Raw genomic sequence first — 53408 nt, forward strand, 5'->3', positions numbered from 1 at the left:
TGGTTCCGTAGCTCAGTCGGTAGAGCAGAGGACTGAAAATCCTCGTGTCGGTGGTTCGATTCCGCCCGGAACCACCATTTTTTTATTTGATTTTACTTATACAAAAAAAGGCATCATTTTGATGCCTTTTTTTATAATCTTTTTTCAAATCCTCCATGAACCATTGGTCCTTGTGCTAATGTAACAAAGGCTTTGGGATCTAATGAAGAAACAATTTTATTAAGTTGTTGAATTTCATATTTATTGATTGCCACATAAAGAATTTCTTGATCTGTTTCCGTATAAGCGCCTTTACCCATCCAATAGGTAACTCCTCTACCCATTTGTTTCATAATTGCTTCTTTAATTTCTTTATTCTTTGTAAATATTAAGACCGCTACATTGATATTTTGTAGATGGAACTTATCTGCTGTTGTATAAAGAATTGCTACAAAGACAATTGAATACATAATAATTTTAATATCATAAATAAATAAACATATTCCAAACAAAACAACATTAAATATTATAGAAAGCTGCCCTGCTTTAAAATCCGGATTTTTCTTAACTAAACAAACTGTCGCAATATCAATACCCCCACAGCACCCACTACTTCGAAGTGCAAGTCCTACTCCTATTCCACAAATAATGGCCGCAAAGGCAACATTTAATAAAGCATCTTCAACAATCGGTTCTTTGATTGCTGGAAGAATGGATAGTAATACCGTTTGGATAATTAAAGAAATAATTGTTTTAAAACAAAATTCTTTATTCATTATTTTATATCCAAAAATAAATAATGGAATATTCATTAATAAGTTGATCATTCCTAATGTATTCAATGATTTTGGTAAAACTAAAAACTTATGTATAAAATAATCAATTAATTGAGCTAAACCAATCATTCCCCCAAAGTTGATTTGATTTGGTGTCACAAACAACCAAATACCTAGTGTCAACAATGTTGAACCTAAAACTAAATAAAAATATTGTTCTAATCTTTTACTCATATACTCCCCCTCACCCATGAAAAGTATAATCTACTTTGCTTATTTCTACAATAAAAAAGAGTCAATTTAATGACCCTTCAAAAATTATTTTTTAATATATTCTGGATAAGCTTCACATCCATGTTCTTCTAAATCAAGACCAATGATTTCTTCTCTTTCAGATACACGTAATCCAAAGATTTTTTTGATAATAAAGAAAGTAATTGTAATAGTAATCGCTGTCCAAATACCTACTGATAAAACACCTGTTAATTGTTTAATTAATAAATCAAATCCACCACCGTAGAATAAACCTGTTAAAGTACTTTCTGGTGCAGAAGTTGTCGCAAACAAACCAACAGCAATTGTTCCCCAAATACCATTGCAACAATGTACAGCAACAGCACCTACAGGATCATCAATGTGTAATTTATAATCTAAGAACCAAACTCCAAAGCAAACAAGTAATCCAGCAACAGTACCAATAATAATCGATCCTAAAACATCTGTGACGTCGCATCCAGCAGTGATTGCTACTAAACCTGCAAGTGAAGCATTTAAACACATACCAACATCAGGTTTACCATATTTGATCCAAGTAAAGATCAAGCAGGAAACAGTTGCAATGGCTGGTGCCACTGTTGTTGTTACGAAAATTGAACCAAGTTGTGGAACAGTTGTAGCCGCTGCCCCATTGAATCCATACCATCCAAGCCAAAGAATAAAGACACCTAAAGCTCCAGCAGTAATGTTATGTCCTGGAATCGCGTTAACTTTAACAACTTTTCCATTTTTATCTGTATCAAATTTACCAATACGAGGTCCTAAGATTTTAGCACCAATTAATGCAGAGATACCACCAACCATATGAATTGCACATGATCCAGCAAAATCATGGAAACCAAGTTGTGATAACCATCCACCACCCCAAATCCAATGCGCTTCAATTGGATAAATAAGTGCTGAAATAACTCCTGAATAAACACAATAAGATAAGAATTTTGTTCTTTCTGCCATTGCCCCTGAAACAATGGTAGCAGTTGTTGCACAGAACACTAAGTTAAAAACAAAGTTTGAAAAATCAAAGTTTGCATAACTTGTAAATATATCAAATCCTGGTTTACCAATAAAACCAAGTAAATCTTCTCCTAATAATAAACTAAAACCAATTAAAATAAATGTACATGTCCCAATACAGAAATCCATTAAGTTTTTCATAATAATGTTCCCTGTATTTTTTGATCTTGTAAATCCTGCTTCTACCATGGCGAATCCAGCTTGCATCCAAAATACCAGCGCTGCGCCAATTAGAAACCATACACTAAATGTTTCACTCATAATAAATCCCCCTCAATTTTTATAATGCGTTTTCCCCTTTTTCTCCAGTACGAATACGAATCGCTTCTTCAACTGGATAAATAAAGATTTTTCCATCTCCTACGTTTCCACTTGATAAAGTTTCAGTAACTTTATCAACAATTTCTTGAACGATTTCATCTTTAACAACTGTTTCAACTCTTAATTTTGAAACAAGATTAACAGAATATGTGACACCTCGATATTGATGTGTATAACCCATTTGATTTCCAAACCCCATAATATTGGAAATCATCATGCCTGTTACACCAGAAACTGTTAAAATATCTTTTAAATCTTCTAACTTTTCTGGTCTGATAATGATTTCAAGTTTTTTCATAAGTTTTCCCCCTTTTTTATTGATTTCCGTTCCCTTTTAGAAATCTTGACAAAAATATATCATGTTAATAAATTAGTGTCAATATAATTTTATTAATTTAATATTTTTTTATTACAATAAGAAAATAAAAAAGGAGCCTCGCTCCTAATAGTAATCTCGTATAACATTTACCATATCTTCTATATAAAGTCTTGCATTATCAATAATAAGAGGATTGATTTCCTTTCTTTGATCAAAGGACATTTTAAAAGTATATTGTTCTCTCATAAGAGGTAATTGTTGATTTTGACAAAGATGAATTACTTTCATCAATCTTTTATTATTAATAAAAAAACAATTGATCAATGCTAGATTTTTTACATTTTGTCGACTTAATGATTGTATAAATTCCAGCAACTGTTTATCTTTAAATAACGTATCATCAAACCCAATAACAAGTAAATCAACATCATGATCACTATGATAATGATTTAAATCTTGAGCATGTGTTTTGACCCACCTTGCCATTTCATCAGCGACACACTTTATATATTTAGATTTTGTTGTATAAACAATATCGATTTTCATTTCTATCACCTAATTTATTTTAATACAGAAATATGAACTAAAAATGTATTTAACTGTTAATAATTATAACAAAACCTATTGTTTATTTGGAGGATTCTATGAAAAAAATACTAAAAATTTGTACAATTTTATCTTTTACTTTTTTACTTACTGGCTGTGTAGACTGTTTAGTTTCTTTAAATTATTCTAAAATAAAAAAACCTACTCTTTATGGTGAACTTACAATAGAGCCTCAAATTTTAGAAAAATATAACATGTCTATTTCACAAATAAAAAAACAATTATTGGATCATGATTTTTTTAAAGATTGGACAATAAAAAAACAAACTGATTCTTCACTTTCGATAGAATCTCCTACTTCTTTTATTAAAGAAATTTCTACGTTTACAAAACAAAATAATAAATATATTTTATCTATTGATATTCCTAAAAATATGCTTGATACTTCAGAATTGAATCATTATAAAAATACTTTACAACTTTTAAATTCCAGTAATGCTACCTGCTCTTTTAAAATTACTATGCCAGGTACAATTATTTCCAGCAATGTTGGCAAATATCAACAAAATGTAGTAACAATTAATCTCTTTGAACTTTTTATTGAAGAAAAAGCTTTATCTTTTCATATCATTTCAAAAAAAGAAAAAAATCATTTATTACTTTATTTTATAACTCTCATCATTTTACTTATTTTAATCATTACCCTTATTTTCATCAAAAAAAGACAAAAAGACTAGAAGATTACTTTTCTTTAATACGGGTATTTGATAGAATAAAGGCGTAGAAGGAGACAAGAAGAATATGAAAAGAAACTGTATTATTGGACAATCTGGAGGACCCACAATCGCAATTAATGCTAGTCTTGCTGGGATTATTCATCGTGCTAAAGCATCTCAAGAATTTGAAAATGTTTATGGGATGATCAATGGTATCAAAGGTCTACTCGAAGGTAGATATATGGATTTATTAGAAGAATTTGATGATGGTGATAAAATCAATGCTTTAAAACAAACACCTGCCATGTATTTAGGTTCTTGCCGTTATAAATTACCTACTTTTCAAGATGACGAAGATACTTATGTTAAATTGTTTAGAATTTTAAAAGAATTAGAAATCACTGATTTTTTCTATATTGGTGGTAATGACTCAATGGATACTGTTATGAAATTAGATGATTACGCTAAATATATTAATAGTGATATTCATTTTATTGGTATTCCTAAAACCATTGATAATGACTTAATGGGAACAGATCATACGCCAGGATTTGGTTCTGCCGCTAAATATGTTGCTGCTTCTATCTTAGAAGTTGTACATGATAGTTTAATTTATCAATTACAATCCGTTACAATCATTGAAATCATGGGAAGAAATGCAGGGTGGTTAACTGCCGCTGCTGCTCTTGCGAGAAATGAATATAATGTAGCTCCTGATCTTATTTATTTACCAGAAGTTGTTTTTGATAAAGATAAGTTTTTAGCAGATATTCATGAAGTCATGAAAAGAAAAAGATGTGTTGTCATTGCTGTATCAGAAGGTATTAGAGATCAAAACGGTCACTTCTTAGATGATGATAGTAAATACGCTAAAAAAGATGCTTTTGGACACGTCCTACATTCAGGAACAGGAAAATTACTTGAATCTCTTGTATTTAAAGAATTTGGATGTAAAGTTAGAAGTATTGAATTAAATGTTTTACAAAGATGTGCTATGCATATTGCTAGTAAAACAGATTTAAATGAATCATTTGTTATTGGTTCTAAAGCTATCGATAAAGCTTTAGAAAACGTTTCTGGTCATGTAATGGGATTTAAGCGTCTTTCTAATCATCCTTATGAAATCGATTATATTTCTACTGATGTAAGAGAAGTTGCTAACTATGAACAAAAAATTCCTGTAGAATGGATCAATGAAGAAGGAAATGATATTACTCAAGAACTATATGAATATTTATATCCACTTATTCAAGGTGAAGTACATGTTACTTATAAAGATGGTATTCCTTCTTATTACAGTTGTAAACATTTAGAAAAATAAAAAGAACTGCTACAAATAAACGTAGCAGTTTTTTAATGCTTTGCTTTAATATAATAATAACCAAAAATCGTTAGATCAATAGTCAAGGCAATAATAGAAATTGTGACTAGTGGTGAAACGTTAATCATTTGTATTATATTCATAATACACCTCCGCTAAAGATCTATTGTAAGAGTTACAGGACAATGATCACTTCCCATAATCTCTGTTTCAATTGTTGCATCAATAATCTTATCCTTTAAGCTATCACTAACAATAAAATAATCAATACGCCATCCCGCATTTTTTTCTCTTGCTTTAAAACGATAAGACCACCAAGAATAAACACCTTCTTGTAAAGGATAAAGATAACGATACGTATCGATAAAACCGTGATTTAATAACTGAGTCATTTTTTCTCTTTCTTCATCAGAAAAACCTGCATTTTTACGATTTGATTTAGGATTTTTCAAATCTATTTCTTGATGAGCAACATTTAAATCACCACATAAAATAATTGGTTTATCTAAACTTTCAAGATACGTTAAAAAATCATCTTCCCATTTCATACGATAAGATAGACGTTTGAGTTCATTTTGACTATTAGGAGTGTAACAAGTAATGACATAATAATTTTCAAATTCCAAAGTAATTAATCTACCTTCTTGATCATGTTCTTCTTTATTCATTCCATAAAAAACATTTAATGGTTTTTCTTTACTATAAATAAGTGTTCCACTATACCCTTTTTTAACAGCACTGTTTAAATAATAATGATACCCTTCAATCTCTAAATCTGCTTGACCACTTTGCATTTTAGTTTCTTGAACACAAAAAATATCTGCATCTAATTGATGAAAGCTATCTAAAAAACCTTTTTGTAAACATGCTCTTATTCCATTTACATTCCAACTTACTAATTTCATAATTACCTCTTTCTCCAATATATTCTATTATATAACATCTCATTCATGATTTGAACGTATATTTTTAAATAAATAGGGATATACTAAACTAGGTGAACATTATGAAAAAAAGAACATTCATTATTAGTTTGATTATTCCTTTATTAGTAGGTGCTATAAGCGCTTTTATCACAAATAATCAAATGAAAACATATAGCAATTTAAATACCCCCTTATTAGCTCCTCCAGGATGGTTATTTCCTATTGTCTGGACCCTTCTTTATATTTTGATGGGAATTTCTAGTTATTTTATTTATATCAGTCATGATCCTAAACGTGAAAACGCCTTAATTGTCTACTCTTTTCAATTATTTATTAATTTTTGTTGGCCACTTTTCTTTTTTAATCTTCATAATTATTTTCTTTCATTAATGATTTTAATAGCTTTGATTCTTACTGTTATTTATATGTTGATCATTTTTAAAAAAATTAATCCAAAAAGTTTTTATCTAAATATTCCTTATATTCTTTGGTTATTCTTTGCTTTATATTTAAACTTTATGATTTTTATAAACAACTAAAATAGAACAAAGTTTCTTCCATGGCCCTTGTTTTAAGACGATAGTATGTACTTCGAGAATAATAATCGATCCACCAATCTTTACCAACTCTCTCTATAAATTCTTTTTCAATAATAACTTTACTCTCCATCGATAAACAATCTAAAATAAATTCAAATGTTGCAATAACTTTCTCTAATTCTTCTTTTAACACCAATTGATCATTCAATTGACTTCCTTTATCTTGATAATACGTCTTCTTTTCTTTAACAGTATCAAATTGAATCGCTGGATAAAAATTCCTTTCTTCTAAACATTTAAGTTGTAAAACAGCACGGTGATACTTTTTAAATAGATCTTCTAAAACATCTTGTTTTTCTTTAAACGTTAATGCCTTCATAAAAAAACCTCCTATGTTTATATATGACAATAGGAGGCCTTTTTTCTTTTAAATTATGAAATTTTCTTTAATTTCTTCAATTTCTTCATCACTAAAACCAATATTTAATAAATATCCTTTAGTACTACCATAATTTTCTCTTAAATACGCAATAAATTTCATCATCACTCTTGGATCAGAACCTAAGAATTTTTCATCTTCACTTGGCATCATTTCTTCCAATTGTTTGATCATTGCCATATTATTTTCATAAGATTCTGAATAATCTTTAACAATATCATATTCATGACATCCCGCTAGATCTAATAACATACATGCAATAACACCTGTACGATCTTTACCTGCAGAACAATTAAATAATGTACAGTCATAAGGATGATTTAAAAAGATATTAAATACTTTTTTAAATTGTTTTTTATTCGCTTCGATCATAAAAATATAAAAACCACTTAAATCTTGATAGTCTTTAATATCATTTGGTAATACTGACATATTTTCATTTTGTAGTAAATTAATATGATAATACTCTATATCTTTATATCCTTTTAAACTATGTGGTTGATGAACTAATTCATAATCACTTCTTAAATCAATGACAGTGCGAATACCATATTGATAAAATTGTTCTTTTAAATCATCACTGATCCCACTTGGACATGTACTTCTAACATATTTATGTGATTTTGTATAATATCCTTCTTGTGTTTCATAACCACCTAAATCCCTTACATTGGTCATTTTTCCTATATGAAGTAATCTTTCTTCACGAGATAATTGCATCATTTTTTCTTTCCTCACTAATCTTCAAATGGTCTTATTCTTAAAGTTACCCCAATATTTTGAGCAATCTGTTTACAAATTTCTACATCTTTTTCAGGAATTGTTGTATCAACAATCGTTAAAACAACATGAGGCACATAGGCTTTACATTTTTTAGCAAAATCTAATAATTCATCAAATGAATCAATTCCATATTGGCTTCTTGTAAGTTTTAAATAATCTTCTTTATTACTTGTATTTAAACTAATAGAAACAGTATCTAACAATCCTTTAAATTCAGGCGTAATATCTCTTTTATTATATAAAGAAGATAACCCATTGGTATTCACTCTTGTAGGTAGATCAGGTCTTCTTTCTTTTAAATACTTAGCAACTTTCATTAAATCATCATGTCTTATAAGTGGTTCACCAAAACCACAAAAAACAACTTCTTTGAAATCATTTAAATTATATTTTTCAAATTCTTGAATAATTTCATCAACCGTTGGTTCTTCTTTTAACCATAAGGAATTATTTTCAATCATTTCCTTTGTTTGTCTTAAACAAAATGTACATGAACATGTACAACGATTTGTCGAATTAACATAACATGTAATCCCTTTAGTACTTTCTAAATGTGCAATATCAATATAACTATTTTTATATAATGTATATAATATCATCTTAATCCCCCAATTCTTTTAATAATGGTTCAAAACATAATCCCATATGTGGATGAGCATCAATGTCTACAGAATGTTGAATGCATTTAGAAGCAAAATCTGTTGATTTTTTAACAGCTTCTAAAAAATTTTTCTCTTTCAAATAGCTTCCTGCAATTACTGCAGAAATAACATCTCCTGTACCACTACGATCTTCTCCAATACGTTTCACATAGATTTTTTCAACTTTTCCATGATCATAAACAAAATTTAAAATTTGATGACCAATAGAAATACCCGTTACTACAATCATTTTTGGACCCATTTGACTTAATTTTTCACACATGCGCTTAAGTTCTTGCTCATTACTTGTTTCATGATAAGCTTCATCAATCAAAGCACACAATTCTGTTAGATTAGGTGTAACAATTGTCGCACAAGGCATGAGTTCTCTCATTTTTTCTTGCATTTCTTGCGTATAAGTCGGATAAAGTTTTCCATGATCACCCATGACTGGATCTACTAAAATAAAGTTTTTTTCTGTTTTAAAATCTTTAAAAAATTCTTTTACTATTTCTATTTGTTTCGCAGATCCTAAAAAGCCACTGCATATTCCATCAAAATCAATATTCATTTTTTTATATGTTTCAATATAATCATTCATCTTTGATGTATAGTCATCAAAAAAGAAATCTTTATGATATGTATTGATAGATAAAATTGCTGTTGGTACAAAAGCTGTTTCAATTCCCATAGCTGAAATAATTGGCAATTGACAGGCTACTGAACATCTTGATAATCCTGTTACATCATTTACTAATACAATTCTTTTTTCTCTCATCTTTAAAACCTCTTTCATGTATTTTAGCACAATCAAGTCTTATTGAGTATCTTTTTTTCATAATTCATATTTGTTATAATATTGAAAGAGGTGAAATGAATGAAAAAAATGCTAAAAGTACTTTTAGTTTTAATGACTGTTGTTTCCATTGCTGGATGTTCTTCTAAAACAACAACAGAAAAAGCAACTAAAAAAACAAAAACTTTATCAGGAAATTATCAAGTTGAAATTAAAGTTAAAGATTATGGAACAATTTATGCTGAAATTGATGCTGATACAGCACCAATTACAGTAACAAACTTTGTAAAGTTAAGTAAAGAAAAGTTTTATGATGGTTTAACTTTTCATCGTATTATAGATGGTTTCATGATTCAAGGTGGAGATCCTAAAGGAGATGGCACTGGTGGAAGTAAAGAAACAATTAAGGGAGAATTTTCAGATAATGGGGTAAAAAATCCTTTAAGTCATACACGTGGAGCTCTTTCTATGGCAAGAAGTCAAGATAATGATAGTGCTTCTTCACAATTCTTTATTGTTCAAAGTGATTCTACTTATTTGGATGGTCAATATGCTGTTTTTGGTTATGTTTATGAAGGCATGGACATAGTTGATCAAATTTGTAAAGATGTAAAAGTAGAAGATAATAATGGAACTGTAAAAAAAGAAAATCAACCTGTTATTGAATCGATTCGTTGTAAAAAGATATAATTAAAAAGAAGCTCAGGCTTCTTTTTTTAAGGCATTTTTTAATAATAAAACAGTAATAATAAACGCTGATAGATCCGCAACAGGGACAGCTATAAAAATACCATCTAAACCTATAATCGATGAAAAAATTATGATACAAGGAATTAAAATAATAATTTGTCTCAATAAATTTAAAACACTTGATATTTTTATCTTACCAATCGCTTGAAAATAGTTTGCACACATTACTTGTGCACCAATAAGCGGTAAACACATAAACCAAATATGTAAAGCATGGCTACATAATTTTACAACATCTGCTTCATCATTAAACATATAGACAATACTTTTTGTAAAAAATTGTACTGCGATAAAACCAATCAAAGCAATCATTGTAGCACCTATAATTGCATATTTTAATGTTTCTTTAACACGCTCCATTTTTAAAGCACCATAATTATATGAAATCAATGGTTGTTGACCTTGCATCAAACCAGTAATTGGCATCAAAATAAGTGTTTGAATGCTTGTAACAATACCAATAGCACTTAACGCTAAATCTCCACCATATTTAACAAGAGACGCATTCAAAATAATATTTAAAACACTATTCGATATTTGCATTAAAAATGCAGGTATTCCTGTTTGAATAATTTGTTTTGAAATATTCAACTGTAATTTCAATAAAGTTGCATTTAAAGGAATAATCGTTCTTTTTCCAAATAAAAATGCAAGTTGCCATAAAGCACTTAAAAACTGTCCACCAATCGTTGCAAAAGCAGCTCCTTGCATTCCCATATGGAAAATACAAATTAAAATATAGTCAAATAAAATATTAAACCCTGCTCCGATCAATTGTGAAATCATGGCATTTTTAGGATTTCCTTGAGCTCTAGAAAAATTATTTCCTGCCATTGCAATACATTGAAAAACAGCACCATATAAAATAATACTTAAATAATTTTCAGCATAAGGCAAAACAGTTTTTGAAGCACCTAATAAACGTAACATGGGTGCTAAAAAAACATTTCCTAAAATCATAAAAACTAGGCCTAAAATAATTGTTAAAGTTAGACCATTTCCCATATACTTTCCAGCTTCTTCCTTTTTACCTTGACCTAATGCTATTGAAAAACGAGTGGCTCCACCCATTCCAATCATTAAAGAAATGGCCATTAAAACAAGAGTTACAGGATAACAAATACTAATTCCTGCTAAACCAATTGCCCCCAATTCTGGAGCATTTCCAATAAACATACGATCAACGATATTATAAATTGCATTAACAAGCATTCCGATAATAGCTGGAATTGAAAATTCTACTAATAAAGGTAATATATTTTTAGTCCCCATCTTATCATCATTTTTCATACGTATCCTCCAAATTCATTTTCATTTTTAATAAAAGTTCTTCTAAAAGAATAAGCTCATTTTGATCAATATCTTTAATCATCATCTCTGTTGTCTCTTTAATAACATCTTTAATTTTAGGATATAATTCTTTTCCCTTAGAAGTTAAAGACAAAACATGATTTCTTTTATCTTCTTTTGAAGTTTTTTTAATAATAAATCCCTTATCTTCTAATGTTTTTAAAATTCTCGTAACTGCGCTTTTATCAATTTGTAATCTTTTATTTAAATCTTCTTGTTTGATATTATTTTCTTCATAAATAATTTTTAAAGTAATCGCTTGTCCATGGGATAAACCAAACTCTTTAAGTTGGACATTCATATAACTATTTTTTTGATTATGAAGAATAGAAATTAAGCGTGATAAATTCATATTTCCTCCTATAGTTGACACATCAACTATAGGATATTTTATATTTATTGTCAATAAAAAAAGAAATATATATCGAATATATACTTCTTTTATATTGTGTTATTTAAGAATTGAAAGAAGAACTTTTTCTATCTTATCAACATCTATTGGTTTTGATATATGTCCATTCATCCCTTGAGCAACCGCCTTTTTTCTATCTTCCTCAAAGGCATTAGCTGTTAAAGCGATGATAGGAATCCTGGTCTTGTCTTTATTTGACAATTGACGAATAGTTTGTGTTGCCTTATAACCATCCATATGAGGCATTTGAATATCCATTAAAATCAAATCATAGCTTTTAGCAGGAATTTGTTCCATTTTAGCCACACATTGAATCCCATCTTCAACACGCTCAACTATTAATCCTATATCTTCTAAAAGAGTAATCGTAATTTCAGCATTCAAATCATTTTTCTCTGCAAGTAAAATATGTTTCCCCCGAATATTTTTATTTGCATTCAACAAAGACAAATCTTCATTTACTTGCGCGTAATATTTTTCATCAGCAAGGTGATGTTTTAAAACAACTGTAAACTTACTTCCCTTTCCTAATTCACTTTCTACATCGATCGTACCACCCATCACATCAACGAGTTTTTTACAATCGGCATTCCTAAACCCGTTCCTGCAACAGCTTGTTCATATTCATATCCATAACCACTACGCTTCCCTTTTTTCCCTGTAATATGATAAGAATCTTCCTACCACCCTACACGTATTTTTCCTTCATTTGCTTGTACAGGAATTGAAAATAATGAAAAAACCAGGATAAAACCTATAAAAATGCATCCACATTTATTTAAAATATGGTTTATTTTTTCATCATTTCTCCCTCTTTTCATGATTAAAATATTTTGTAAGTACATCTTTTAATTTTTCTATATCAACTGGTTTAGCAAGATGTTCATTCATTCCAAGTTGTAAAGCATGTTTTCTATCTTCTTCAAAAGCATTTGCTGTCATCGCAATAATTGGAATTTGAGCATTTTTATTATTAAAACTTCTAATTATTTTTGTTGCTTCATAACCATCCATAATTGGCATTTGGATATCCATTAAAATAAGATCATAATATCCTTCTGGCATCTTTTCTAATATTTTTATACATTCTTCTCCATTTTTAGCTAAATCTATAATTACTTTAAAAGTATTTAAAAGTTCTATTCCAATTTCCGCATTTAATTCATTATCTTCTACAAGAAGAATATGTTTTCCTGAAAAATCAAGTGTTGATGTATTTCTTTCATTGACATTTTCAACTTGTAAAGAAGTTAAAAATGAAAGTTCTACAGTAAACTTTGTTCCTTTATTTAACTTACTTTCTACTTGAATTGTTCCATTCATCATATCTATAAGAGATTTAACAATAGGAAGTCCTAATCCTACTCCAGGTACTTTACTTTCTGTACTTGTTTTTTCTCTAGCAAATTCTTCAAAAATATGTGGTAAAAAATCTTCTTTCATTCCTATTCCATTATCTATAATTATAAAATGATATTTTACTTTATTATTTTCAAATGAAATTTCTTGGATTAATAATTCAACATTTCCACCTTCTGGTGTATATTTAATCGCATTAGAAAGAATATTTAAAACAATCTCTCTTAATTTAGTTTTATCACAAATAATATGATGATGCTTAATCTCCAAATGATAGGAATAATGCAATTTTTTCTCTTTAATTAGCGGTTCAACTACAACATTTATATTTTTAACTAAATCATCTAAATCTCCTATTTCCTTTTTTAAATCTAATTTACCACTTTCTATTTGTGTCATTTCAAGAATATAATTAATCAAAGAAAGTAAAATCGTACTTGATGATTTAAGTTTTGAAATATAATCCAATGCCTGTTTTTTATTATCTAAATTATTTTCTAATAATTGTGTATAGCCAATAATTGCATTCATTGGTGTACGAATATCATGAGACATATTAAATAAAAATCTTGTCTTTGCCTGATTGGCATGTTGTGCCTCAGTAGCCACTTTTTCAATTTGTTTTGCATAAACAGCTTCTTTTTCACGTCTTAAAATAATTTGCCAATAACCCATTGATAACAAAATAGCTACCAAAACACTTACAATACTTCCAAATATCTTATAAGACATTGGTATCCAACCTTGAAAAGGAACAATTTCAAAATACCATGTATCATTAGGTACTTCACAAGCAACACTTAATGTATGATTTAGAGAACTATGACCACATGACATAATTGTCACATGTTTTCCATTGTTGCCCTCTTTCCAAACTTTAAAATGATAAGTGGCATCTTCTAATTTATCTACTTCTAATTCTTCTAAAAAAGCATCCCAATTTAAAACAAGAATAGAAAATCCCCAAAATTTCTTTTCATTTCCATCATTTATATAAATAGGGTCAAACAATAAAGCCCCTGTACCACCTTGTTTTAATTCATATGGACCAGCAATTGTATATTCTCCACTTTTTCTAGCAATATTCGCTTCTTTTTGACGTTCAGGAAGTTCCAACGTATTCATACCTATCACTTTTTCATTTCCTTTTAATGGATAGGCCTTTTCAATAATCCCATTAGGTGCTAATTCATATGCTTCAATAACATTTTTATTTTTTTTCATATAACTTGCAAGCTGATTAAACTGTTCATCACTGATTGTATGTTTTGAAGATATAATATTTTTAAGCATTTCAGAATTTTCTAAATATCTTCCAAGCTGTGTTTCTATTTTTCGAACAGTATCTTCTGCAGTATAACTTGCACTTATTTTTTCTTTATTTACTTCAAATTGAATTAAAAAATTAAAACAAATCAACATGACACCCATCACTATAATAAAAAATAGGCCTGTTTTTCTTTTTTATTTATTTAATTGAACAACTTCTTCTTTATTCATTACTTCTACCTATCTACTCAAATGATTCTTATGAGTCCATTATACACACTTATGTAAATTTTCTCTATAAAAAGCTTGATAAAATAAAAAAGAGCAATCTTAACGATTACTCCTTTATACAAATTAATAAGCTTTTGCAAAGTAAACAACTTTTTTAGCTGGTTTACCACAAATTGGACAAACATCTCCAAATGGTTCTTCATCTTCTTTGATACATCTTGATGTAGCACCTGTTTCTTCTTTGATTTTAGCTTCACAAGCATCATCTTCACACCACATCATACGAATGTATCCTGCTTTAGTATTTAAGATTTCTTTAAATTCATCATATGTTTTCGCAGTTCTAATGTTTTCATCTCTAAATTTCAATGCTTTTGCATACATTTCATCATGAATTTGATCTAATAATTGATGAATTGTATTTGGTAATTCTTCATTTAAAGCATATGTTTCTTTTGTACCATCTAATCTTTTAGCTAAGACACATTGTCCTTTTTCAATATCTTTAGGTCCAATTTCAAGTCTTAATGGAATTCCTCTCATTTCAGCATCTGCAAATTTATAACCTGGTGTTTTATCACTAGCATCCACTTTAACACGAAGTCCAGCTGCTTTTAATTGTTTTTCAATTTCATAAGCCTTATCTAAAACACCTTCTTTATGTTGCATAACTGGAACAATCATCACTTGAATTGGTGCCACTCTTGGTGGTAAAACAAGTCCATTATCATCTCCGTGAACCATAATGATTGCTCCAAGTAAACGTGTTGATGCTCCCCAAGAAGTTTGATAAACATATTCTTGTTTATTATCTTTATTTAAGAATTTAACATCAAAAGCTTTCGCAAAACCTTGTCCAAAGTAATGTGATGTTCCTGATTGTAAAGCTTTTCCATCATGCATTAAAGCTTCCATTGTATAAGTTTCTTCAGCCCCTGCAAATTTTTCACTTTCAGTTTTACGACCAGTGACCATTGGAATTGCAAGTAGATCTTGTGCTGTACTTCGATAAACTTCTAACATTTGTAAAGTTTCTTTTCTTGCTTCTTCTTCAGTAGCATGAATTGTATGACCTTCTTGCCATAAGAATTCAGAACCACGTAAAAATGGTCTTGTTGTCTTTTCCCAACGTACAACGGAACACCATTGATTATATAGTTTTGGTAAATCACGGTAAGAATTTACAATTTTTGCATAATGTTCACAAAATAATGTTTCAGATGTTGGACGAATAATTAAGTTTTCATCTAAATCATCTAATCCACCTTTTGTTACAACAGCACATTCTGGTGCAAATCCTTCTACGTGATCAGCTTCTTTTTGTAATAAAGATTGAGGGATCAACATCGGCATATAAACATTTTCATGTCCTAATTCTTTGAATTTTTGATCCATATGTTTTTTAATTTGTTCCCACATTGCATAACCATACGGACGATAAATAATAAATCCTTTCACATCGCTATAATCCATTAATTCTGCTTTACGACATACATCTGTATACCATTTAGCAAAATCAACATCTCTAGCAGTAATAGCTTCATTTTTCTTGTTATTTGCCATCTTTTTTCCTCCTCTAAAATGCTTCTCTATTTTACTATAGAAATGATAAACAAGCAAGATTAGATCATCTGAATCACACTTTGTTTTTGTTTTCTTTCAACTACAAGTTGTCGTTCAATACGATCTTTTAAATCACTAACGTGTGAGATGATTCCAATTAATTTATTTTCATGATGCAATTCCATTAAACAATTCATTGCTTGATCTAATGATTGACTATCTAAAGAGCCAAACCCTTCATCAATAAAAAGCGTATTTAATTCAATTCCTCCAGCATAATCTTGAACCATTCTTGAAAGTCCTAAAGCAAGAGATAGAGCTGCTTTAAAGGATTCCCCACCAGAAAGTGTCTTAATACTTCTAACATTTCCACTTTCTTGATCAAAAACATCTAATTCTAACCCTTGCTGACTTCTTCCTTTACCTGCATCATCTTTTCTTAATAATTGATATCTTCCTTGACTCAATTGTTTCATGATCACATTGGCATAAATCAACATATTTTCAAAATAATTTGCTAGTACATATCTTTCAATCGACACTCTTGCATTATTTTTACCACTTGCTAGATTATAAAGATCTAAATATCTTTGATAAGTATCTTCATCTTTTTTTAATTGTTGATTGATTTTTTGAATATCTTTGATCATTTTTTCTTTTAATGAATAATCTATTTTTAATTTTTCTAAATCATCATTTTTTTCTCTCAATTGTTGATTTACTTCTTTAATTGTTTCACTTAAAGAAGATAAATCAACATATGTTGAATCTTTGACTTCATTTTCTAATGAAATAATTTGTTCATTTAAACTCTTTAAAGAAATTAAATAATCTTGATATTTCTTTTCTAAGATACTGATTTGATTGATTTGTGTTTTTAAATTTAAAAATTCTTCTTCATTTATAAATGCATCTAAAGCAGTATGATATTTATTATCTAATTCATCATATATTTCTTGTTCTTGAATAATTTGTTGATTCAATGACGAAATTTTTGTTTTTATTTCAAGATATTTATTTTTGACCTTTTCATAAGCCTGTTGAATAGTTTCTATTTCTAATGAAAGTTGACGATATTTTTTTTGAATTTGTTGATAATTTTTATTAACTTCTCCAATTTCATATTGGAGCATTGAATCATCTAATTTACCAGATAATTGATGAATTTGTACTTGAATATTCTCTAGACTTTGTGCTTGTTTTAATTCTTTACTTTCATAAGTAGACATATCTTTCAATGAAAGAGCCACACTCTTTTTAAGCTTTTGAATATATTTAAGTTCATCTTGTAATTCAAGATATTCTTTTTTCATTCTTTTTTCATCTTTTGATAAATGATCTAATTCTTTAATAAAGATTTCTTTAGATAACTCTTCTTGAATATTAAGTTCACTTGAAAGTTGTTTTGTTTGTTTAACAAGCATTTCCTTTTTTTGATTATATAAGAGTATTTTTTGTAAGATATCTTGTAACCTATGTTCTTGTTGTTTTACTTTTTTAGCTTGTTGATCTAATTTTTCTTTTGTTATATCTTCTTTTTCAATTTGTGCCGGATGAGGATGATGTAAAGAGCCACAAATAGGGCAAGGTTGATCCTCTTTTAATTGTAATGCAAAAATACCTGCTTGTTTTCTAAAATACAATTTTTCCATTTGATTATATTGCATTTTTTCATGATCAACTTGTTTTTCAACAACTGTATAGTCTTCTTGTAAATCACTTTTATTTTCATTAAGTTTGAGTATTTGATCATAATAATCCGACAATTGATGAACTTTTACTTTTTGTTCGTTTAAACGAACATATTGTTGTTTGATCAGTTCATATTTAGATTGTACTTGTTGTTCACTTTGGATTCTTTCTTGATCTCTTTGCAACCCATTTTCAAATTTTTCTTTCTTTTTTAAAAAGAGTTTATGTTCTTCATCTAACATTCTATATTGTTGTTTTAGAGTTTGTAAGTTTTGATAATCATTTTGATATTGATAGATTTGATTGATTAATTGTTTCGTTTCTTGAATTTGGTTTTGTAATTTTTCTTTTGTTTGTTGTTTGTAGTCAAGAGAATTTGCTTGTACCTTTTTTTCTTGATAATCTTTTTCAAGTTTTTTTAATTGTTTTAAAAAATCTTCTTGATTTAAGTTTAAGGTTTGAAGTTTCTTTTGTTGTTTAATATAAGAAATATATAAATAATTTGTTTCTTGTGCTTTTTTTAAAGTATCTATAGTTTTATTTAATTCTTGATAATCATTTTCTTGTTTCTTTAAATCTTGAAATTGTTGTTTTAAATCTTTTAATTGTATTAATCGTTGATTTTGCAAGCGATAGAGTTGTAATTGTTGTTTCTTTTGATCTAAATCTTTTTTTAAATCATCATATTCTTTTTGTTGACTTGCGATAAGTTTTGTTTGTTTAGATAAATATTCTTGATGATCTTCAACTTGTAATTCTTGCATCAAATCTTTCCTTTTATTCAATAACAAATCATATTTATCTTGATATACTTTCAAATGAACTTTAAGTTTTTCTTCTAACTTTTGATACGTTTCACTATGAAATAACTCTCTTAATACTTTTTCTCTTTCATCACTTGAAGCCATAATCAATTTTGTAAATTCTCCTTGAGCAATCATACAAATCTGTTTAAATTGTTGATCATCGACCCCTAATAAAGAAATCATTTTTTGATTGACTTCTTTAATACCTTCGACCATTTTGCCATCTGGTAAAGTAAGTAACGCTGAAGGTTGTTTAGGTGTTTTTTTCCCTTCTAGATAATATTTAGGATTTCTTTTAATTGTATAATTTTGTTGATGCAAAGAAAATGAAAATTCAACAAAAGTAGGAATTTCATTTAAGGCATGATCACACCTTAAACTGTCTGTTTGTCTAATTTGACCACTTGTTTTACCATATAAGGCAAAGATCATGGCATCAAAAATCATCGTTTTTCCACTACCTGTAGGCCCTGTAATTAAAAAGAGACCATCTTCTTGAAATGATTCAAAATCGATTGTGATTGTATCTGGATAAGGTCCAAACGCTGACAATGTAAGGCTAATGGGCATCATCTTCATTTACCTCCTCTAGTAATTGTTGAATAATTTCTTCACTTTCTTGACTCATTGCTTCACCTTTCATTTTTTCATAGAATTCTTTAAATATTTCTATTGGAGATTGTTTTTCAACATCTAAGGAAGAAGCTGTTTGATTTGTTTTAAGTTTTTCTAGTGATTGATAAGTAATTTGTAATAAATAAGGGTATTTTTCTTTTAAAAAATCATATGCGTGACCTATGACTTGTTTATCTAATAATTCTACCGCTACAAAATCATTTTCATTATTTGGATAATGTAAAACATCTTCATATTTTCCAACGACCTTCACTAGATCTTTTTGTGGCTTTAAAGGAATAATTTGCGTAGAAACCCCAGTTTCATCAATAGTTACTTCAACCATTCCTTTTTTTTGATGAACTTCATCAAATGAATACTTCATTAAACTTCCTGCATATCTTACATAATCATATTTAATTTTTTGACTTGCATGAATATGACCTAAAGCTACATAATCAAAATCTTTACATAAATCAACATCAATAATTTCACTACCACCCACGGAAAGAATTACTTCACTTTCACTTCTAATCACTTCTTTATTTCCCGCAATAAATTGATGTGTTACAAGAACTTTAGGATGGTCTTCAACAAATGTTTGTTGACTTAAATAATATGCAAAAGCATCCTGATACGTTTTTAAATCATCTTTTTCATATAAATAACGTATATAAGAAGGTTTAAAAAAAGGAACCAAATAAAAATAAACACCTTCTATTTCAATTGGTCTTATTTCTTTTTCAGGATAAGAAACAATATACAAACCTTGACTTTGAAGTAAAGAACTTGCAAAATCAAGTCTTTCACTGCTATCATGATTTCCTGAAATGATCAATACTTTTTTATGATAATGTAAAATCATTGCTTCTAAAAAATGATTTAAAGCAACTATACTTTCTTTAGAGGCAATCGCACGATCATAAACATCTCCAGCAATTACTAAAGTATCTATTTTTTTTTGAACCATATAATTCATCACTTGATTTAATAAATCAATTTGAATATCTAATAGATTATTTTGATAAATAATTTTACCTAAATGTAAATCCGCTAAATGTATAAATTTCATAATTCCTCCAAATCCAAACAATATATTCTTTTTATATAATCACCTTGATCAAAATCTTTCTTCAAACATGCAGGTACTTCTTTTGTTTCAAGATACTTAAATGGCAATGACTCAATAATCTTACGACTTGCTATATTATCAGGAGAACATGTAATCATTAATTGTTTAAATCCTTTTTCTTTTGCTTTATCAAACAATAATAAACAAGCATCTTTACTATAATGATGCCCTCGGTATTCCTTTTCTATCGTATAACCAATATGTCCATCATAATATCTTTCTTCATTACTACCTTCTCTTAAGACAATTCTTCCTACTTCTATATGATCGACCATGATTAAATATATATAATAAGGTTTCCAACCACGTGGAAGATTCTCTTTTTCATATGTTAAAAGTTCTAATTTCATAAAATCACCTATCCCTATTGTATCACGTATCTTTCAACAAATTAATATAATAATCTCTTTTAAATCCACTTATTTCCACTTTAAAAATTTATTTTACATATTCTTTATTTATTTAAAATATACTATTATAGATAGTAGGAAGTGGTAAATATGTATAATTTATATAAAGAATATCTAGAATACTTTGACTGGTTAGATAATCAAATACTTTTACGTTCTCGTGATAGAAAGCTTGAAAAAGCAAATAAAAAAAATGAAAATCTAATCAATGAAATAAAAGAAATGATTGATGAAACAAAAGAGAGCATTATCAAATACTCTCAACTAAAATTTCATGAAGAATAAATACTCTTTCTAAATATCAAATTTTAATTTTTTGATAAAAAAGAAGAAAAACACTCATAAAAAGTCAATATAAATAATGGAGGACTTTTTATGAACAAAAATAGAGAGAATTTTATAAAATATTCAAATGATTTATATTTTCATCATTTGCTTGTTGAAAATGAAAGAATTAGAACCCTTATTTGTCAAGAGCTTATTTTAGACAGGGAGATTGTTTCTACTAAATTAAAAAACGCACAACAATATGGTAAAAATTTCTATGAAAAGAAACTTATTTTAGATATTTTAGCTATTGATGATGTAGGTGATCTCTACAATATCGAATTACAAACTTATGGTTTAAATGAAGAGATACTTGTTCGTTTTGAACTTTACAATGCTGAACTTTTAAGACAACAAGTAAAACAGGGAGAAGATTATACGAGTGCTCATGTAGTAAGATCATTAATTATTAGTTATGGGCATATTCTAGAAAATACCCCTTATTATAAATGTCATTTTGAGATGGTTGATGATGAACATCATATTGTCTATCCATTTAATCGCATGGAAATAACAATTATTCAACTCGAATATATCAATCAAGTAATCAATGAAATGACGAGTTTTAATCAGTTGATGTATCTCTTTAAAAACGAAAAACCATATGATAAAATTGAAATAGATTATAGAATAAAGGAAGCGATACAAATGCATGACAAATATATATCTTCTGAAGAATCATACCTAGAATATCTTGATCGTTTAGATAATGAAATATTACTTCGTTCTCGTGATAGAAAAATTAAAGAAGCGAATCAAAAAGCCGAGAAAGAGAAACAAAAAGCCGAGAAAGAAAAGCAAAAAGCGGAGGAAGCAAACCAAAGAGCTGAAAAAGCAAATAACGAAATAGATAGTATTCTTGATGAAACAAAGGAAAGTATTATTAAGTATATTAAAATGCAATTTCATGAAGATATCAGTGATTTTATAAGCACTTTTTCTAAACAACAAATTCGTAATCTTCAAAAACATCTATATGATTTTGAAGAATTTGAAGAATTAAAAAACTATCTTCAAAAATCAAAGGGTTTGTCAAGAAAAGTGTGTAAGTAATTTAAACATTACTAAAAAATAGGTTATTCAAGTTTGTGATTATTTCTTGTAGTGTCACTAAAAGAACTTGTATTTAATAAGCAGCAGTGTTAAAACTTATCTTTAATACTGCTGCTTTTTGAGTATATAAAAGGTTATGCAATATATGAATAATTGCATCCTTCTCAAATCAAAAGAATAAGCAGACTCGCTTATTCTTTTTAACTATCTTATTAATTGTCTTAATTCTCCAACATCAAGAGAATATCTTTCTGCTACCATACGATTTACTTTTCCAGTATTTACTAAAGTAGCAAGTGATGCATTTAATGTTGTCATTCCTTCATTTCTTCCAGTTTGAATCATTGTATCTATTTGATGACCTTTATTTTCCCTAATTAAATTTTTAATAGCGTCATTAGCAATCATGATTTCTAAAGCAGCTGCTCTTCCTTTACCACTTGCAAGTGGTAAAAGTTGTTGAGTAACAACCGCTTGTAAAACAGAGGCTAATTGAGCACGAATTTGAGCTTGTTTATGAGGAGGGAAAACATCAATAATACGATCAATTGTTTTAGGAGCACCAATAGTATGAAGCGTACTAAATACAAGGTGGCCTGTTTCAGCTAAAGTAATAACTGCTTGAATCGTTTCATAGTCTCTCATTTCTCCAACAAGAATAACATCTGGATCTTCACGCATGGCACTTTTTAAAGCTGTATCAAAAGAATCAACGTCTTCATAGACTTCCCTTTGATGAATAAGAGCTTGTTTTTGTTGATATACATATTCAATTGGATCTTCAATGGTAAGAATATGACAATTTCTCATTGAAGAAATAAAATCAATCATTGCTGCTAAAGTTGTTGATTTTCCACTTCCTGTAGGACCGGTTACTAGAACAAGTCCTCGAGGAAGTAAAGCCAATTTATGTAAAACATCAGGTAAATTTAATTCTTCTAATGTCTTGATTTGTTCATTGATGATACGAATTGCGGCTGTCATATAACCTTGTTGAAAATAAATATTAACACGATGTCTTCCTAAATCATTTACATAGACAAAGTCAGCATCTTCATGTTTTTCTACAATCTTTAAAATTCGATCTTTACACATTGATAAAATCATTTCTTTTATTTCTTCATTACTAAAAGCTTGTTCAAATCCAATAAGTTTTCCATCTTGTCTCAATGTTATACCTGTATTTTCACCAATATGGACATCACTACATCCTTTAATTCTTGCATCATTTAAAATATCATTAATATTTGCCATAACATTCCCCTTTAATCAATATAAGCAATAATCTTATTGAATTCATCTACTGTTGTTTTACCTTCTTTAACTAGTTTTAAAGCTTGATCTCTTAAAGTTTCTACTCCTTGTTCTTCAACAAGATATTTCATAATATCATCTATTTCTTCTTGATTAGAAATCATTTTACGTACTTTACTATCTATTTCAATAACTTCATGAATAGCAATTCTCCCCTTATAACCTGTTTGATTACAATGAGGACAGCCTGTTCCTTTAGAAATATATTTAATTCCTTCTTGTAAAGCTAATCGATCAGATAAAGAAGTGGCTACTTCCTTTTTACAATAAGGACAAACCTTTCGCATTAAACGTTGAGCAACAACACCTACTAAACTGTTAGCGACCATATAAGGTTCAACACCCATTTCTTCAAGTCTAACAATCGTACTAATAGCGTCGTTCGTATGTAATGTACTGACAACCAAATGTCCTGTAATAGCTGCACGAACAGAAATTTCAGCAGTTTCTTTATCACGAGTTTCTCCAACCATGATTACATCTGGATCTTGTCTCATTAAAGCACGCAATCCTCTATCAAATGTAAGGCCAGACATTGTATTGACTTGCATTTGATTAATACGATTTAATTTTCTTTCCACAGGATCTTCAATCGTTGAAATATTGATTTGTCCTTGAGCTAATTTTTCAAGGATCATATAAAGTGTTGTAGTTTTCCCACTTCCAGTAGGACCCGTTACATAGATAATTCCATGTGGCATAGACATCATATGATTCACTTTCTTAAAGTTTTCTTCTGTCATTCCAAAAGTACTTAAGCGGTCAATAGTACTATTAGAATTCAAATAACGCATAACAATCTTTTCACCAAAGATGGTAGGAATAACAGATACACGAATATTTAATTCAACTCCATCAATTACTCCCATAAAATGACCATCTTGAGGTAATCTTTTTTCAGCAATATCCATGTTAGATAAAATTTTAATTCTAACAATCAAAGCCGCTTGTATATTTTTATTTAAATCTAAATAATCAACAAGCATTCCATCAATACGCATTCTTACATGCAATTTATCTTCAAATGGTTCAATATGAATATCAGAAGCACTTGTATTATATCCTCTAATTAACAATGAATTTAATAATTTAACAACAGGTGTATCATCTTCATTCGCATCAAATAAATTTAGATCCTCTTCTACTTCAGGTAAAGTCGATTCATCAATATCATCTACTAAATTCAAAGTATCAACATCTGAATAATATCTTTCAATAGCAATTTGAATATCTGCTTTTGTTGCAAGTGAAACACTAATACGACAACCTGAAACAAGTCTTACATCTTCTAACCCATAATAATTTAAAGGATCACTTGTTGCTACTGTTAACACATTGTCATTAAAAGCATAACCAATGACATTATATTTTTGTGCCATTGCTTCAGGAACCTTTTTAACAGCATTAATATCAAAATCTATATTATCCAATGAAACTAAAGGCTCAGCTAATTTATCAGATAAAGCTTCTAACATTTGTTGTTCACTAACAAAACCTAAATCTATTAAATGTTCCCCTAATCTTTTACTTCTATCTTTCTTTTGGGCATCTAATGCAATCTGTAACTGTTCTTCATTAATATACCCATATTCTTTTAATACTTCACCTATTGGTAAACTTTTCATGTGTCAACCTCCATCAATTTACTGTACTCCAAAAATAATTTGGATTTGGATTACCATTAACAATTTCTACCCTATGTGGCCATGTTGTTGGATTATTATCTTTATTTATATTTTGCATGGCTTTAAGATATCCTAAATCTTCAGCTTCAGAATATAAAACAATATCACCCTTTAAGTATGCACTATTTTTATTCCAGTCACGAGATAAAATTTGCCATCCAGAAGATGCACTTGATCCGGGACCTCCAGATCCATCCAATACTTTCAAATAATATTGTTTAATACCGTTTTTTTCTTCATTATATATATAATCACCTATTTTATAATCCGTTTTATTAACATCATATTTAGGAATGCTATTTATTTGGCTTTCCGTGAGTTGATCCAATTTATTTAAAACTGTATCAGTTCTTCTTATTGAAATATCATCACAATTATGTACATCTTTTGTAACCGTATTTTTAGGACCAATATACTTCCAATAGGTCTGCTTTCCATTAAATCCATCTGGCGCATATCCATCAGAACTATCACTGCCAACTCCCATAGAATACATATCCTGTAAGCATTGATAATAACATTGTTCTTTTTCAAAAAAAACAATATCACCTTTAGTATATGCACTGAGTGGACTATAATTTTTATCTATCTTTTTCCACCATCTTGCTTTACTTTTATCAGGTGAAGTAGCATTACTTTTATCTTGAATTAACTGCCACCATGACCCATCACAATAAACAAAATCACCTTTACTATAATGTCTTCCTTCTACATAATCACCACGATTATTTTTCGTATTAATACATTCAACCTGTTTAGCAACTGTGATTTCGCTATCCGTTTTGTCATTTTCACTATTACCTTTTGATGAGTCATCTTTTATATAATAAAGTTTTGTATTTTCTGATAACTGTGTCGTACTAGAAATATTACTAAATAAAGTCGTTTTATCAGTTGTATTAATATTAAAATTGACCAACTCATATGTATTCTTTGTTGAATATACTTCTTCTGTTCCATTTAAATACTTAAGCGTTAAATCCAAACGATATCCATTAGTGGTAAAACCTCTAACATCCATTTGTAAATCTCGATTATTAATATAATAGTCATCATCAAAAACTGCTTTACCATCACGATAAAGTCTACCTTTATTTTTATCGTTTTTTAATACATAAAGATAATGCCAATCTCTATCATCTGGTTTAGTATTTGATACTCTTACATCTGTTGCATAGGTGATTTCATTGCTAATAAAATCTAGAACACCATCTAATGTTTGTTTATCTAAAGATTTCTTGGTTGTTGTATCAAAATAACCTAATGAGTTGACTAAGATTCCACCAGTAATTGTCATAATAATAGAAGCTATTAAAAGTACAACAACAATTTCAACTAACGTCATACCTTTATTATTTACTTTTTTTATCATCTTAGTCACCCTCTTTTCTATTTTGATGTTGTATAATAAATCCATTCATTACCACTTATTATTTTATAAAACTCTGAATATGTTTTATTTTCAAATATTTTTGTACTTATTTCACTTTTTGGAATTAACCAAGTATCTTGATCATCTTCAACAGTTGTATTATCAAGCAATGCCCATATATCTGTTGGACGATCTCCTTTTTTTGCCTTATCACCAACTAATATGAATACGTATTTTTTGTATCCTTCATCTTCAAAAAAATCTTTATAAGTTAAATTTTCTCTAGTACTATCTGATATATACATACATGGTGTAATATATTTATACTTTTCCTTATCAAAATCTTTGTTATAAGTTCCAATAACCTCTAATAATGAATCTAGTTCTATATCAGGGTATATACTTGCATATAATTTAGGTAAATTTGTAATAAAATCTGATTTGTTTGCACCTGTTTTTTGCATCATCCACTCTTTTATATACTCTTTAGTCTTTCCTTCAAATAATTTATCATTTGACGTGACTCCTTGCTCTTTTAAATAATTCGAAAATTCTTGCATCATTTTGCAATAATTTTTATAAATATTTCTTCCTTTCACAGTTTCACTAATTTGGATAGATGGAATAAAATTTGAAAGATTAACATCTTTATATGTTTTACTTGTCGCCTTTTTATAAGTACCATTTACGACAATAGGCGTACTTCCTTCAGTTATAGTAATCGAATAATTAGCTAAAGTATCATCCACATCAATATCTGTATCTTTATTTTCTTCATCAACTAGAGCTTTTTGTTGCTTATTCGTTACATCTTTATAATGATTAGAATCTGTAAAAAGATTAAGTGCAGTAACAAAACCAACCACAATAATTAAAGATGCTGTACTAATAATTAATAGAGAGATGATTACTTCAATAAGTGTCATACCTTTTGTATTTTTCATATTCATCCCTCCTACTCAATTTTTAACCATTGATCTGTATTGCTTACAGCATTTTTTATACTGTCAACATTTAAAAAATCACTTTCATTAAATGATTTATTTTTAGTAACATACCAAGATTGATCATAATAAATAAGATAAACTCCTCCATTACTTGCACCACTTGAAGGAGATGCATAGATAAAATACTTCCCATTGCTATTTGGAAATATATGAAAATTAACATATAAATCTGGATACCATGTATTATTGTCAAAAACAATATTTTGATCTTTAACTTTTCGATAAATATCATCTTCTAATTTATCGAACTGATTATTTTGTGTCATACATGTTAAATACGCTTGTTTAATATGATAATCAGAGCCATCACTATTATTAAACCACCAATCGCAATTATAATTAGCATCCGTAGTTTTATTCATATACTTACATTGATCTTTATACCAATCAATAAATGTATAAATATTTTTAAAATCTCCATAGTATTGATTCAACATAACCGTAAGTCTTTTATCAAGTGTATCTGCTATATTACTTCCTTCTGGCAAACCAATATTATTGTCATTATCATTATCTGTACTACCATTATTCCCTGAATCATTTCCACTTGAACTACTATCAGTAGAAACATTTAAATTTCCACTCGTATCATACCTTTTACATTTCCATTGATTATTAGACTGCGTTAAATAAGCATAAATTGTATAATCTTCATCATGATAATTAGCTTTTAGTGATGCAATAATTAAATTTTCTTTTTTTCGATTAATTTTAATATTTGAAATTGTTCCATAAGGAACAGAACATTCCATCTTTGATACATTAATTTGTTTACCTGTATCTGGAATTAGCTGAGAACTATTTTCATCATTTTCAATAGCACCAGCTAGAGATTTAATTGCCGAATTGGCAATCAATTCAACTTGTGTCTTATTTCTATTTTTAATAGATTGATTATAAGACATATATGCAAAAGACAAAGAGGCACCTACAATGACTACAAGAACCATAATCAATGTAATTGCCCATACAATTGTTGATCCCTTTTTATTTTTCATTGTTTGCACCTCTTTTACTATTTTTCTACCATATAAACTGTATATGTAATTGTTAAATCCAAGTTACCTGTTGAATTTTCATAGGCAACAGAATTAATATGTAAACCACTCATATTTTTAACATCTTCAATTAAATTGAGTAAATTAGCTTTTGTTCCTTTACATGTTTGAGTAACAACACATGAATAAACTAAAGCATTGGATGATTTAGATTCATCTGTATTATCATTTGCGTTATCAGATGAATTATCATCACTCTTTTTACTTGATAAATCTGTTTGTGTTATTTCAGACATTGTTAAATTAGTAGGACTAATTTTATGTTCTATTGTTAGATTTGTAATCAATTGATCAATATCTTCTTTTGACATAAGATTGTAAAATTGATCATTTAAAGCTTTAATTTCTTGATTAACATTCATAATTTGTGTTTTGATATCTTCTGTTGAAGAAGATGAACTTGTTCCTTTTAATTCAGCAAGTTGTAATTCTAAACTATCTTTTGAAGACTTTAATGATGTATGTGACGTTAATTGTGGTTGTAATAAAATCAACCATCCAAAACAAACAATCAATAAAATCACTAATATATAAATCAATGTCTTTTCTCTAGAAGAAAGTTTTTTAAATGAATCTTTAATCTTGTCCACTTGTCGTTCCTCCTTCTAATGTACATGTAATCGATGATTTATAAGTAATTGGTGTCGTATTCGTTACTGCTTGTGTTGTTGTCGCACCTGTTGTAGGGTCTGTTACGGTTTCCGTTGTTTCACTAACACCACCATCTTGAGTATACCCATTGTAATCAACTGTTTTAAAAGTACCTGATTCTCTTAGTGTTCTTACTGTTTCTTCACAACCATTAACTTTAGAAGCTGTTACAGTAAGTGATATAGCTCCTGTTTCTTGATTAAATGATATTGAATCAATTGTTAAGTTCTTACATGATTTATCAATTGTTTCTAAAATACCTTTATCAATTTGAGGGTATTTTGATAATGTTTGTGTAATTGTTTGTAAGTTTGTAAGTTGTTCATTGAGCTTACTTAATTCTTTTTGTTGATCAGAATTTGTATTAGATGCTGTTGCAGCAAGAGCCTCTTCTATTTGTGTATGCAATGTATCAACATCCTTTTGCAAGTTCCTATTAGTGATTGTTAAATAAAGTGTACTTGTCGCAAAAATAAGAATGAGTAAAACAGGTAATGCGATAAGCAAGAGTGTTTTAGAATTTGTATTTATTTTTTTCTTTGTTTTATAGACAGATAAAAAATCAATATCTTTGTTACTGTTTCTTGCCATCTTATCTCCTCCATAAACTTCCTACAAATAAATATTTATGAATAGGAAAATTATTATCTTTACTACAAGTATAGTTTGTTGGTTTAAAACGAGATGTCTCAATACTCAAATTAGAAGAAATAGTTGACATCAACATATCTTCTTCATAAGTTTCTAGCCCAGCAAAATAGATTTTTTCTAATTGGGCATCTTTATAAGCACCTTTAGTAAACTGCATTAATTTAGTAAGTGAATTGGATAATTCAGTAATAAAAGCAACTGTTCCACGATCAGAGAAAATACGTGTTCTATTAGCTATTTCATATTGTCCATTAATAAATAAATAATGAATAACATCTTGTCCATTGATTACTGTTAAAACATAAGATAGATTTGTTAATTTAAGAATAGATTCTGTTAATTTAATAATTGAATTTGTCATAATATCAATTGATTCTAATGAAATTCCCATTTCATCAAACAAATCAATATACGGCTTTAAAAACTCTTTTTCCATTGCCGCACACAAAACAAGTTGACCTTCTTTACCCTCAACTTTATCTTTTATAACAGCATAATCATATAATAAATCCGTATATTGACTTTCAACATCAATAAATTCATCCTTTACAAATTGAAGCATTTGTTTATGAGAAACTTCTGGTAAAACAGAACACTTCACTAAAATTTGTCCACTATCGACAACAAGTCTCACACTATCAACATTTTCTTTTTTTAAATCAAGTAAAACATCTCTAACAGGTTGATCATCAAGAATATTCCCATCTAACATTGTTCCTTCAACAAATTCAAATTCTTTGTAAGAAGAAATATGAATATTATTCTTTGAAACATTTCCTTGAACCATTTGTAATCCTTTTGTTGATAAAAATACAATATAACTCATAATTCCTCCTACATATTTCCTACATTGTTATACAATGTATAAATTGGTAATAATACAGATATAATAATTAAACAAATAACAACTGCTAAAAAGATAATCATTAATGGTTGAATAAGGGTAATCATTCTTTCTGATGCTTGTTCTGCTTCAAAATCAAAATCATCTGCAAGAGTAGTAAGCATTGATTCCAAACGCCCACTTTCTTCTCCTACAAAAATACTACTTGTTAATTTAATATCAAAACCATCAATGTCCTTGATTGCTTGAGATAAACTTTCCCCGTTTCTTAATTTCTTAATAGCTCCGTCAAACTGTGATTCAATATAAACATTACCAATCGTTGTTTTAGCAATATTTAAAGCATTAACAATAGACATCCCACTTGTGTATAAAGAACATAAAGTTCTCGCAAATCTGCTCGTATAAATTGTCATCAACAATTTACCAAACTTAGGAATTTTTATTTTTAATTTATCTACTTGAAAACGTACCTTTTCTACTCTAAGTAAAGCAATAAAAGTGACAACCAAACCTGCAGCAATCAATAAGACAAAATACCAATAATCTTGTAAAAACTTAGAAATACTAATATTGATTTTAGTAATCAATGGTAATTCAACATTTTTAAAAATATCAAAGAAAGAAGGAAGCACTGCTAAATAAACAATCAACAAAACAGCAATTGTAATAACAATCAAAATAATAGGATACATCATTGCTGACTTTGTTTTACCTTTAATACGATGATCCTTTGAATACTGATTAGACATCGTTAAAGCCGTTTTATCCATATCCCCACTTGCTTCACCTGAGCGATACATTTGAATCATTAAATTAGGAAAAGCAACACCTTGAGCTTCCATAGCAGCGGATAAAGTATATCCTTGTTGTAACTTTATATAAATATTTTCATAAATTTTTTTTATTTTTTTATTATCTTCTCTTCGAAACATAATAGAAAAAATACGAATCAAAGATAAACCAGAAGCAAGCATTGTTCCTACTTCTCTAGAATAAGCTGATAATTCATTTAATTTCATTTTATACTGATTAACAGTCTTTTTAGTGACATCTTGGCAGCTTACTAAAAACAAATTTTGTTCTTTAAGCTTTCTCACTAAATCATTTCGATCATCAGCTTCTAACGTTCCTCTTATTGTTTTAGCTGACATATCTTTCGAAATATATTTAAATGTAGCCATTCTATCACCTCTTTACATCATTAAATTTAAATACCAACTTATAATTTCACTACCATAAGATAAAGCAATAAAAATACCAATTGATAAATAAGGACCAAAAGCAATATGTCCTTTTTTATTAATCTTTTTACTTACCAATAAATAAATACTATAACTTCCTGCAAGTAAAATACCAATAAAAGCAGCAAGTAAACTATACTTCCATCCTAAAGCTATTCCTGAGACAAACATTAATTTAATATCTCCACCACCAAAAGATTCAGCAATTAAAACATTTAATAAAATCATTGGTACAGAAATACAAAACATTCCAATAATGCTTTCTAACAAAGACATATGTCTTACATACATTAAAACAATAGATACAAGAAGCATAGCTATATTTAAACCATCAGGAATAATCATTGTATCAAAATCAATCATTGTAATCGCAAGTAAAATCATCGCAATCACAAACATTAAAATCGTTTCAATACTAAAACCAAAACGATAAAAACAAAACATACCAATCAATCCACCAAAAATTTCAATCAAAAAACCTCTAATAGGAATCGAAGTATGACAATAACGACACTTACCCCTTAAAAAAATATAACTTACAATAGGAACCAAATCACACCATTTTAAAGTCTCACCACAATGATCACAATGACTTCTTCCCTTGACAAAACTCTCGTTTCTAGGAACACGATCAATCACAACATTCATAAAACTCGCAACACACATTCCTATTAAAAACATATATACATAAATCAAAATAATAATTGAATCCATAAAAACCTCATCTAATCAAAATTATGATTACTATCAGTACTTACAATCTTTACATCCTTATTCTTTGTGAGTGTAGCTTCAATACGATGATCATCATCACTGATCCAATACATTTTATAAGTATTGCCATTTCTTTCTACATCAACATCATCTAACTCTGTCTTTTTCGCAATAATACCTTTTAATTGATTATTATCTGCAGTAGCAATTGTATTACCACTCAATATATCTTTAATATAATTATCTATAGCATCTTCACTAGGATCATCTGTTGCCTTATACTTAGCCACTTCCGTTTCAACCACTGTATAAATAGAATGCGCTTCTTGAATATAGCGAGACTCTTTAGCTTCATTTACATAACCAATTACAGAAGGTACAGCAATTGCAGCTAAAATAGCTAAGATTACTAATACAACAATAATCTCTACCAACGTAAAACCTTTCTTATTCTTCATCTTCCTCACCCTAATTAACACTTACTGTTATATCTTTATTTCTTTTAATTACAGAATAAACATTCTTTCCATCATCACTTTTAAAATTAACATAGTACTTTGCATTATCTTTTCCAATATGACTACAAGTACCAAACGTCACATTTTGAATACCCGTTTTTTTTGTTATTGTTTCTGTTAATTCTTTTTTATACTCAGTATTATTATTATAAGTATCATCATTTAATTCATTGCCTAAAGCTTTATACCTTGCTTCCTCTGTTTGAATAACTGTATAAATAGAATGAGCTTCTTCAATATAGCGTGTCTTTTTAGATTCATCTACATATCCAAGAACAACAGGTACAGCAATAGCAGCTAAAATAGCTAAAATCACTAACACAACAATAATTTCTACCAACGTAAAACCCTTGTTATTCTTCAATCTTTCCTTCATATGCCCATTCCCCTTTTTTGGTTATATTATAACACATATATACAAAATTTCTAATAATCCGACAAATATCTATTATAATTACAAGAAATAATTAAACAAAAATGGCTTATAATAATATAAGTCATTTTAATATGCTAATTATTGACTAACAGAAAGAATATCTACTTTCTTATTTTTTGTTATTTGTGCGTCTATTATTTTACCATCTTCACTTGTCCAATTTAAAATATATATCTTTGAATCTGAATGGATATTACTTACTTTAGGTATTCCGGTTTTTTGAGAAACAATTCCTTCACCCACTGTATTAAATTTTGATTTATCACAAATTTTAGCATACATATAATCTTCCGCTCTATTATAATTCGATGGTTTATCTGTATAATCTATTTCATTTGCAAGTTTTGTTTCTTCAACCTGAATAACAGTGTAAATAGCTTTAGCTTCTGCAATATATTTTTCTTTTTTTGCTTCTTCAACATATCCTAAAACAGAAGGAACAGCAATTGCAGCAAGTATTGCAAGAATAACTAATACAACAATTATTTCTACTAATGTAAAATCTTTTCTATTATTAACTTTCTTCATAATATCACATTCTTTCTATAAGTATTATCATTTTATAAACAAAGGAAGCCACTGAGTGCTCAGTGGCTTTACCTTTATAATCAATTATTCTGTTACATCTGCAACTGTTTCACTTTTTGAATCAATAGTTATATCTTTATTTTTATTAACTGTAGCTTTGATTCCTTTTCCATCATCTGATTTCCAAGTAATTACCCATTTAGTTGCATCACCAGTAGCTGGTGTACGTTCAATTGTACCTACTGATAATGAAGTTGTACTTTTAACTTGTTTTTTGAATGCATCAGTTAAACCACTATCACTATAGATTGCAGCATAATTATTATCTTCTAATGCTTTACATTTAGCTTCTTCAGTTTGGATAACAACATAGATTGATCTAGCTTCTTGAATGTATCTAGATTCTTTAGCTTCATTTACATATCCTAATACTGATGGTACAGCAATTGCAGCTAAGATAGCTAAGATTACTAATACTACGATGATTTCAACTAATGTGAAACCTTTTTTGTTAGATTTTTTTTGTAATTTTTTTAATAAATCTTTCATCATTTCTTTTTTTCTTCTCCCTTGTCTTGATATTTAAAGAAATCCTAGAAAGTTAAAAACCACCTATTATTTTGGTGGTTGCTATAACTTATAGATACACGAAAATATATCTTAATAGGTTAGGGCAACCGGCGATCATAGCACTTACGTACTTTAGACCCTAGGGCTTTGCGTCACTGTTTTTCAACAGCTTTGCCTTTTTCTTTTCTTTACAAATGTATAATAATATTTTTAAAGGGAATTTGCAACAAATGCCCTTTAAATTCGACCTTTTTTCACATATTTTTATAATTGAACAATCAATTCTATTATTTTTTGATAGCTATTTTTAACTATTTGTAGAAGTTTACCTGCTTCTTCAAGTTCTTCATCATTTAAGTTTTCTTTTTTTCTTAAACATTCTGTTAAATTACAACTTGCTTGATATAAATCATCAAATCCCAAATTAACACTTGTTCCTTTCAAGGTATGAATAAAACGGAAGGCTTCTTTATAATCAGCTTTATTAAAAGCATCAATAAGATTATCAAATGTTTCATCATCTTTAAATTTCAATACAAATTTTTTAATAAATTCTTCATTAAGTAATCTTCTTTTAACATCTTCAAAGTTCCCACCAACTTGTTTGTAAAATTCTTCTAACTCCATAAACAACTCTCCTATAATATTTCTATATCTCCTAATACCCCTAAAGCTTCTTCACCATCATAAATAACTTGTACAGTTATTTTAACATCTTTAATTGTATTATTGATTTTAAGTTTTGTATTCATCGAAAACTTATCTTTTTCTTTTTCTAAATCAATAGTTTGTTGTATGAATACATTAAAATCATTATTAATAAATAGTTTTGTAACTTTTTCATTACTTAATGGATCTATAATTTTAGGTTCTATATTTAATAATAATGCATCTTTTTTAGATAATGTAAGTAATGGTGGTACAACTGAATATTCAAATTGAATATTATTAGATAATTCACTGTAAAATTTATATTTTGATTTTTCAAAATATAAATCTTGATAAAGTAAATTAGATAAATTAAGACCTTCATCTTTTAAATGTTCTTGTGTACGTTCTTCAAAATATTCATTATCTTCATAAAATTCATTAATTTTTAAATCATTTTGAATGTATGATTCAATATCCATTAAACATTCTATAAGTAAAGGATTAAAAACACCACATTTGCCTTTTTGAATCATTTTTAAAGCTTCTTCATGACTATAAGCCTCTTTATAAACACGTTTACTTGTTAAAGCATCATATGCATCAACAATTGAAACAACTTGTGCCGCAATAGGAATTTCTTCTCCTTTTAAACCATCTGGATAACCATTTCCATCATATCTTTCATGATGCCATCGACATATTTGATAACCATATTTTACAATTGGTTCATCATTATAAAATGGTAAACTATTTAACATCTTTGCACCGATGATAACATGTGATTTCATAACTTCCATCTCTTCTTTAGTAAGGGATGATGGTTTATTTAAGATTTCTTCTGGAATAGCAATCTTTCCTATATCATGTAAAGAAGAAGCCACTTCAATTGAAATCATATCATCTAAAGTTAAGGAATATTGATTTGTTTTCTTAACTAAAATATTTAATAACAATTTTGTAAGTTTTTTAATGTGTAATACATGTAAACCACTTTCTCCATTACGTGATTCAACGATATGACTTAAGATCATAATCATCATATCGTTATTTTTATATTTTTCATAGATTTGTTTATTAATAATGGTTGTAAGTTTTTTTTGTCTTTTATAATGAGAAATAATATTATTAACTTTTTTTAAGACAACAGCAGATGAAAACGGTCTTGTAATATAACCTGATATCCCTAATTCATAGGCTTTTTCAATACTTTGATCATCTTTATTGATAGAAATAATCATCACTGCTATTTCATCAATTAAATGATTTTGATTCATATATTTTAAAACCTCAAAACCATCCATTTCAGGCATAACAAGATCTAATAAAACAAGCGCAATATTCTTATCAGCTTTCATATACTCTAAAGCTTCATAACCGTTTTTTGCTTCTATAACTGTATATTGATTTAATATTTCTGATAATATTTCACGATTAAATTTTGAATCATCAACAATCAGTATTTTCCCATTTTTATCCATCCTAATCACCCTCATTACACCTTATTAATTTTAAATAAATATTTTTCCCAGATAAAATCGTATATCTTCTACTTAATTTATTATACCACTTTAATCCCTTTTGATTTTGATATAATAAACTAATAAAGTGAGTAATAATATTAAGTTCAAATTCTTCTAACTCTATTTCACCATAAAAACTCTTTTCAAATAACTCACAAACTCTTAAAAATTCTCCTTCATAAATGATTCCCATCTTTTCTAAAGTATCATCCACTTTTAAAGAATCTAAACCTAAACGATAATCAATTCCATAAGATTTTAAATACATCTCCATCAATCCATATAAATACTTCACTTTTAGAGTAACCGAAGCTCGTTGATAAGCATGTTTAATTCCAATATTTAAGAATAATCTTCTAATTTCTAAGTAGATCCAAACAATAAATAAAACAACACATCCAATTGTAAAAACACCCATTACAAGTGATTCCATACTTTCAAGACCACTAACAATGTTATAAATCATTCCACCATTTTGACCATCATTAACACCTTGAGAATCCTTATGTCCCTTTTCAATATTTACTTGACTATTATCTCCTTGTGGAGTAGCAACCATATTCATCAGTGTATAAACATCATAATAATATCCCGGTGTTACATCTATTGGTAACCATCCCATACCATCAAAATAAACTTCTACCCAAGCATGACCATCTTTTGATGTAAGAGTAGCATTCCCTTCTTCATCAATAGCGTCACTTTTTAATAAATATCCTTCAACATATCTTGCTGGAATATTATAATGGCGAAAAGCTTCTACTGCTGTTGAAGCAAATAAAACATCATTTCCTGAAATCTTTTGATTTAAAAAATCTTCAAGAACATTTTCACTTTGAGTATTTGTTTTTTCATCATATTTCATATATTTAGTAAGTGTATCTCTAATATGTTGTGAAATTGAATAAATACCTGTATTTTCAAATTCATCTTGATCAAATAAATGAGCAATTGTTTTTTCTAATCCCTGATCAACTGTCTGATAATTTTCATAAACAAATTGTCGATAAACAGCTTCTGTATCTAAATATTTCTTTTGAGATTTATTTGGTTGGTTAAGCCAGTCACTTCCTGTCATCAATTCACTTGGTGAGACAGAAGATGTTTCTGTATAACTATAATTCTTTGTTCCAAAGAGAGCATTTGACTTTAAATTAAGATCTTTTTGAATCAATGATGATGAAACATCTTTTTTAGAAACAGAATAAGGTGTATAGAGATATTTTTTATTAGCTCCTGTATTATTAATTTCTACTTTTTGAGATGTATCATCTAATTGAGATAATTTTTCATAAAGACTATATTGATAAGATGAAGAAAAATTCTTGTTTTCTAACCATTTCAACATTCCTTCATGTTTTCCATTATAACTTGCTCTTTTTAAATCTTGCCATTGATTATTTTGTAAAGTACTCCCTACAAACCCCTTTAAATACAAATTCTTTCTTTGTGAAACAGCTAATTGTAGACGTTCTTCTTCATTTTCATGAATTATAGATGCTTGCTTTAAATTACCTTGTGGAAGATTATCTTTACCATATCGAAGATCTTCTACTTGTTGTAAGACTTCTTTTTTTATTTGTTGTAAAGATAAATTATCTTGATAAACAGGTAACGCTATAGCCACAAAAATAATTGAAATAATCACAAGCCATTGAACTGTTTTTGAATTGATCACTTTATTTTGGTAATACATCCAAATCATCAAAAGAGTGATTATACAAAGTGATCCCCCAATAAAAGAAAAACGATCAATCCATAAAGTAAAGGCAAAAACAATGGAAAAGATAAGAATAATACCCATCATTTTTTCTTTTTTTATCGAATGATAAATAAAATAAGTAATAAATAGAATAACAACCAAACTAAAAGCTTGTATATGACTTGTTGTAATAGCTTTAGTCATCATCAAATTTCTAGCATCATCAAATTGAACATTATACCATTGAATACAATAATTTATAATTCCCCAAAAGCCATAATAAAAACTTTGAAATGAATAAATAATCCCAATAATAAAAGTCATCACTATAGGGAAAATAATCTCTTTTGTTTTTGTTTTATAAGATAAAAGATTTACTCCTATTAAAACAAATAAACTGACAATAATTTCTAACAACCATGAACTTTCTACGATACTATGATAAAAGCACAAAAAACTAATCACTAATACAAATGAATAAAGGAGGGTCGTACTTAAAGAAATAATTTTATTTTTTTCCATTTTTGACCTCCTTATATTTCAAAACGATATGTATTTTCATCAATTAAATCAACAGGTAATTCATATAATTGATTTTGATGATGTTTTGTTGTTTGTACTTTTTCAAGATGATCTTTTACAGTGATTGCACTAACACTTAAAAAATCATTTAATTTTGAAATTTCTTCATTGAAATTTCCTGCTGTAACATAAATCATTTTTGTAAAAATCAAATCTAACTGTTCACTCATAAAAAGATGTAATGCATCTCCGTTTTGTAAAGAAACACCTTTATAAAACCATTGTTCTAATGTCGTATAGTAATCTTGAACATTATTCATTTCTAACCAATAAAAACTTCCATGATCATAAAGTGCTACATAATGACCTATATTTTTAAGTAATAATTCTTGTGACATACTCATTGCAAAAGATAATGCTTGTGATAAAACCTTTTTATCAACTTCTTCATTTTGATCATTTAAACCAATATCTACAAGTAATACAATTTCGAAGCTACTATGATGTGTTCCTTCTTTTAAAAGCATCTGTTGCATTTTAGCACTCAATTTCCAATGAACATGTCGTATATCATCACCAGGATAATATGTCTTTAAATCATAAATTTCAGACATATCCAACCCTTTTCTATATTGATACTGGAGTAGTCCATTTTCATAAGGTTTAGAAAGTTCATTATACAATAGATTCATCTCGATTTTACTAGGATACACTATCATATGATATTTTTGGTTTTGATGTAAAGAAACTCTACAAAAACCAAATACATCATATAAATAAATATTTTCATAAGAAAATGTTACTTCTCCACAATATGTTGCTGTATATTGATGTTCTTTCTTCGAATATTTCATTCCTAAAGGAATAAATATTCTTTTTCTAATTTGACTTTGTAACGTATTGTTTTCATAAACAAAATCATACTCTATTCTTCCAGAAACAAGTAATCTATATTGACTTGTTATTTCAGATACAAAAGATAAACGTTTTCCTACTTCTCCTTGTTTTTGTCCATGAAGATCAAGTTGAATATAACGTGCTTCTAATTTCAACAAAATGAAAAGCATAAGAGGAAATAAAATACTTATTGCCCAAATAACTAAAAAGTAGAAATAAGTCGAATAAATATATGCAATAAAAATGAGAATATTGATAACTGCATAAACAAAATATTTATTTTTCATAATCTAATCAGCCAATGGTGGTTTCACTTCCACTAAAATTTCTTTTAAAATATCTCTGGCATCTAATCCTTCTACCCTTGCTTGTGGACGTAAAATCAAACGATGTGCACAAACATCTAAAAAAACATCTTGTACATCTTCTGGAATAACATAGATACGATCTTCTAATACGGCATGTGCTTTAGCCATTTGTACAAGTGCTAAAACCCCACGAGGAGAAACTCCTAATTCAATAAGGGGCATTTCTCTTGTTTTTTCACATAATAAGACAATATATTTTAAAACATCATCACTGATACGTACAGATGATAAATAGTTTTGTACTTCTATAACATTTTCTTTTGAAGCAACTACTTTAATTTTATCAATTGGATTATCATATCGACGCGATTTAATAATCTCAATTTGTTTATCTAAATCAGGATATCCAATCGATAAACATACCATAAAACGGTCTAATTGAGATTCTGGTAAAGGTTGTGTCCCTGCTGAACCAATTGGGTTTTGTGTCGCTATTGAAATAAATGGATGAGGTAAATCATAAGTAACACCATCAACTGTCACATTATGTTCTTCCATAGCTTCTAATAAAGCAGCTTGTGTTTTTGGTGATGTACGGTTAATTTCATCTGCTAAAAGTAAATTACTAAAAACAGCCCCTGGTCTAAATTCAAATTTTTGAGTTTCATTATTTAACATTGTAAAACCAACAATATCAGAAGGTAAGGTATCTGTTGTAAACTGAATTCTTTTATAATCCAAACCTAAAGCTTTAGAAAAAGCTAACGCCAATGTTGTTTTCCCCGTACCAGGAGTATCATTTAATAAAATATGTCCTCCAGCATAAATTGTCATTAATACTTTTTTAATTATTTCATCCTTACCAATGAATACTTTTGATATTTCATCAATAATATGTTGTGATTGCTCAATTATCATTTTCTTCTCCCTCGTTTTCTAAAGCCTCTTGTTGATTGTTATTTGAATCATCTTGTTCTTGATTATTCTCTGTCTGTATTTCTTGTGAATCATCTTTTGTTTGAGTATCAGGCTCTTCTATTTGATTATCTAAATTTTGATTTTCGTTTATTTCAGGTACCACATAATTTAATAATGCTGCAACCTTCTTTTCTGCTTCTTTAATTTCATTTTCATGAATTTGAGCATCTGATATTTCATATCCTGCAAAACTATATTTCCAATTATCTATGTATGTTTGTTCTAAACCTGTCGCATCACCTGAAAGTGTAACATGAAAATCATCTGCTAAATCTTGACCAAATTCAAAGCCATTTCCATCACCATAATAATAAAGTAAGATAGGTGTAGCATTTTGGAAAACAACTTCCTTTAGAGTACTTCCAAAATTATTTGTCCAAAGCCGTGCTGGATACTCTGCATTATTCCCATAAACTTTTGGAAATGTCACTTTTGTAAGACTCGTACCACTAAATGCAGCCATTCCTATTGGACCTAAGCCATCTGGCAAAGTAAGTTCACCTTCTAATTTTGTTTCATAAAAAGCATAATCATCAATCCAATACATATCATCTGTCATATTTAATTGAATCGATGTAATAGGAACACTCTCGAAAGCATTCATACAAATCTCAAAGGTACCTTCTTTCGTAGCAACAGCTCCACTAATATCTGTTGTTGCACTAATTAAATAAAATTCATTATCCACTGTAATTGTATTTCCATCTTGATCTGATCCTCTAGCATAACCATATAAGATAGCTCCACCATAAGATTCATCTAAAAAATAACTACTACTATATGTATTACCACCATAATATCCATCGCCATCATAAGGAACAAACATTTTTTGATTCGTTGATGGTAAATAATAATTTTCAAAATTTGCATTTTTAGCATTTAAGGCAATATAACGAAGATTAGGAAAGGATCCATCCGTTATTTCCAAAGCATTTTCTTGAATTGTAATCGTATCTGTATTAGCTGAGAAAATGCCTTCTAAGTCATCACAACCATAAAAAGCATAGCTATCAATTTGTACCACTTGTTTAGATAATTTTACAGATTTCAATTGTTTACAATTTGAAAAAGCATTTTTACCAATTTCAGTAATTATTACTCCTGGAATACTATCTTCATCAAAATAAACCAAATCACTTGGCGCATTTAATAAAATGGTTGCATGTGCACGATCTCGATAATACATTTCTAAATATTCAAAACCATCTTTTACATTTAATGATGAATCGGTTTCATTCAATAAAGCAAACTCTGTTGGTTCTAATAAATCACTCCATTTAGATTCATACAAATGATAATAATTTCTAGCAATACTAATTCCTTTAAGATTATCACTATCACTAAAAGTATCTTTATAAACACTTGGCATATTTTGAGTTAAAATCATCACATTTTCAACACCACTGTCTTTAAAAATTTGATGACCTAATTCAATATTTCCTCCTGTTAAAATAATCTGTGTAATATCACTATTTCCACTAAAAGCTTGATCAGCTATTTTTTCTACTGTTTCAGGAATAACAATTGTCCCACTTGCACTATCTAAAGTACTTACTAGTATCTTTTCATCATCACTAAAAACCAAATTATTACTTACTGTATAATCATAAGATTCATTATTTTCATTAACTATACTTGTTACAAAACTTCCATAACTCTTTTTAAAATAGTCTAAATAATATTGATCAGGTACGTGAACTGTTGAATCTGTAGGAATATTAGAAAAAGAATGGCTATCTATCAAACACTTACCTTCAAAATAAATATCATGAACATACCACGAAATAGAACTACTAATTGATGTAACTCCTTCAGGAATATAAATAGCATCAGCTATTGGTGTTTGAAGAATCACTGTTTGAGATTTATCCATTAATAATCCATCTTCATTTGAACTAAAATTAGGATTATTTTCATCAACGATATACTTTCCATATAAATCAGGTCCTGTCCAGCCATAACCAAAAGAAATATCATCAACGATCTCTGAAATATAAAAATCACCATTAAATTCTTTTCCAAAAATATCATTTAATTCTACTTTTTTTATACCATCTGGTACATGAATATCAGCATTTAAATCTCCAACATAATTGGTAAAAGCATATTCATAAATTGTCGCAAATATTGGTGAAAAAATCGTTTTATCTTGTAATTGAACAATATATTCCTCTGGTAAATCTACCATTTCTTGAGGAACAAGTGTAATTCTTCCTTTTTGAGTGATTGTGTAGTCAGATTGATCTTCAATAACACTACCATCTTCCTCTTTCCAGCCAATAAACATTTGTGTAGAATCTTGATATGTTGGAATTATTAAATTGTAATATTTTCGTAAATCTTCTGTTTCATTTTTCTTTAAATAAAAATATTTTATTTCTTGTTGATTATAGTCTTGTAAGGAAATACGTGCCTGATAATCAACTTTAAATTCATAAATATATTCTTGCCATGGACTTGATTCATTTAGTCTAAAATAAAATGATACTTTAAAGTTTTCTGTTGCATATTGAGGATAAGAACCTATTTTAAAATTATCATTATAATTTTCTATTCTATAAAGTGTTGGATAGCTATCCCCCTCTTTCCTTTCTGAAACCATCACAACCATATTACAAAGTAATTTCCATGGAGTGATCACACAACCATCATAGAGCATTGTAAGATTGTCAAGATATAAATCTTCTGCAGCCATAAAATGAATATTGTATTTTGCATTTTCTTTTTGTTCAATTCCTGTATTTGGCAAAGAAATGGCATCTTTATAAATCTCATTATTCGATAAATCTGGTAGCGTTGGTTCTGGATCTGGATCAACAATCGGTGTTGTTTCATGATTTGTATTTTTATTTACTTCATCATTAGCGATGCCTGAACTTGCATCTCCTGTAGCAATAGGCATTCCTGTTCCGGGAATGACAACAGTTGCATTTCCATTATTTGTTGTTCCATTTGGATTAACACCTATCGTATTGCCACCATTTGTCCCCATACCTGTTTGTCCATAAATTTTTGTCGGATCCACTCTTCCTTGATTTTTAAATAAATAAGGAGAATTATTAAAATTTGTTTGTGAAATTTTATCTAATGCTTGTTGATTTTCATTAAGATATTGACTTTCATCTTGATTTTGATTTGTGTTTGTTTGTTGATTTTGATTTGAAAAAACAACTTGATTATTTTTCAAATCTAAAGCTTGTGATTGTGGTGAGAAGATTGAACTGTTTTGGTAAAGTTGATAAGCAGAAATCGCACATGAAAAAGAAACAACCGTCACAACCACAGCTTTTCCTAAATACGGTACTGATAATTTAAATGTCTTTTTCATTATGCATCTCTCCTTGAAAAATATTCACTTAATTCTTTTTCCATTACATCAAAATCAATAGGCTTTGAAAAATGTCCATCCATTCCCATCTCTTTAGAATAGCGTTTATTTTCTACATATGCATCAGCAGATAAAGCAAAGATAGGAATTGCTTTACCCGATTCCATCGTTCTTATAATTTGCGTTGCTTCATAGCCATCCATTTGCGGCATTTGTATATCCATTAAAATCAAATCATAATAATTTTTAGCATGCTTCTTAAATGTATCAACTGCTTCTTGTCCATTTTCTACACGATCGACAAACGCTCCTTTAGAATTTAATACACTCATACAAATCTCTGCATTAATTTCATTATCTTCAGCAAGCAATATACGCTTTTTCTCAAAACTAAATTGTTCAACAACAACTTCTTTTTCATCTTCATATTCTTGACTTGGAGCAACTGGTAAATTTAAAAAGACTGTAAAATCGGTTCCTTTACCTTCAAGACTATCAACAACTATTTCTCCACCCATCAATTTAACAAGCTGATCTGTAATAGCCATTCCAAGTCCACTACCACCATACTTTTTAGAAATTTCAACTCCTTCTTGTTCAAACGGTCTGAATATATGACTTAAAAACTCTCTTGACATTCCTTTACCTGTATCATGAACACGCATCATAATATTTGCAACCTTATCTTCTTTATACATTTGTCTAAATGTTACTGTAATTTCACCATTATCAGTAAACTTACTAGCATTGGATAATAGATTAACAAGTATTTGCATAATACGTAATTCATCTCCCATAAAATATTTTACATCAAAATCAAAATAATCGATTTTAAATAAAACATTTTTCTTTTCAATTGTTTCTTTAAAAATATTATTTAATTGTGCTTTTAAATGATAAATATTAAATGGTTTACTCTCTAATTCTAATTTTCCTGCTTCCATTCTTGACATATCCAAGACTTCATTGATGAGTGAAAGTAAATACTTAGAAATATCTTCTGCTTGTTGTAAATAGTAGCTTCCTTGTTTAGCATCTTGTTTTGATTGTCCGGCTAATGTCAGCATCCCAATAATTCCATTCATAGGCGTTCTAATTTCATGTGACATTCTTGATAAAAATGAAGCTTTATATTCACTTTCATTTTTAGTTGTTTCTATTTGTTGTAAATAATCTAATTCTTTTAAAACATCTTCACTATGGTCATAAAAAGCGAATAGATGATATTTTACATGTTCTATTGCAGTAATTGTTAAAATGAACCATTTATTTTCATCTTTCATTTTAAAAGAATATTTAAAAGGTTCTTGTTGATTCCATTGCTTATATTCTTTTAAAAATTGTCGGTAAGTATCATCTTCTACAATTTCTTTTAAAACTTCTATATCAACTTGTATACGTTTTGGTAAAATATGAAATACTTCTTCAAAGTGAGAAGATAAAAATAATACTTTGTAATCTTTCTTTCTAACTAAGACATATACTTGACTTTGATCTTTATAAAAAATATTATTTAAAAATTCTTTTTGAGAAAAGCGAGGATTTTTATGTTTTTTATAAAAAAAAGCAATCGTATTTAATAAAATCACAAGACCAATTACTAAAATAATCAATAAAAAAATTGTCTGACTATTCTTTCCTATTGTTATAATGATTTTTTTCATATAAAAATCCTCCCTTTTAAATTTATATAGTCACCCACTTTTTTATTATAAGGACAATCTCAAACTTATGCAAATTTTCATTTTCTGTTCATATAAAAAATATATACTTTTTAAGAGGTGATTTTATGTTTTCAAATGACAATGAGTTAAAAAAATACCTTTATTTAATAAGTTATGCAGGTATTATCTTAGCTATTATTTTAAATTTATCGTCTGTTTTTAGTTTTATTCAATATCTTTGGCAATTAATTATTCCTTTTATAGTTGGTTTTTGTATTGCTTTTATTTTAAATATTATTACAAATCAATTAGAAAAAAGTTTATTAAAAAATGTAAGAAATAAAAGAATGATTTCATTTATCTTAACTCTTATTTTATTTGTTAGTTTTTTATTACTTATTTGTTTTATCATTGGACCCGAACTAATCCATTCTCTTAAAGAAATTGTTAAATTGGCACCTAATGCTTATGATCAACTACTTATTTTCTTAAAAGAAAATAGAAATATAATGAATGGAAGTTTTAAAAATATCATCGATTCTATTATTTCTTTAGATCTTGACTTATCTGCTTTATATAAAACAATTATAAATAATTGGCAAAGTTTATTTCATTCTGGATTTTCTATTTTATCAAATACATTAAGTAGTTTATATACTTTCTTTATTGGTCTTGTCTTTTCTATTTATCTTCTTTTTTCTAAAGAAACATTATCTAGACAACTTAAAAAGACAACAATTGCTTTTATTGGAAAAGATAAAACTGAAAAAGTTTGTAAAATCATTCAGTTATCAGGTGATACTTTTACAAGTTTTATTACATGTCAATGTTTAGAAGCTTGTATTCTTGGAAGTATGTTTATTGTTACAATGGGTATTTTAAAAATGCCTTACGCTATGTTGATGGGAGTAGTTATTGCAATAACTGCATTGATTCCTGTTTTTGGAGCATTTATTGGATGTTTTATAGGAATTATTATGATTGGTATTGTAAATCCAATCCAAGCTATTGAATTTATTGTTTTATTTTTAGTTCTACAACAAATTGAAGGTAACTTTATTTATCCTCATGTTGTAGGAAATTCTGTAGGTCTTCCTTCTATTTGGGTCTTTGTAGCTGTAATCATAGGTGGAAATTTAATGGGTATCATGGGAATGTTTTTATTTATTCCTTTAACATCTATTTTCTATACTTTATTTAAAACTTATGTTAAAGATCAATTAAAAAAATAAATATCTTAATACAAAAAGCCAAGACTCTCATCGTCTTGGCTAATGGATAAGATGTAAAATATCATCTTCATTACTAATATCAAATATATGTTCAACAAGCATATTAAGTTGTTGAGAATTGAATTTATCGATTTTCATCATTAATTCTTTTAGATTCTTCATAATCTCCTTCATATAATCCTTGCACTGCTTCTACAAGATATCTTACTTGTGAATTTTTAATCTTTGTTGTATCTATTTCTTTAATATCTACAAAAAAGTATTTCCAATCATTATAATATTTTCCATACTTTTTGATTTATCCATCATCTCTTGTAGTCTTTGGGGTGCCTTCCAAAAAGAAGAACCTGCATAAAAGACAATCATAATATTAGGCATCAATTTTTTACGTCCACTGATCAATTGATTATAATAATCCAACATTTCATATATTCCGGTTCTAACAACCATCCTTTTGATATTTTTAAAATATTTAAAACCTTTTTAAGCTACATTATTTTAAATAAAAAAGAAAAACTAAACCTTACGATTTAGTCTATATCTTCTACTATTTTATTAACGATATCCGTTAGTGTTCCATCATTTTTTACATGATAGTGGCAACTATCTAAATAAAGTTGATGTCTTTCATCAAATAATTGATAAAGTTTTTCTGGTCCATCTTTTAATAATGGTCGATGAGCTGTTTCTACATCTGTTACAATATTATCTACAGGTCGATCAATATAGAAAACAGTACCCGCTTGTTTTAAAACGTCTCTATTTTCTTTTCTTTTGATGACTCCCCCACCTGTAGAAATAATATAGCCGTCAAGCTTTGCCATATCTAAACATGCTTCACTTTCTCTGTCCCTAAAATATTCCTCAGAGATGGCAAACATATCAGGTATTGTACATTGATATTTTTTTTCAATATATTTATCCATATCAATAACTGGCATCTTTAATTTTTCTGATAATAATTTGGAGATGGTTGTTTTACCACACCCCATGATTCCCACTAATATAATATTTTTCATTCTTACGCCCTTTTATAATTTCCCAATACTTTTAACGTTGTACTATTTGCTTTCATTTTATTAATAGCACGTTGAATTCTTTCTTCATGCATATTTCCTTCAAAATCAATATAGAAATAATATTGCCAATATTGTGTTTCAATTGGTCTTGATTCAATACGATCCATATTAATTTGACTTTGTTTAATTGTTTGTAACATGTTATCTAAAGCTCCAACTTGATGAGGTAATGTAAAGATAACAGAAACTTTATCACTTTCTTTTGGACAAATAAATTCTTTAGAAATCACCATAAAACGTGTTCTATTGTTTTTCTTATTTTGTACATTTTCTTTTAACATTTCTAAACCATAAAGTTTACATGCAAGTGGTGATGCAATGGCTGCTTTAGTTGGATCTTTTGAATCCATTACATATTTAGCAGCCATGGCTGTATCTTGAAATGGTCTTTGTTCAATATAACGATGTTGATATAAAAATTCACTTGATTGTGCTAATCCTTGTGGATGTGAGTAAACTTGTCTGATATCCTCAATCTTTGTCCCTGGAAGTGCCATTAAACATTGACTGACATTAACTGCAGTTTCTCCTACAATATAGAAACCATATTTTCTAATTAAATCATAGTTATCATTAATTGAACCTGTTAAACTATTTTCAATTGGTAAAACACCATAATCAATTTCACCATTTTCCAAAGCCACATAAACATCTTCGAAGTCTCTATAACCAATATTCTTTGTTCCTTCACCAAAGAAATTTTCAACAGCACTTTGTGAAAAAGCACCTGCAATTCCTTGATAACCTACAACAGGATCTTTTTTAAAGTCTGTTTTAATATTTTCATCTAATTCAAGTGGTAATAAATCTGATTGATAAGATTTAGAAACTGTCATCATTTCTTGAATAAAACATCTTGCATATTCTTTTAATTGATCATTATTTAAACGATTTAAGTTCTTTTCAATAACTTCTCTTTCTCTTTCAAGTTGGAAAATTTCTAAATGATTTTCAATTTTATATTCAACGACACTTTTTGAAAGAGCCATACGTTTTTCAAAAAGTTCCATTAATTGTTGATCAATTGCATCTATTTCAATTCGGCATTGTTTTAAATCTTTCATACTTATTCCCTCATCATATCAAGTATTCCTAAAGCCATCATTGCTTCTACAACAACAACTGCTCTTTGTACAATACAAGGATCATGTCTTCCTTTTATTTCTAATTCTACATTTTCTTTTGTTTCAATATTAATCGTCTTTTGTTTTTTAGCAATCGAAGGTGTAGGTTTAAAAGTAACCGTACAACTTACAGGCATACCATTTGTAATACCACCAGTAATGCCACCATTATGATTTGTAGAAGTTCTTACATTTCCTTCTTCATCATAATAATAACAATCATTGGCTTCACTCCCTAACATTTCATCAATACTTTCTCCATCGCCAAAAGAAACACTTTTAACGGCTGGAATTGAAAACATCAATGAAGATAAATGACTTTCTAAAGAATCAAAGAAAGGTTCACCTACTCCAGCAGGAACATGTAAAGCAACACATTCAATTTTTCCACCAACACTATCTAAATTTTCTTTTGCTTTTAAAATCGTTTCTTCCATTTTTTCAAAAACATCCTCTTTAATTGTTGGATATTGTTTTTCACTTAATTTTAAAAGCATTTCATCATCTACATTTACAGGGAACTTTTCATCTTTGATTTTTCCAATTGATAAAATATGTGCTCCTATAATAATTCCTTTTTGTTTTAAAATCTGTTTAGCAATATTTCCCGCAAAAACGATTGGGGCTGTAATTCTTCCAGAAAAATGACCACCCCCACGGACATCATTAAATCCTTTATATTTAATATAAGCAGGATAATCACTATGTCCTGGTCGCATATTTGTTTTAAGTAAAGAATAATCTTTAGAATGTTGATCACTATTATAGATGACTCCTGTAAGAGGTGCTCCTGTGGTAATGCCATCTTGTAACCCTGATAAAATTTCTACTTGATCTGCTTCTTTTCTAGCTGTCGACATTTTATTTTGTCCTGGTGCTCTTCTTTTCATATCACGCGAAACTTCATCTAAATCAATTTGAATACCGCTAGGAAGATTGCCAATGGTAATACCAATAGCTTTTCCATGGGATTCACCAAAAATTGTAAGTTCTATATTATTTTTATAAGTTGCCCCCATCGATTTTTCCTCCTAACATCTCGAAATCTTCCCAAAAACTTGGATAAGATTTTTTAACACATTCTTTATTATCAATAATGACTGGTTCCTTACACACTGTTGAAGCAATCGCTAGCATCATCGCCATACGATGATCATCATGACTTGATACATTTCCACCAGTTAAAGTTTCTACACCATCTAATTCCATAGAAGATTCATGTTCAACTGCATGTGCTTTTAGTTTATTCAATTCTTCAACTGTTGCTTGAAGACGATCACATTCTTTAATACGTAAACGTCCGGCATTGATGACTTCACTATGTCCACTTGCAAGTGCTAATGCAAGAGAAACAACTGGAATAACATCAGGGCATTGACTCGCATCCACAGTTGTTGCTTTTAAACCATGACTCACCACTTTAATTCCTTCATCATTTTCCACGATTTCACAATTCATTTGTTTTAAAAAATCAATTGTTGCTTTATCACCTTGTAAAGAATCTAAGTTTAAATCTAATAATGTAACATCATTTCCTAAAGCACCCGCTACTAAATAGAAAGCAGCTTGAGAAAAATCAGATTCCACACGATAATCTCTTGCCTTATATTCTTGTCTACCTCTTACAATAAATTGTTTATATTCATGATTCACAATTTCAATACCATAAAGTTTTAATACTTGTAATGTTAAATCAATATATCCTTTACTTTCAAGTGGTGTTGTAATTTCAATGATTGAATCAAATGATAATAAAGGTAAAGCAAATAATAAACCGGTAATAAATTGTGATGAAATATTACCTGGAATACGATATAAATCAGGTTTTAATTCACCCACAACATTTAAATCTAAAACATTTTCACGATATAAATAACCAATATTTTGTCTTTCAAAGATTTCATAATAGGTATCTAATGGTCTTTTCCCTAATTGTCCTCTTCCTATAAAACGTACTTTATTTTCTTTAGCAAGAGAAATAGGAACCATGAAGCGAAGCGTTGATCCTGATTCTTCACAATCAATTTGGACTCCTGGCATCGTATTATTTTTAGTAAATGTGTAATTACCATTAATAATAAGATAATCTTCATGTTGTTCAATAATTGTTCCAAGTGCTTCCATCGCACCAATTGTTGCTTTGATATCTTGAGAATATTCAATATGATCAATTCTTGAAATACCTTTAGCAAGACTGGCTGCAATAATCGCACGATGTGCTAATGATTTTGAAGGTGGAACAGATACTTTTCCTTTTAGTTTTGTAGGAATTAACTTAATTTGACTCATTTTATACCCTTTCTTTTTTTAATAAAAATTCTTGATTTGTTTGATAAACATAACTATCTCCTATTTCTTTTAATAAAACAACAGATAATGAATTATTAATATTCTTTTTATCTAAAGAAATAGCTTGAATAAGATTTTTTGTTTCAACTTGACATTCATATGGTAGATTGTATTTTTGTAAGATTTCTTTAATTTGCATGGAAGATCCTGTTTTTGTCAAATCTAGACTTTCAGCAAGTTTTGTAATTTGATACATTCCAATACCTACGGCTTCCCCATGAGAATATTTTTCATAGTGATAATATTGTTCTATGGCATGCGCATAGGTATGACCAAAGTTAAGTAATAAACGATCACCAAAATCAAATTGATCTTTTTCAACAACTTCTCTTTTGATGTTGACACAATTATATATGATTTCATCAATAAATTCATAGAGTTCTTCAAAATTTTGATAAGAATTTAATTGATCAAATAATTTTTTATCTTTAATACATCCATATTTAATGACTTCTCCCATGCCATCACTGATAAAATGTGGATCTAATGTCTTTAATGTACATGGATCAATCAAAACCATGGATGGATGATAGAAAGCTCCTACCAGGTTTTTCCCTTCAGGTAAATCAACCGCTACCTTTCCACCAACAGAACTATCCACTTGTGCAAGTAAAGAAGTAGGAATTTGGACAAGTTTTACCCCTCTCAAATAACTACTTGCGACAAATCCTGCCATATCACCAATCACACCACCACCTAAAGCAATGATTAAATCCGTTCTTGTAAGTTTAAAATCTAAACATGCTTTATAAAGTGTTGGTAACATATCAAAACGTTTTGATTTTTCTCCATGAGGAACAACGACATGATTGACTTTAAAATCTTTTTCAAGATTTAAAGTCAAATCATCGCCATATAAAGGATAAACTTGATCATCGGAAATGATCATAATTTTCTTTCCTTTAAAGACTTCTTTTATTTTTTCATTTGCATGTTTTAAAATATTTTTTTCTATATAAATAGGATAACTATGTTCCTTTAAATTAACGATCATTTCCATTTCAGTCACCTTAAATTTCTTTACCAACAGCATCAGCAATTGGTTTTAATTCTTTCATCAATTGTTCAAATTTGGCTGGTTTTAATGATTGTGGTCCATCA

Annotated in this window: 51 protein-coding genes, 1 tRNA gene, 1 pseudogene and 1 riboswitch; of the genes and pseudogenes, 8 read left to right on the forward strand and 45 right to left on the reverse strand. The window is 28.4% G+C overall.

The window, feature by feature from the left end; translation table 11 throughout:
- The first annotated feature begins 1 nt into the window (after position 1).
- A tRNA-Phe gene (locus OCV55_RS12105) sits at positions 2 to 77 on the forward strand.
- A gap of 54 nt (positions 78 to 131) precedes the next feature.
- Here the strand turns inward: OCV55_RS12105 and OCV55_RS12110 are convergent.
- The 4 genes and pseudogenes from OCV55_RS12110 to OCV55_RS12125 all read right to left on the reverse strand — a co-directional run bounded on the left by OCV55_RS12110 (position 132) and on the right by OCV55_RS12125 (position 3231).
- Positions 132 to 989 carry a YitT family protein gene (locus tag OCV55_RS12110; protein WP_117347278.1) on the reverse strand — a complete coding sequence of 286 codons (858 nt, stop codon included), beginning with the start codon at positions 987 to 989 and terminating at the stop codon, positions 132 to 134.
- A 108-nt stretch (positions 990 to 1097) separates the two neighbouring features.
- Positions 1098 to 2306 (reverse strand): annotated as a pseudogene (locus OCV55_RS12115) (ammonium transporter); the annotation flags it as partial.
- Positions 2307 to 2325: 19 nt separating this feature from the next.
- Positions 2326 to 2664 carry a P-II family nitrogen regulator gene (locus tag OCV55_RS12120; protein ID WP_022000849.1) on the reverse strand — a complete coding sequence of 113 codons (339 nt, stop codon included), beginning with the start codon at positions 2662 to 2664 and terminating at the stop codon, positions 2326 to 2328.
- 144 nt (positions 2665 to 2808) lie between these two features.
- Positions 2809 to 3231 carry a hypothetical protein gene (locus OCV55_RS12125; protein ID WP_032091633.1) on the reverse strand — a complete coding sequence of 141 codons (423 nt, stop codon included), beginning with the start codon at positions 3229 to 3231 and terminating at the stop codon, positions 2809 to 2811.
- Positions 3232 to 3329: 98 nt separating this feature from the next.
- Between OCV55_RS12125 and OCV55_RS12130 the strand changes: the two genes are divergently transcribed.
- Together OCV55_RS12130 and OCV55_RS12135 are read left to right on the forward strand one after the other, a co-directional pair.
- Positions 3330 to 3968 carry a hypothetical protein gene (locus OCV55_RS12130; protein ID WP_147580741.1) on the forward strand — a complete coding sequence of 213 codons (639 nt, stop codon included), beginning with the start codon at positions 3330 to 3332 and terminating at the stop codon, positions 3966 to 3968.
- Between the two features lie 64 nt (positions 3969 to 4032).
- Complete coding sequence (locus OCV55_RS12135; protein ID WP_022000852.1) at positions 4033 to 5268, forward strand: 6-phosphofructokinase; 1236 nt, start codon at positions 4033 to 4035, stop codon at positions 5266 to 5268.
- Between the two features lie 155 nt (positions 5269 to 5423).
- Here the strand turns inward: OCV55_RS12135 and OCV55_RS12140 are convergent, their stop codons facing one another.
- Entirely contained in the window at positions 5424 to 6173 is a 750-nt protein-coding gene (locus OCV55_RS12140) for an exodeoxyribonuclease III (protein WP_032091635.1), read from the reverse strand.
- A gap of 101 nt (positions 6174 to 6274) precedes the next feature.
- Between OCV55_RS12140 and OCV55_RS12145 the strand changes: the two genes are divergently transcribed.
- Positions 6275 to 6733: a TspO/MBR family protein gene (locus OCV55_RS12145; protein ID WP_147580742.1), complete on the forward strand. Its 459-nt coding sequence runs from the start codon at positions 6275 to 6277 to the stop codon at positions 6731 to 6733.
- Here OCV55_RS12145 and OCV55_RS12150 read toward each other — a convergent pair.
- Genes OCV55_RS12150 through OCV55_RS12165 form a run of 4 tightly spaced genes read right to left on the reverse strand, consistent with a single transcriptional unit; the run spans position 6720 to position 9374 of the window.
- Positions 6720 to 7112: an MG284/MPN403 family protein gene (locus OCV55_RS12150; RefSeq protein WP_032091637.1), complete on the reverse strand. Its 393-nt coding sequence runs from the start codon at positions 7110 to 7112 to the stop codon at positions 6720 to 6722. The two genes, OCV55_RS12145 and OCV55_RS12150, sit on opposite strands and share 14 nt — an antisense overlap.
- A 48-nt stretch (positions 7113 to 7160) precedes the next feature.
- Positions 7161 to 7895, reverse strand: coding sequence for a tyrosine-protein phosphatase (locus OCV55_RS12155; protein ID WP_118306724.1), 735 nt, complete (start codon positions 7893 to 7895; stop codon positions 7161 to 7163).
- Between the two features lie 14 nt (positions 7896 to 7909).
- Positions 7910 to 8554 (reverse strand): TatD family nuclease-associated radical SAM protein, encoded by a 645-nt coding sequence (locus OCV55_RS12160; RefSeq protein ID WP_032091639.1) that lies wholly within the window; start codon positions 8552 to 8554, stop codon positions 7910 to 7912.
- Position 8555: 1 nt separating this feature from the next.
- Complete coding sequence (locus tag OCV55_RS12165) at positions 8556 to 9374, reverse strand: pyridoxamine kinase (protein WP_147580743.1); 819 nt, start codon at positions 9372 to 9374, stop codon at positions 8556 to 8558.
- Positions 9375 to 9473: 99 nt separating this feature from the next.
- Between OCV55_RS12165 and OCV55_RS12170 the strand changes: the two genes are divergently transcribed.
- The gene (locus tag OCV55_RS12170; protein ID WP_119362941.1) at positions 9474 to 10082 is read left to right on the forward strand and encodes a peptidylprolyl isomerase; all 609 of its coding nucleotides are present in this window, start codon (positions 9474 to 9476) and stop codon (positions 10080 to 10082) included.
- Between the two features lie 12 nt (positions 10083 to 10094).
- Here OCV55_RS12170 and OCV55_RS12175 read toward each other — a convergent pair whose 3' ends face one another.
- The 8 genes from OCV55_RS12175 to OCV55_RS12210 all read right to left on the reverse strand — a co-directional run bounded on the left by OCV55_RS12175 (position 10095) and on the right by OCV55_RS12210 (position 20921).
- Positions 10095 to 11432, reverse strand: a complete 1338-nt coding sequence (locus tag OCV55_RS12175) for an MATE family efflux transporter (protein WP_032091642.1) — start codon at positions 11430 to 11432, stop codon at positions 10095 to 10097.
- The gene (locus OCV55_RS12180; RefSeq protein WP_032091643.1) at positions 11422 to 11844 is read right to left on the reverse strand and encodes a MarR family winged helix-turn-helix transcriptional regulator; all 423 of its coding nucleotides are present in this window, start codon (positions 11842 to 11844) and stop codon (positions 11422 to 11424) included. Before OCV55_RS12180 ends, OCV55_RS12175 begins: the two co-directional genes overlap by 11 nt.
- A gap of 99 nt (positions 11845 to 11943) precedes the next feature.
- Positions 11944 to 12465, reverse strand: a complete 522-nt coding sequence (locus OCV55_RS12185) for a response regulator (RefSeq protein ID WP_267309934.1) — start codon at positions 12463 to 12465, stop codon at positions 11944 to 11946.
- 240 nt (positions 12466 to 12705) lie between these two features.
- Positions 12706 to 14682, reverse strand: a complete 1977-nt coding sequence (locus OCV55_RS12190) for an ATP-binding protein (RefSeq protein ID WP_267309935.1) — start codon at positions 14680 to 14682, stop codon at positions 12706 to 12708.
- A 204-nt stretch (positions 14683 to 14886) separates the two neighbouring features.
- A complete protein-coding gene (gene proS / locus OCV55_RS12195; protein WP_147580745.1) occupies positions 14887 to 16326 on the reverse strand; it encodes a proline--tRNA ligase in 1440 nt (479 codons plus the stop codon).
- Positions 16327 to 16385: 59 nt separating this feature from the next.
- Positions 16386 to 19397 (reverse strand): AAA family ATPase, encoded by a 3012-nt coding sequence (locus tag OCV55_RS12200; protein ID WP_267309936.1) that lies wholly within the window; start codon positions 19395 to 19397, stop codon positions 16386 to 16388.
- Positions 19384 to 20511: an exonuclease SbcCD subunit D gene (locus tag OCV55_RS12205; protein WP_032091648.1), complete on the reverse strand. Its 1128-nt coding sequence runs from the start codon at positions 20509 to 20511 to the stop codon at positions 19384 to 19386. The genes OCV55_RS12200 and OCV55_RS12205 overlap by 14 nt, the downstream gene beginning before the upstream one ends.
- Positions 20508 to 20921, reverse strand: a complete 414-nt coding sequence (locus OCV55_RS12210; RefSeq protein WP_032091649.1) for a GNAT family N-acetyltransferase — start codon at positions 20919 to 20921, stop codon at positions 20508 to 20510. Before OCV55_RS12210 ends, OCV55_RS12205 begins: the two co-directional genes overlap by 4 nt.
- A 150-nt stretch (positions 20922 to 21071) precedes the next feature.
- Between OCV55_RS12210 and OCV55_RS12215 the strand changes: the two genes are divergently transcribed.
- Both OCV55_RS12215 and OCV55_RS12220 read left to right on the forward strand, forming a co-directional pair.
- Positions 21072 to 21266 carry a hypothetical protein gene (locus OCV55_RS12215; protein WP_147580747.1) on the forward strand — a complete coding sequence of 65 codons (195 nt, stop codon included), beginning with the start codon at positions 21072 to 21074 and terminating at the stop codon, positions 21264 to 21266.
- A gap of 90 nt (positions 21267 to 21356) precedes the next feature.
- Positions 21357 to 22361 (forward strand): PD-(D/E)XK nuclease family transposase, encoded by a 1005-nt coding sequence (locus tag OCV55_RS12220; protein WP_147580748.1) that lies wholly within the window; start codon positions 21357 to 21359, stop codon positions 22359 to 22361.
- Between the two features lie 204 nt (positions 22362 to 22565).
- Here the strand turns inward: OCV55_RS12220 and OCV55_RS12225 are convergent, their stop codons facing one another.
- The 21 genes from OCV55_RS12225 to OCV55_RS12325 form a co-directional block, all read right to left on the reverse strand.
- The gene (locus OCV55_RS12225; protein ID WP_118306730.1) at positions 22566 to 23615 is read right to left on the reverse strand and encodes a type IV pilus twitching motility protein PilT; all 1050 of its coding nucleotides are present in this window, start codon (positions 23613 to 23615) and stop codon (positions 22566 to 22568) included.
- A gap of 11 nt (positions 23616 to 23626) precedes the next feature.
- A complete protein-coding gene (locus tag OCV55_RS12230; RefSeq protein ID WP_032091652.1) occupies positions 23627 to 25300 on the reverse strand; it encodes a GspE/PulE family protein in 1674 nt (557 codons plus the stop codon).
- 13 nt (positions 25301 to 25313) lie between these two features.
- Positions 25314 to 26732, reverse strand: a complete 1419-nt coding sequence (locus OCV55_RS12235; protein WP_256187293.1) for a PilW family protein — start codon at positions 26730 to 26732, stop codon at positions 25314 to 25316.
- A gap of 17 nt (positions 26733 to 26749) precedes the next feature.
- Positions 26750 to 27676 carry a type IV pilus modification PilV family protein gene (locus OCV55_RS12240; protein ID WP_147580750.1) on the reverse strand — a complete coding sequence of 309 codons (927 nt, stop codon included), beginning with the start codon at positions 27674 to 27676 and terminating at the stop codon, positions 26750 to 26752.
- A gap of 11 nt (positions 27677 to 27687) precedes the next feature.
- On the reverse strand, positions 27688 to 28737 hold the full coding sequence (locus tag OCV55_RS12245; protein ID WP_147580751.1) for a hypothetical protein: 1050 nt from the start codon (positions 28735 to 28737) through the stop codon (positions 27688 to 27690).
- 17 nt (positions 28738 to 28754) lie between these two features.
- The gene (gene gspM, locus OCV55_RS12250; RefSeq protein ID WP_147580752.1) at positions 28755 to 29387 is read right to left on the reverse strand and encodes a type II secretion system protein GspM; all 633 of its coding nucleotides are present in this window, start codon (positions 29385 to 29387) and stop codon (positions 28755 to 28757) included.
- Positions 29374 to 30039 carry a hypothetical protein gene (locus OCV55_RS12255; RefSeq protein WP_147580753.1) on the reverse strand — a complete coding sequence of 222 codons (666 nt, stop codon included), beginning with the start codon at positions 30037 to 30039 and terminating at the stop codon, positions 29374 to 29376. The genes gspM and OCV55_RS12255 overlap by 14 nt, the downstream gene beginning before the upstream one ends.
- A 1-nt stretch (position 30040) precedes the next feature.
- The gene (gene pilM, locus OCV55_RS12260) at positions 30041 to 30925 is read right to left on the reverse strand and encodes a type IV pilus biogenesis protein PilM (RefSeq protein ID WP_147580754.1); all 885 of its coding nucleotides are present in this window, start codon (positions 30923 to 30925) and stop codon (positions 30041 to 30043) included.
- An 8-nt stretch (positions 30926 to 30933) separates the two neighbouring features.
- Positions 30934 to 32127 (reverse strand): type II secretion system F family protein, encoded by a 1194-nt coding sequence (locus tag OCV55_RS12265; protein ID WP_147580755.1) that lies wholly within the window; start codon positions 32125 to 32127, stop codon positions 30934 to 30936.
- Between the two features lie 12 nt (positions 32128 to 32139).
- Positions 32140 to 32901 carry a prepilin peptidase gene (locus OCV55_RS12270; protein ID WP_147580756.1) on the reverse strand — a complete coding sequence of 254 codons (762 nt, stop codon included), beginning with the start codon at positions 32899 to 32901 and terminating at the stop codon, positions 32140 to 32142.
- A gap of 11 nt (positions 32902 to 32912) precedes the next feature.
- Complete coding sequence (locus OCV55_RS12275) at positions 32913 to 33359, reverse strand: type II secretion system protein (RefSeq protein WP_147580757.1); 447 nt, start codon at positions 33357 to 33359, stop codon at positions 32913 to 32915.
- Between the two features lie 10 nt (positions 33360 to 33369).
- Positions 33370 to 33795 carry a type II secretion system protein gene (locus OCV55_RS13995; protein WP_147580758.1) on the reverse strand — a complete coding sequence of 142 codons (426 nt, stop codon included), beginning with the start codon at positions 33793 to 33795 and terminating at the stop codon, positions 33370 to 33372.
- 138 nt (positions 33796 to 33933) lie between these two features.
- The gene (locus tag OCV55_RS12285) at positions 33934 to 34383 is read right to left on the reverse strand and encodes a type II secretion system protein (RefSeq protein ID WP_147580759.1); all 450 of its coding nucleotides are present in this window, start codon (positions 34381 to 34383) and stop codon (positions 33934 to 33936) included.
- A gap of 84 nt (positions 34384 to 34467) precedes the next feature.
- Positions 34468 to 34935, reverse strand: coding sequence for a type II secretion system protein (locus OCV55_RS12290; protein ID WP_032091662.1), 468 nt, complete (start codon positions 34933 to 34935; stop codon positions 34468 to 34470).
- A 117-nt stretch (positions 34936 to 35052) separates the two neighbouring features.
- A riboswitch (cyclic di-GMP riboswitch) is annotated at positions 35053 to 35139 on the reverse strand.
- A 78-nt stretch (positions 35140 to 35217) separates the two neighbouring features.
- Complete coding sequence (locus OCV55_RS12295) at positions 35218 to 35580, reverse strand: Hpt domain-containing protein (RefSeq protein WP_147580760.1); 363 nt, start codon at positions 35578 to 35580, stop codon at positions 35218 to 35220.
- Positions 35581 to 35591: 11 nt separating this feature from the next.
- Positions 35592 to 37082: a response regulator gene (locus OCV55_RS12300; protein ID WP_267309937.1), complete on the reverse strand. Its 1491-nt coding sequence runs from the start codon at positions 37080 to 37082 to the stop codon at positions 35592 to 35594.
- 1 nt (position 37083) lies between these two features.
- Positions 37084 to 39348 (reverse strand): transglutaminase domain-containing protein, encoded by a 2265-nt coding sequence (locus OCV55_RS12305; protein WP_147580762.1) that lies wholly within the window; start codon positions 39346 to 39348, stop codon positions 37084 to 37086.
- 11 nt (positions 39349 to 39359) lie between these two features.
- Complete coding sequence (locus OCV55_RS12310) at positions 39360 to 40532, reverse strand: DUF58 domain-containing protein (protein ID WP_147580763.1); 1173 nt, start codon at positions 40530 to 40532, stop codon at positions 39360 to 39362.
- 3 nt (positions 40533 to 40535) lie between these two features.
- The gene (locus OCV55_RS12315; protein ID WP_147580764.1) at positions 40536 to 41471 is read right to left on the reverse strand and encodes an AAA family ATPase; all 936 of its coding nucleotides are present in this window, start codon (positions 41469 to 41471) and stop codon (positions 40536 to 40538) included.
- Entirely contained in the window at positions 41461 to 44859 is a 3399-nt protein-coding gene (locus OCV55_RS12320; protein ID WP_147580765.1) for a leucine-rich repeat protein, read from the reverse strand. The genes OCV55_RS12315 and OCV55_RS12320 overlap by 11 nt, the downstream gene beginning before the upstream one ends.
- Positions 44859 to 46523 (reverse strand): ATP-binding protein, encoded by a 1665-nt coding sequence (locus OCV55_RS12325; RefSeq protein WP_147580766.1) that lies wholly within the window; start codon positions 46521 to 46523, stop codon positions 44859 to 44861. Before OCV55_RS12325 ends, OCV55_RS12320 begins: the two co-directional genes overlap by 1 nt.
- Positions 46524 to 46648: 125 nt before the next feature.
- Between OCV55_RS12325 and OCV55_RS12330 the strand changes: the two genes are divergently transcribed.
- Positions 46649 to 47755, forward strand: coding sequence for an AI-2E family transporter (locus OCV55_RS12330; protein ID WP_147580767.1), 1107 nt, complete (start codon positions 46649 to 46651; stop codon positions 47753 to 47755).
- A 39-nt stretch (positions 47756 to 47794) separates the two neighbouring features.
- Here the strand turns inward: OCV55_RS12330 and OCV55_RS12335 are convergent, their stop codons facing one another.
- The 7 genes from OCV55_RS12335 to aroB all read right to left on the reverse strand — a co-directional run bounded on the left by OCV55_RS12335 (position 47795) and on the right by aroB (position 53307).
- Positions 47795 to 47917 carry a hypothetical protein gene (locus OCV55_RS12335; protein WP_267309938.1) on the reverse strand — a complete coding sequence of 41 codons (123 nt, stop codon included), beginning with the start codon at positions 47915 to 47917 and terminating at the stop codon, positions 47795 to 47797.
- Positions 47918 to 48004: 87 nt separating this feature from the next.
- Positions 48005 to 48178 (reverse strand): hypothetical protein, encoded by a 174-nt coding sequence (locus OCV55_RS12340; RefSeq protein ID WP_267309939.1) that lies wholly within the window; start codon positions 48176 to 48178, stop codon positions 48005 to 48007.
- A gap of 107 nt (positions 48179 to 48285) precedes the next feature.
- Entirely contained in the window at positions 48286 to 48774 is a 489-nt protein-coding gene (locus tag OCV55_RS12345; RefSeq protein ID WP_119362921.1) for a shikimate kinase, read from the reverse strand.
- Positions 48775 to 48776: 2 nt separating this feature from the next.
- Positions 48777 to 49898, reverse strand: a complete 1122-nt coding sequence (gene pheA / locus OCV55_RS12350) for a prephenate dehydratase (protein WP_147580768.1) — start codon at positions 49896 to 49898, stop codon at positions 48777 to 48779.
- 2 nt (positions 49899 to 49900) lie between these two features.
- Entirely contained in the window at positions 49901 to 50977 is a 1077-nt protein-coding gene (aroC, locus tag OCV55_RS12355; protein WP_147580769.1) for a chorismate synthase, read from the reverse strand.
- Complete coding sequence (gene aroA, locus OCV55_RS12360) at positions 50961 to 52247, reverse strand: 3-phosphoshikimate 1-carboxyvinyltransferase (protein ID WP_147580770.1); 1287 nt, start codon at positions 52245 to 52247, stop codon at positions 50961 to 50963. Before aroA ends, aroC begins: the two co-directional genes overlap by 17 nt.
- Before the next feature lies 1 nt (position 52248).
- On the reverse strand, positions 52249 to 53307 hold the full coding sequence (aroB, locus tag OCV55_RS12365) for a 3-dehydroquinate synthase (protein ID WP_032091674.1): 1059 nt from the start codon (positions 53305 to 53307) through the stop codon (positions 52249 to 52251).
- Positions 53308 to 53408 lie beyond the last annotated feature (101 nt).

Origin of the sequence: [Clostridium] ammoniilyticum, from assembly GCF_025566905.1 — a bacterium.
GTDB classification, from domain to species: Bacteria; Bacillota_I; Bacilli_A; order Erysipelotrichales; family Coprobacillaceae; genus Faecalibacillus; species Faecalibacillus intestinalis.

What these genes read in the sequence shown, in the direction of transcription:
- OCV55_RS12110 (WP_117347278.1), bottom strand. Translation starts at nt 989, where the DNA reads ATGAGTAAAAGATTAGAACAATATTTTTATTTAGTTTTAGGTTCAACA.
- OCV55_RS12120 (WP_022000849.1), bottom strand. Translation starts at nt 2,664, where the DNA reads ATGAAAAAACTTGAAATCATTATCAGACCAGAAAAGTTAGAAGATTTA.
- OCV55_RS12125 (WP_032091633.1), bottom strand. Translation starts at nt 3,231, where the DNA reads ATGAAAATCGATATTGTTTATACAACAAAATCTAAATATATAAAGTGT.
- OCV55_RS12130 (WP_147580741.1), top strand. Translation starts at nt 3,330, where the DNA reads ATGAAAAAAATACTAAAAATTTGTACAATTTTATCTTTTACTTTTTTA.
- OCV55_RS12135 (WP_022000852.1), top strand. Translation starts at nt 4,033, where the DNA reads ATGAAAAGAAACTGTATTATTGGACAATCTGGAGGACCCACAATCGCA.
- OCV55_RS12140 (WP_032091635.1), bottom strand. Translation starts at nt 6,173, where the DNA reads ATGAAATTAGTAAGTTGGAATGTAAATGGAATAAGAGCATGTTTACAA.
- OCV55_RS12145 (WP_147580742.1), top strand. Translation starts at nt 6,275, where the DNA reads ATGAAAAAAAGAACATTCATTATTAGTTTGATTATTCCTTTATTAGTA.
- OCV55_RS12150 (WP_032091637.1), bottom strand. Translation starts at nt 7,112, where the DNA reads ATGAAGGCATTAACGTTTAAAGAAAAACAAGATGTTTTAGAAGATCTA.
- OCV55_RS12155 (WP_118306724.1), bottom strand. Translation starts at nt 7,895, where the DNA reads ATGATGCAATTATCTCGTGAAGAAAGATTACTTCATATAGGAAAAATG.
- OCV55_RS12160 (WP_032091639.1), bottom strand. Translation starts at nt 8,554, where the DNA reads ATGATATTATATACATTATATAAAAATAGTTATATTGATATTGCACAT.
- OCV55_RS12165 (WP_147580743.1), bottom strand. Translation starts at nt 9,374, where the DNA reads ATGAGAGAAAAAAGAATTGTATTAGTAAATGATGTAACAGGATTATCA.
- OCV55_RS12170 (WP_119362941.1), top strand. Translation starts at nt 9,474, where the DNA reads ATGAAAAAAATGCTAAAAGTACTTTTAGTTTTAATGACTGTTGTTTCC.
- OCV55_RS12175 (WP_032091642.1), bottom strand. Translation starts at nt 11,432, where the DNA reads ATGAAAAATGATGATAAGATGGGGACTAAAAATATATTACCTTTATTA.
- OCV55_RS12180 (WP_032091643.1), bottom strand. Translation starts at nt 11,844, where the DNA reads ATGAATTTATCACGCTTAATTTCTATTCTTCATAATCAAAAAAATAGT.
- OCV55_RS12185 (WP_267309934.1), bottom strand. Translation starts at nt 12,465, where the DNA reads ATGGGTGGTACGATCGATGTAGAAAGTGAATTAGGAAAGGGAAGTAAG.
- proS (WP_147580745.1), bottom strand. Translation starts at nt 16,326, where the DNA reads ATGGCAAATAACAAGAAAAATGAAGCTATTACTGCTAGAGATGTTGAT.
- OCV55_RS12200 (WP_267309936.1), bottom strand. Translation starts at nt 19,397, where the DNA reads ATGATGCCCATTAGCCTTACATTGTCAGCGTTTGGACCTTATCCAGAT.
- OCV55_RS12205 (WP_032091648.1), bottom strand. Translation starts at nt 20,511, where the DNA reads ATGAAATTTATACATTTAGCGGATTTACATTTAGGTAAAATTATTTAT.
- OCV55_RS12210 (WP_032091649.1), bottom strand. Translation starts at nt 20,921, where the DNA reads ATGAAATTAGAACTTTTAACATATGAAAAAGAGAATCTTCCACGTGGT.
- OCV55_RS12215 (WP_147580747.1), top strand. Translation starts at nt 21,072, where the DNA reads ATGTATAATTTATATAAAGAATATCTAGAATACTTTGACTGGTTAGAT.
- OCV55_RS12220 (WP_147580748.1), top strand. Translation starts at nt 21,357, where the DNA reads ATGAACAAAAATAGAGAGAATTTTATAAAATATTCAAATGATTTATAT.
- OCV55_RS12225 (WP_118306730.1), bottom strand. Translation starts at nt 23,615, where the DNA reads ATGGCAAATATTAATGATATTTTAAATGATGCAAGAATTAAAGGATGT.
- OCV55_RS12230 (WP_032091652.1), bottom strand. Translation starts at nt 25,300, where the DNA reads ATGAAAAGTTTACCAATAGGTGAAGTATTAAAAGAATATGGGTATATT.
- OCV55_RS12235 (WP_256187293.1), bottom strand. Translation starts at nt 26,732, where the DNA reads ATGATAAAAAAAGTAAATAATAAAGGTATGACGTTAGTTGAAATTGTT.
- OCV55_RS12240 (WP_147580750.1), bottom strand. Translation starts at nt 27,676, where the DNA reads ATGAAAAATACAAAAGGTATGACACTTATTGAAGTAATCATCTCTCTA.
- OCV55_RS12245 (WP_147580751.1), bottom strand. Translation starts at nt 28,737, where the DNA reads ATGAAAAATAAAAAGGGATCAACAATTGTATGGGCAATTACATTGATT.
- OCV55_RS12255 (WP_147580753.1), bottom strand. Translation starts at nt 30,039, where the DNA reads ATGGCAAGAAACAGTAACAAAGATATTGATTTTTTATCTGTCTATAAA.
- pilM (WP_147580754.1), bottom strand. Translation starts at nt 30,925, where the DNA reads ATGAGTTATATTGTATTTTTATCAACAAAAGGATTACAAATGGTTCAA.
- OCV55_RS12265 (WP_147580755.1), bottom strand. Translation starts at nt 32,127, where the DNA reads ATGGCTACATTTAAATATATTTCGAAAGATATGTCAGCTAAAACAATA.
- OCV55_RS12270 (WP_147580756.1), bottom strand. Translation starts at nt 32,901, where the DNA reads ATGGATTCAATTATTATTTTGATTTATGTATATATGTTTTTAATAGGA.
- OCV55_RS12275 (WP_147580757.1), bottom strand. Translation starts at nt 33,359, where the DNA reads ATGAAGAATAAGAAAGGTTTTACGTTGGTAGAGATTATTGTTGTATTA.
- OCV55_RS13995 (WP_147580758.1), bottom strand. Translation starts at nt 33,795, where the DNA reads ATGAAGGAAAGATTGAAGAATAACAAGGGTTTTACGTTGGTAGAAATT.
- OCV55_RS12285 (WP_147580759.1), bottom strand. Translation starts at nt 34,383, where the DNA reads ATGAAGAAAGTTAATAATAGAAAAGATTTTACATTAGTAGAAATAATT.
- OCV55_RS12290 (WP_032091662.1), bottom strand. Translation starts at nt 34,935, where the DNA reads ATGATGAAAGATTTATTAAAAAAATTACAAAAAAAATCTAACAAAAAA.
- OCV55_RS12295 (WP_147580760.1), bottom strand. Translation starts at nt 35,580, where the DNA reads ATGGAGTTAGAAGAATTTTACAAACAAGTTGGTGGGAACTTTGAAGAT.
- OCV55_RS12300 (WP_267309937.1), bottom strand. Translation starts at nt 37,082, where the DNA reads ATGGATAAAAATGGGAAAATACTGATTGTTGATGATTCAAAATTTAAT.
- OCV55_RS12305 (WP_147580762.1), bottom strand. Translation starts at nt 39,348, where the DNA reads ATGGAAAAAAATAAAATTATTTCTTTAAGTACGACCCTCCTTTATTCA.
- OCV55_RS12310 (WP_147580763.1), bottom strand. Translation starts at nt 40,532, where the DNA reads ATGAAAAATAAATATTTTGTTTATGCAGTTATCAATATTCTCATTTTT.
- OCV55_RS12315 (WP_147580764.1), bottom strand. Translation starts at nt 41,471, where the DNA reads ATGATAATTGAGCAATCACAACATATTATTGATGAAATATCAAAAGTA.
- OCV55_RS12320 (WP_147580765.1), bottom strand. Translation starts at nt 44,859, where the DNA reads ATGAAAAAGACATTTAAATTATCAGTACCGTATTTAGGAAAAGCTGTG.
- OCV55_RS12325 (WP_147580766.1), bottom strand. Translation starts at nt 46,523, where the DNA reads ATGAAAAAAATCATTATAACAATAGGAAAGAATAGTCAGACAATTTTT.
- OCV55_RS12330 (WP_147580767.1), top strand. Translation starts at nt 46,649, where the DNA reads ATGTTTTCAAATGACAATGAGTTAAAAAAATACCTTTATTTAATAAGT.
- OCV55_RS12335 (WP_267309938.1), bottom strand. Translation starts at nt 47,917, where the DNA reads ATGAAGAATCTAAAAGAATTAATGATGAAAATCGATAAATTCAATTCT.
- OCV55_RS12340 (WP_267309939.1), bottom strand. Translation starts at nt 48,178, where the DNA reads ATGTTGGATTATTATAATCAATTGATCAGTGGACGTAAAAAATTGATG.
- OCV55_RS12345 (WP_119362921.1), bottom strand. Translation starts at nt 48,774, where the DNA reads ATGAAAAATATTATATTAGTGGGAATCATGGGGTGTGGTAAAACAACC.
- pheA (WP_147580768.1), bottom strand. Translation starts at nt 49,898, where the DNA reads ATGAAAGATTTAAAACAATGCCGAATTGAAATAGATGCAATTGATCAA.
- aroC (WP_147580769.1), bottom strand. Translation starts at nt 50,977, where the DNA reads ATGGGGGCAACTTATAAAAATAATATAGAACTTACAATTTTTGGTGAA.
- aroA (WP_147580770.1), bottom strand. Translation starts at nt 52,247, where the DNA reads ATGAGTCAAATTAAGTTAATTCCTACAAAACTAAAAGGAAAAGTATCT.
- aroB (WP_032091674.1), bottom strand. Translation starts at nt 53,307, where the DNA reads ATGGAAATGATCGTTAATTTAAAGGAACATAGTTATCCTATTTATATA.